Below are 54,483 nucleotides of genomic sequence, written 5' to 3'. Positions count from 1 at the left end.
CCCGTCGCGCCGGAGATCGTCATCCCCGACGACGCCACGAGCCTGTCGATCAACGCCGAGGGAGAGATCTACGCCTATTTCGACGACGCGGTCGAAGCCCAGCTTCTGGGTCAGCTCACCCTTGTCGGATTCACCAACCCCAAGGGGCTCGAGGCGATCGGCGGCAATCTCTTCACCGAAACCGAAGCCTCCGGCCCGCCGATCCAGACCACCGCGGGGCAGGACGGTCTGGGCACTTTCCGGCACGGCTATCTCGAGGACAGCTCGGTCGATCCGGTCTACGAGATCACCGAACTGATCGAAGCCCAGCGCGGCTATGAGCTCAATTCCAAGGTCATCTCGGCGGCAGACCAGATGCTTGGCGCAACGGTTCAGGTGCGCTGATGCGACTGGCGCTGCTCCTCTGCCTCTTGGCGGTGGGCGCCGACGCCCAGACCGTGGTCGCGACCCGGACGGTGCGCGCGCAGGATATCGTTCCGGCGGATGCCGTCCGGCTCGAGCCTTCAGAGGTCCCCGGCGCCCATGACGCCCTTGAGGAGGTCATCGGACAGGAGGCCCGGGTCGCGCTCTACCCCGGGCGCGCGGTGATGCGCGGCGCCGTCGGCGCACCGGCGCTGGTCGAGCGCAACCAGATCGTCGAGCTGATCTTTGCCCGCAACGGGCTTCACATCGTGACCGAGGGGCGCGCGCTCGACCGGGCCGGTGCGGGCGAACGGGTTCGGGTGATGAACCTGTCCTCGCGCAGCACGCTGTTCGGAACCGTCACCGCCTCCGGGGCGGTGAGCGTTTTGGGAGACTGAACCATGCCCTGTCGCCACCTTTGCCTGCTCGGGTTCCTGTTCCTCCTCGGGTGCAGCCGTCTCGATCACCTCGGCAAGGCCCCGAGCTTCACGCCACAGGAGCAAAGCCCGGAGCGGCTTGCCATGGCCTATTCCGGGATTCCGACCGTGGCCCTGCCCGAACGCCGGACCGATCGCGCCTCGCTCTGGAGCCGGGAAAGAGGGTCGCTTCTGGGGGATCGGCGGGCGATGAAACGCGGCGACATCCTCACCGTGGTGATCGAGATCGACGATGAGGCCAGCATCTCGAACAGCACGTCGCGGTCGCGCTCCGGCTCCGAGAGCCTTTCGGTGCCGCAACTGCTGGGTATTCCGCAACGCATAGACGAGGATCTTCCCCTCGGGGCGACGATGGCGGACGCGGTCGATCTTGGCGGTCAGTCCGCCTCGGGCGGCGACGGTCAGGTCGCGCGCAGCGAAGAGCTCACCCTGCGGGTGGCGGCGACGATCACCGACGTGATGCCGAACGGGGTTCTCGCGATCGAGGGCGCGCAGGAGGTGCGGGTGAATTTCGAGCTTCGGGAATTGCTGGTGTCGGGCTTCGTCCGCCCCGAAGACATCACGCGCCAGAACGAGATCACCTATGACAAGATTGCCTCGGCCAAGATTTCCTATGGCGGCCGCGGCCAGATCAGCGACATGCAGCAACCGCGCTATGGCCAGCAGGTGCTCGACATGATCCTGCCGTTCTGACGAGGACACGATGAAAAAGCTCCTGCCTATTCTCCTGGCCCTGATCGGCACCGCGGCGGGGATCGGCGCCGGGATCGTCCTCGCGCCGGCGCCCCCGGCACACGAGGCCGGCGAATCCGCCGCGTCGGAGGACGGGCACGAGGCGCAAGCGCATGAAGGGGCCGAAGACCACTCCGAGCCCGGCGACGCGGAGGGAGAGGACGGCAATGAATACGTGCGGATGACAAACCAGTTCGTGGTGCCGGTCGTCGGCAATGACCGGGTCGACTCGCTCGTGGTCCTGTCGCTCAGTCTCGAGGTCGGTCCGGGCGGGTCAGAGGCCGTCTTTGCGCAGGAACCGAAACTGCGGGATGTCTTCCTTCGCGTCCTGTTCGACCATGCCAATATCGGCGGATTCGCGGGCAATTTCACCGAGCAGCACCGCATGGACCGGCTGCGCCGCGCCCTCTGGGAAGCTGCCCGCAACGTGATGGGCAAGGCCGTGATCGATGTCCTGATCACCGAGATCGCCCGGCAGGATTCCTGACGCCGGATCAGCCGCCCGGATCCCCCAGAGCCAGCCGCCAGAGCGCGTCCAACCCGATCTCTTCCCGTTGCAGCCGTTTGTTCCGCAGGGTGTCTCTCTCCTGCTGCCGCAAGCGTTCGGTTGCTTCGGTTCGGGCGAGCGCAAGCCTCGCATCCGCTAGGCTGTGCTCCTGACGCACGCGGCAGCGCGCCAGTTCTTGGTTCAGCTCCCCTCTGCGACGCGACAGCCAGCCCTGCCACAGCGTGTCGGCCCCAAGCAGCCGACGATCCGCGAGGCTCTCGGTCTCGGCGAAGGCGGTCTGTCTCAATCCGTCGATCCGCGCCAGTTCGTCCAGAAGGCGCCGCTCTTCGTCTCGGACGCGACGGTGCTGTTCAAAGGCCCGGTCCTGCAGAAGCCGGGTGAGCCGAGCAAGATCGGACTGCGCGCCGCTCATCGGCCGCCCCTCTTGCGACGCATGGTCTGGCGCATGTCCTCTGCGAAACGGATCGCCGCCGCCACCGGGCGGTAATGTTCGGGCGCGACCTGCTCCCCGATCCGGGTCGTGGCATGGAGCGCCCGCGCGGTGGGCGGATCGGAATGCAGCGGCACGCCCGCCTCTTCGGCGACCTCGCGGATCCGTCGGGCGACCTCGTCCATGCCCTTGGCGACACAGACCGGGGCCTCTCCGGGCTTGCGGCTCCAGGTCAGGGCGACGGCGTAGTGGGTCGGGTTGACGATCACCACGTCGGCGCGCGGCACATCGGCCATCATCTGGGTCAGGGCGATCTCCTGCGCCCGGGCGCGTCGGTGCTGCTTGAACATCGGATCGCCCTCGGCCTCCTTGTGCTCGTCCCGAAGCTCTTTCTGGGACATCCGGTTGCGTCGCAGATGCTCGGCGCGTTGCCAGAGATAATCGATCGCCCCGATGCACAGTGCCACCACCGCGGCAATCGCGAGCAGTTGCAGCATGAGAGTGGCCATGACGCTGGTGGCATCCGCCGGCGCGCCGCGCAGCACCCCGATGATGAGGTCGTGTTGCGACGATAGGAACAGGCCGAGCACGACCGAGTAGAGGGTCAGCTTGACGAAGCTCTTGAGAAACTCGAACAGGCCCCGCCGGCCGTACTTGTTGCGGGCATTCTCCACCGGGGAAAGGCGGCTGGCCTTCGGTGCGAGACGCTGCGGCGCAAACACCAGGCCCCGGGTCGCGAAGAGCGTGCAGAGCACCGCCGCCCCCGGCACCGCCAGCCACGGCAGCACCGGTTTCAGCACCGCGCTGAGCACCGTCGCCGACGGGGCCGTCGCCATGCCGCCGAAGAACAGGGCATCGATCTTCTCGGGATGCTCGATGAAGGGGAGCATCGCCTCGCCAAGGCCCAGCACCGTGCCCGCCCCGATCGAAACACCCGTCGCCAGCAGCCCCAGATAGGCTGCCGCGGTCAGCAGGTCCGGCGAGCGTGGTATCTCGCCCTTGCGGCGCGCCTCTTCGAGTTTGCGCGGCGAGGGTTCGTGGGATTTCTCGGCGGACTGGTCCTCTGCCATGGGCGCCTAGGGGGTCTGGCCGGAGAGGAACCGGTCGACGCTCGCCATCCAGACCGAGAGCATCAGGGGCGCCGTGACCATGAGCAGGACGATCGAACCGAAGGTAATCACCGGGGCGCCGACGAAGGCCACCATCAGCTGTGGCATCGCCTTGTTGATGAAGCCCAGCGTCAGGTTGTAGAGCGCCGAGAGGATCACGAACGGCGCGGCCAGCGTGAAGGCCAAGGCGAAGGCCATCGCGACATGCCCGCGCCCGGCCTGCGCGATGAGGGCCGGATCGGGCAGGTGCAGCGCCGGGAACAGCTCGAACGAGAGGATGATGAACGCGGCGACCTTGACGTGGAACCCCGTGCTCATCAGCAGCGCCAGCGCCGCCACCGTGAGGATGTGGCCGATCGCCGGCATCGGATCCGCGCCACTGTTGCCGAGCAGCTGCGCCAGAGAGGTGGACTGCGCCGCGATGCTGCCAGCGGTCTGCAGCGCGTGCATGAAGAGCCGAAGCCAGAGGCCGACGATCAAACCGGTCACGGATTCCGTCAGCAGCGCTCGGGCCACGGTGCCAAGACCCGGCGGCGGCAGCGGCAGAGAGGCACCGACCGCGGGCAGGACGGTGACGGTGAGCACGAGGCCGAGCGCCAGCCGCACCCGCATCGGCACCGTCTGCTCGCCCAGGCCCGGCAGCACCGCCATCATCGCGCCTATGCGCAGGAAAACGATCAGCGCGAGCCACCACCACTCGAGAAGCAGCGGCATCAGGCCGGTTGCCGCGCTCATGCCGGGACCACCCCGACCAGCGCCGGCTTGGCCTCAATCCCGATTTCTTCGAAGGACAGCACCGGGTTGGCGATCCCCTTGGCCGAAAGGATCGTCCGCAGGAAGCGCCGCCGGCGGGCGCTGGTGACAAGCGCCGGAAAAATCCCCCGGTTTCCGGCCTCGCCGACCTCTGCGGCAACACCGCTAGTCAGGCTCTCGAACAGGTCGGGCGGCAGGGCGACATCGAGCCCGCCGGCGGCCGCCTCGACCTGATAGGCCGAAAACGTGTCCTCCCATTCCGGGGAGAGCTGGATCAGGGGGATGGTGCCGTCCTTCCGGCGCATGGCCGCGACCAACTGGAACCCGATGCGCTGCCGGACATGCTCGCAGATGGCGTCGGGCCGCGCCTGCTGGCCCCGCATCTCGGAGATCGCCTCGAGGATCAGCGGCAGGTTGCGGATGCTGACCTGTTCCTCGAGCAGCAGCCGCAAAACCTGATGCAGGGTATCGATCTGCACCTTGTCCGGGATCAGTTCATCGAGCAGGCGACGGTTGGCTTCGGCCCGGGCGGGGTTGCTGAGGCTGACCATCTCGTCCAGCAGCCGGCGCAGCGATTTCAGCGTCAAGAGGCGGCCGAAATTCCGCTTTATGACCTCGAGCAGATGCGTCGCCAGCACCTCGGTCGGGGTCACGATGGTCGCCCCGGTCAGCGCCGCGCGGTCGCGATGTTCCGGCTTGACCCAGCGCGCCGGAGCGCCATAGACCGGCTCTGTCACGTCGCGCCCGCCGGGCAGGCTGGCATGATCGTCGGGCATCAGCGCCAGCACCAGATCCGGGTTGAGTTCTCCGCGCGCGACCTCGACGCCGTGAATCCGGATCAGGTAGATCCCGGTTTCGAGCGCCGGGGCGTCGGTCAGCCGGATCTCTGGCAGGATGATCCCGAACCCCGAGGCGATGTGGCGGCGCATATTGTCGATCCGCACGTCGAGCCCGGTGCCCGGATCGAGCACCATGTTTACGAGATCCGGCGCAAACTCGACATGGATCTCGTCGACATCGAGGACATCGCCGATGGGCCGCTCGCGCGGGGGCTCGGGCGTCTCGGTTTCGGGAGGATCGGTGGGCTCGGCTGCCCGGCGCGCCATGTAGATCGCGAGCCCCCCGAGCACGCCCGCGCCAAGGATGAACGGCAGGAACGGCAGACCCGGCACCAGCGCGAACAGGGCCATCAGCACCGCCACCGTGCCGAGCGCCGCGGGGTGCCGTGCAAGCTGCGCCGCCACGGCCACATCAGTTGCGCCGATCGCCCCGCCGCGCGCCAGAAGAAGCCCCGACGCGATCGAAATGATGACAGCCGGGATCTGCGACACGAGCCCGTCGCCGACGGTCAGGATGGCATAGGTCTCAAAGGCGCGGGACAGGGGCATCCCGTGGCCGAAAATCCCCATCACCATGCCCATCACCAAGTTCAGAAGGGTGATCAGGAGCCCCGCGACCGCATCGCCCTTGACGAATTTCGACGCGCCGTCCAGCGAGCCGAAGAAGGTCGTCTCCTGCTGTTCGCGTTCGCGCCGCGCCTTGGCCTCGGCGTGGTCAATGGCCCCCGCCGACATGTCGCTGTCGATCGCAAGCTGCTTGCCGGGCATCCCGTCGAGCGCGAAGCGCGCTCCGACCTCGGCCATGCGGGCCGCCCCCTTGGTGATCACCGCGAAATTCACGATCATCAAAACGCCGAACACCACCAGCCCGAGGAACACGCTGCCCCCCATGACAAAATTCGCGAACCCCTCGATCACATCGCCTGCAGCGGAGGTGCCGGTGTGGCCCTCGCCGATGATCAGCTTGGTCGAGCTTACGTTGAGCGAAAGGCGCAGCATGAGCGACGCCAGCAGGATCGTCGGGAAGGCGGAAAAATCCAGCGGACGCTCGATGAATAGGGTGACCGTGAAGATCAGGATCGCAAGGCCGAAGGACGCGGCAAGGCCGACATCCAGGATCCAGGCGGGCACCGGCAGGATCATCATCACGATGACCGCCATGAGCGCCACCGCAAGAAGCACGGTCGGTTTGAAGAACATGCCGGTGGTCATGCTGCGGGCTCTTTCGTGCCTTTGCGAGACCGGGATACCGCGCCAAGGCGTTTACCCCGCGCATGAGCGGGGTGCTGATGCCTTGGGGTTTGCCGGGAAAGCGCGCCTTTCGACATGGTCACTCTTCCGCCAAGCGCGTCTGTTCGAGCAGCGCCCGAAGTGTCTCGCGGGTTTCGGACCCGGAGGTTGCGAGCGCCTCGACGCTGGCCAGGCTCGGCTGCGCACCGAGACTATCCGGAAGCGCCGACGCGGCCAACTCCGCCGCTGCGGCCAAAGCGTCCTCTCCCTCGTCCAGCGCGGCCCAGTCCCCCGCAAGCCAGGCGGCAGACCGCGCCGCGCCGTCCTCGCCAAGGGCGCCGAACGCGGACTGGGCATAGCTGTAGTCGCCCATCATCGCCCGTGCCCGGGCGCGCAGCGCCAGGACGTCATCCCCCTGCAGGCCGATCAGAGACATCTCTGCCTGTTGGGGATCGTTGCGGGCAAGGTGGATCCGTGACACCAGCAACCGGCGATCACGTGAACCGGGCTCAATGACCGGAAGCGACGCCCAGGCCATCGCCTCGTCCGCGAGGCCAATGCCGAGCAGCCGCTGCGCCACCGTGAGAGCCACATTGCCCCGAACGAGCGTCGCATACTCCGCCTGTCGAGGCACCGCTTCGCGCAGAAACCCGGTATCCGATCCGCGATCCGTGAGCGCGGTCAGCAATTCCGAGGCGGCGGTCCTGCGCTGCTCTTCCGGCATGTCGTCGCCGGCGTGAAACCCGGCGAAAGCCTCCTCGAAGCGGCCATTCGCAGACAGGGCGCGCAGATGTGCGAGCCAGAGTTCCGGCCCTTGCTCGGTGGCACGCAGTTCTGTCGAATAAGCCGCCGAGAGGTCGGTCATCCGCGCGTTCACCGGCACGCCCTGTTCGGAGGCCAGCGCAATGGTGGCGGCAACCGCGTCCGGTGCGTGCGCGCCCGCCCGGTGCGACAGGTCTTCGAGCACCGAGTGCGCCTCCTGAACGGCGCCTTCGAGCCGGTCGATCTGCGCCCGGCTGAAGCGCATGTCCGCGTCGGAGGCCCCGCCGGAGCGGTCGAGCCGCGAGAGCAGGTTGCGCGCGGCGCCCACATGCCCCGCCTCTGCCAGGCGGGTGGCCAGCGTCGGCCCCAGCACCGGCCGCAGGGGTCCGGGCAACGCCTCGAAGGCACGCCTCACCGAACGGTGATCCACCCGGGCACCCTCCGGGAGCTTGGCCGCCCCGGCAAGCGCCCAGAGCGCCGCGGCGCCTTCGCACCCGGTCTGTCCGGCGAACACGCCGGCGCGATCGGGCGCGCCATCGACGATACCAGCCAGCGCGTAGAGCACGGGATCGCGCTCCCCGGGCGCCAGGTCGAGCAGCGCCCGCGCCTCCGCCCCGAACCCGACATAAACATGGGCGCGAACCAGTTCGGCGAGAATCTCGGGATCGAGCGTGTCGAACTCCCCGTAAAGTCGCCGTCGCAGGTCGGGAATGGTCGTATGAAACGTGTCATCCGACCCCCACGAGGCGATATCGAGCGCGCCATCGGCAACGCAACCGGTGCCGCCGATGCGGACACGAGCCTGCATGTCAGAGGGTTCTCGGCCAAGCACGGCCGCCTCGATCTGCGACTGCGCGCTCGTCAGCTCCGGTGCCTGCATCGATAGATCCTGCGCATCGTCTTCGGCGACCCCGGATGTCCAGTCGTCGAAAGCCGCGGGACGTTGCGCCAGCCCGTTTGTGCGCGGGGAGAGAAGACCGTCGCTCGCCGCGATCGCAAGCTGTTCGGACAGGGTCCGCCCGAGCCCGACCGGATCCATGCCATCTTCGGCCTCGTCCGGTGGCGCCGCGGTTTGTTCGGGCTCCGGCGTACGTTGCGGCACGAAGACCGGCAGCAGAGGATTGCGCGCAGGCGGTGGCCCGATGCCCGGCTGCGCTCCGACCCGGACCCCGAAAAGGGGCTCCTCCTCTTCCGGCGTCGGTTCGGAAGGCTCCGCCATCTGTGGCGCGTCGCCTGCGCGGATGTCCAGCGCGAGCATCCCCGGCTCCGCGAGAAACGCCTCTGCGACGCAGTCACATCCAAGCTCGAGCACCAGCCCCGCGCCCTCTGGCAGGGACTCGAGGCCTGAGAGTCGCTCGGTGTTGATGCGCTCGAAGACGGCGCTGCTGTCGAACCGGTAGCCTTCGCCCTCGAAACGCAGCTCGAGACGCCGGGGCGCGACATAGGTCGTCTGCCACCCCAGGCCGACGGGAATATCGAGCGCGAGCCGCGTGAAAGAGCCGTGCTCTCCGGAGCGAACGCGGATCTCCTGCGCCGAAGAGGCGGCGGGATAGAGCCAGAGCGCCAGGCAGAGCAACGCAATCCGGATCATGCCGCCGCCTGCTTGACGTTCTTCAACGCCTCTTCGAGGTCGGTGAAGCTGGGCCGGAAATGGGCCGGTGTGTTCTGGCGCCCGACCTCGATACAGATGTTGGTGGCGTGATTGTGCAGGTTGGCGACGAGGACCTCGCGGATCAGCTGGTAGAAATGCAGATCCTCCTCGATCACCGCCTTGACCTTCACCGCGAACGGACCGGCAAAACCGTAGGCCAAGAACACGCCGAGAAAGGTGCCCACGAGGGCCCCGCCGATCAGCTTGCCCAGAACCTCGGGAGGCTGATCGATAGACCCCATGGTCTTGATCACCCCGAGCACCGCCGCCACGATCCCAAGCGCCGGCAGCCCGTCGGCCATGGCCTGCAGGGCGTGGCTGGAGTGCATCCGATGATGTTCGAGCGCCTCGATCCGCTTGTCGAGCACCTCCTCGACCTGATGCGGATCATCGTAGTTCATCGACATCGAGCGCATGGTGTCGCAGATCAGCTCGATGGCGATCTTGTCACCCTGGATCTTCGGATACTTGGAGAAGATGCTCGATTCAGCCGGGGACTCCACGTGCTCCTCGATGGCGACCGGGCTCTGGCGCGCCAGCCTGATCAGCTCGAACAGCAGGCAGAGCAGCTCCTTGTAGTCGCCTGGCTTCCATTTGGCGCCTTTGAACACCTTTCCGACATCCTTGAGCGTGTGCTTCACCACGCTTGCGTCATTGCCGATCAGAAACGTCCCCACAGCGGCACCGCCGATCATCATCATCTCGAACGGGAGGGATTTCAGGATGATCGACATCTTGCCGCCGGCGAGAAGATATCCGCCAAACACCATGCCGAAGATCACGACGATCCCGATGATTCCCATCATTGCGGTGACTCCTTCACCAATCCCCCGCACGTACGCGTGTCATCGTCTTGGTAGCGCGGGCGCGGTTAACAAAACCCTCAGACCCGAAAGTCCGGGAGGCTACATCACAAGGAAATCCGCGTGCAGCGCGCCGGCGGCCTTGATGCTCTTGAGAATGTCGATCATGTCGCGCGGAGAGACGCCAAGCGCGTTCAGCCCGGCGATCACCTCGGAAAGAGACGTCCCGCCCGGCACCTCGGCCAGCCCGATCCCGGGTTCCTCGACGATATCGGCACCGGTGCGCGGGACGATCACGGTCTCCCCTTCGGCGAATGGATTCGGTTGCACGGCGATCGGGGCCTCTTCGATGCGCAGGGTCAGGTTCCCCTGCGAGACAGCAACGCGGGAAATCCGCACGTCTTCGCCCATCACGATTGTGCCCGAGCGCTGATCCACGACAACGCGGGCGCGCCGTTCCGGCTCAACCGGAAGATTCTCGATCGCGACCACCGCCTGCGCCGGAGAGCCGGTCCCGGTCTGTTGCAAATTGACCGAGACCGTACCCGCATCCAGCATTTCTGCGGCACGGCGCCCGACCCGCCGGTTGATCGCCGCCTCAATCCGGGCGGCAGTGGTAAAATCCGGTTCTCGCAGCGCCAGGCGCAGGGTCGACAGATCGGCAAAGGCGAACTCCACCTCGCGTTCGATCCGGGCGCCGGCGGGGATCATTCCCGAGGTCGGGACCCCCTGCACCACCCGCGCGGCATCCCCCTCGGCGTTGGCGCCCCCGGCGATCACGGTGCCCTGCGCCACGGCGTAGATCTGCCCATCGGCGGCATTGAGCGGGGTCATGATCAGGGTGCCGCCGAGCAGGCTGCTGGCATCGCCGATCGCCGAAACCGTCACGTCGATCTGGCTGCCGGCCCGTCCGAAGGGTGGCAGGCGGCTGGTCACGAACACCGCGGCCACGTTGCGCGGCCGGAACTGTTCTCCGGTGACGTTCACCCCGAGCCGCTCGAGGATGTTCTGCATGATCTCTTCGGTGAACGGGGCATTGCGCAATCCGTCGCCGGTGCCGTTGAGACCGACGACCAGACCATACCCGACGAGATCATTGGAGCGAACGCCGTCGAACTCCACGAGATCCTTGATGCGAACGGCCTGCGCCGCCGCACCCTGGGTCAGGACCACCAGGCTGAGCGCGAGGCAGAGGCCGAGCAGGCGCCGGATCATCTCAGGAACTCCACCAGCGACATACGCGAGGACCGCACAGTGATGGCGTAAAGGCTTTCGAGCTGCGCGCGGGTGTTCTCGTATCGTGTGGCGGTCTCGAACTGATCCGTTCCGACGAGGTCGAGCCGGGCGATGCTGGTGGCGGTGTGTTCGGCCGCGTTGCGCGCGGTCGTCTCCTCGATCCGCTGTTCCAGCGTGCCGAGTCCGGCCCGCAACTCGACCATGCTGGCGATCGCGGTCTGCAGCTCGAGCGCGGCGCCCGAGATCAGGTCGACCTTGACCGCGTCGGACAGGACGAGCGTGTCGTCGCTGGCCAGAGCCGCCTTGGCCATCGCCTTCATCACGTTGCGAAACACCACGTCGTCGCCACGAATATCAACGCCCGCGCTTTCGCTGGCACTCAACTGCAGCGGCGCCAGAGACGTGGTCGACCCGAGATAGCCGTCGGTCTCGAAACCGCCACCAGGCGTGTCGAACCAAGTGTCGAGCGCGGTTTCGACATCGGCCGCGGTCACGGCCCCGGCCAGCGCTGTCTGCAACTCGGCGAGCATCGCGTCGCCACCGATCAGCGCCGGCGTATCGGTGGCGGTGCCAGAGAACAGGAAGCGGCCGGCGACGGAGCGGTTGAGGCCGTTCACCATGCTGCCGAGGGCATTGCCAGCCTCGGTCGAGAGCGTGCGGAACATCTCGTCGTTCGGGGTCAACTCGACGGCGAGAAGCACCTGCGAGAGCTGTTCCGAGCGGGTCTGGATTTCCTCGAGCGTGGTCTGCATGGTGCCGGTGAGAAACGCGGCCTCGCCGGTGTTCACCCGGTAGGTTTCGAGTTGCGCCAGCCGCCGGTCGATCGAGACCAACGCCGAAACGTCGCCGTCGAGATGGGACACCGGATCGCGGACGAAGCCTGTCGCGATCTCGGTGCCGAGCCGGTCGAGATCGCGGTTCAGCCGGGACTGGTGGGTTCGCAGGACAAGGGTTCTGGCAAGATCTCCGACGGTATCCAACGGTGCCTCCTCAGATGTTCATCAGGGTTTGCAAGAGTTCGTCCACCGTGGTGATCACGCGGGCGTTCGCGGCGTAGTGCTGTTCGATCCGGAGAAGCTCTTGCAGCTCTGCGTCGGTATCGACCCCTTTGGACAGTTCGAGCTCCTTGAGCGCGGTGTTCTGAGCGCGGCTGAAGCTCTGTTCGCCATCCGCCCGCAGCCGGGCGGCGGCGATGGCGGCATGGAAATCCGCGACATGCTGGCCAAAGGTCTGCGCCCCCGGACCGAGCGCCGCGGATGCCGGGCTCGTCAGTGCGTCCAATGCATCGGAATATCCTTGAAGCAGGCGTGCCTCTCCGACCGGCCCCTGCACGGCTGCGCCGAGGCCATCGCGGAGGCGCCAGGTTCCGCTGCCCGCCGGATCGACGAGGGGATTGAGCGCGATCCGTCCCGCGAGCCCGGTCTCGTCCAGCGGATCGAAAGCAGAGCCCGCATCGGTAAAGAGACCGGGGTCGGTCGCCCCGAGGGTACTGTCGGGTCCGCCCGGGGCGAAGCGATCGATCAGGTCGCGGGCGATGCCGTCGATCGCCGCCTGCATGTCCGGCGCAACGACATCGCGGATCTGGAACTGCGCGCCGAGCATGCCGCCGCCCAGCGCGCCATCATTGCTGCTGTTGACCGGCTTGCCGTTGATTTCGAGCCCCGAAAGCGTGCCGCCGCCGATACTCAAATCGGCGGTGACCGGATCCTGAGGGGTGAAGCTGATCTCTACCGGGTTGCTGTGGAACTCCGGATCGAGAAGGACCGTGCCGGAGGCGGCGTAGAGCGCGACGGCCCCGTTCTCCCGCGCGACGCTGCGGAGCGGCACGATGTCCGAGATTTCGTCGATCACCCGCTGCCGCTGATCCATGAGAGACGCGGGATCGCCGCCGCGCAGCAGGCTGTCGCTGATCGCGGTATTGAGTTCGGAGACGCGGCCGAACGCGGTGTTGAGACGGCTGACCTGCGCGCCGATGCTGCGGTCGGCATCGGTTCGTGCCTCCTTAATCTCGCCGCTGACCTGATTCAGCATGGTGGTGAAATCCTCGGCCCGCTGCGCCACCAGCTTCAGCCGCTGGTCTGACGACGGATCGGCGGCAGCAGAGAGCAGCGCGGTCTCGAAGGCCGCAAAGCGACCGACCAGAGATCCTTCGCTGTCGCTCGGACCGAGCAGGGTCTCGATGCGGGACGCAAAGCCCTGCATCTCGTCGGCAAAGCCGGACTGGGCATCCGACAGCCGGCGATCCGCCAGCACCGCGGTGTCGACATTGCGGGTCACGCCGTCGATCCGCACGCCACCGGAATTTCCCAGCGTCCGGGCCGAGAGATCGAGGGTCCGGCGGCCGTAGCTTTCGGTCGTGGCGTTGGCGATGTTCGAGGCCACGAGGTTGGCGGACCGGCTGTTCGCGGTCAGTCCGCTCAGTGCGTTCGACAATGCGCCGCTCAGTGACATGTGGTGCCCTCCCTGGACGGACCGATCCCGTTACCGGGCTCAGCGCTTCATGTTGGTGGTTTCCTGCAGCATCTCGTCGACGGTCTGGATCACCTTGGCGTTGGAGGAATAGGCCCGCTGGGTGCGGATCATGTCGGTCAGTTCCTGGGCGATGTCGGTGGCCGATTCCTGTCGTGCGTAGGATTTCACGCTGCCGGTCGGCCCGTCACCGGCATCCCACAGGAAGAAAGATCCGCTCTGCGGCGAGGGCCGGAAGGTCGAGCCGTCGACGGCTCTCATCCCGTTGTAATTGGGCAGGTCGACCAGCGGAATCTGGTAGAGCACCTGGCTCTGGCCGCTGTCGTAGAGCGCACTGACATAGCCGTTCTCGTCGACCTCGACCGAGACCATGTTGCCCACCGAGGAGCCATCCTTCGAGATCGAGATCGGCGCGAAGCTGTCGCCAAGCTGCGACAGGGCGCCGGTCGTGCCGGCGGCGCCGATATCGAACTCGATCGGCCCCCCGGCGACATTGACGGTGAAGAGGCCCGTCGCGGGGTCGTAGGCGCCGCCGGTGTTGTCGGCCACGCTGGCGATCGTGCCGCCGGCGCCGGTCGTCGTGTCGAAGGTAATGGTGTAGTCGCCGATCACCGCGCCGCCCTGCGCGGAATCCGTCATCAGCATCGTCCACTCATTCGAGATCCCGGTGGCGGGAACCGTGGGCGTGAAGGTGATCGAGATGCTTTGCGAGATGCCGACATTGTCGAAATACTCGATCTCCAGATATTCGGAATCGCCCGCCGCGTCCGCCTGCGTTTCCGTCGCGGGCAGGTTCAGCGCCATTTCGACCGCGGTGGTCGGATCGCCGGTGAGGCTGAGGCTGAACTTGACCGGCTCGAGACCGTTGATCGTGTCGCGCGGATAGGGCGGGATCGAACCGTCGAGCGCCGCCGGCCACCCCATCAGGTAATAGCCGCTCTCGCTTGCCAGATAGCCGTTCTCGTCGATCCGGAAGGAGCCGGTCGACGTCAGCAGAAGATCAGGCTCGCCCGTGGCTTCGAATTGCGCCTGCGCCGTCACCGGGAGCATCCCGATCCCGTCCACCGCCAGATCCGTGGCGTTGCTGGTCGAGACGATGGCCCCGCCCTCGTCGACGAGGCGCAGGTTGTCGATCGCGGTGCCGCCGGCGGTATAAGCCCGCTGGCTGCCGCTCGACATCACGAGCGCGGTGAAATCCGTTTCGACCCTGCGATACCCGTAGGTCGAGGAGTTCGCGATATTGTCGGAGATGGCGCTGAGGCGGCTGGCGTTGCCCGACAGCCCCGAAACGCCGGCATTGAGAGACGAAGAAATGGTCATGGACGCGCCTTTCTGCTGTCACCTTCCAGAAACTCGCCACCAGACCTAACGGCACGGCCTTAACCCGGAGCTAACAGCTAAAATCTGCCGCATATCTGCCCGGCCTCAGTTGCGCAGATAAATGATCTCGAGCCGCGTGTTGCGCGGGTCCATCGGGTTGCTCTTGGAGGGTTCGCGGTCGGCATGGGCGGTGACCCGGTTGATCCGGGCCTTGTCCAGCCCCTCGGAAAGCAGCAGCTCGCGGAACCGGTCGGCATGGCGGGTCGAGACCTCCCACGAGGGATCGCGCGCGAGCACGATCGGATAGGCCCCGACATGCCCCTCGATCGCGAGCGGATTGGTGACCATGTCCGACACCCCCGCGATCACCCCCGCGAGCGCGCGCAGCAGCTCGGTCGGGGCGCCGTCAGCGTCGAAGAGCGGCGCGTCCTCGGTGGCGAACAGTTCGACCACCAGCCCCTCGTCGGTGACTCGGGTCACGATATGGCGCATCAGCGTGTCGCTGATCATGCTTTCGCCACCGCGCCCCATGAGAAGCTCCTCGACCGCTTCGAGCGCTTCGTCCCTTGCGCCGGTCTCGTCGGCCGCGCCCGGGTCGGATGCGCCGCGCGCGGCCTGCTGCGAAGTCGGCCGCAGGCTCGTGGCGCCGGTGCCGACCCGGGGCAGCGTGTTCTCGGAGAAGATGCTGTCGCCCCCGAGACTGCCATCACCACCCCCCGAGACCCGGCTGATCGCGATGGTCGGGCTGAAGTAATCCGCCAGCCCCTTGCGCTGTTTCTCCGTCGTCGCATTCAGCAGCCACATCAACATGAAGAAGGCCATCATCGCGGTGACGAAATCGGCATAGGCGACCTTCCATGCGCCGCCGTGATGCCCGTCACCGCCCGAGACCTTCTTCTTCTTGATGATGACCGGCGCGACACTGCTGTCGACCGCCATGTTCCACCACCTTCGTCTTTCACCCCGAAGAGCGGTCTAGCGGGGCAGCGGTTACGCCCGCCTTAACATTTAAAACTCTCAACGCATCCGGCGCGGCTGGACGTGCCGAGAATCCACAGCCCGAGACGCCGAGACCGCCGCAGATGGACAGCCTCGCGGTTTCCGAATAGCTGTAGGGACGAGAAACCATTCAAGACACGGGGTCGGCTTTATGGCGGCGGTAACAGCACATCGGGCAAAGCGCGCGGGCGCCGTGGCGGCGGCGGGAGCGGTGTTCCTGCTCACCGGCTCTGCCCAGTCCGAGACGGTTCCGAGCTACAACACCTACGGCTCGCCGGGCCTGATCGACATGCCGAGCGCCGAGATGGCGCCCGACGCCACGATCGGCCTGAGCTATGGCCGCATCGGGGACGGCAACCGCGCGGCGCTTTCGTTCCAGATCACCCCGTGGCTGAGCGGCACCTTCCGATACACCGGGATCGAGAATTTCGACCACCCCGCTAGTGTCGATGGCGTCTATTACGACCGCAGTTTCGACGTCCGCGTGCAGCTCCTTCGGGAAACCCGGCTCCGTCCGGCGGTCGCCATCGGCCTGCAGGATTTCGTCGGCACCGGTCTCTATGGCGGCGAGTATGTCGTGGCCACCAAGACCCTTGCGCCGGGCCTGAAGGTCACGGGCGGGCTCGGCTGGGGCCGGCTTGGCAGCTACAACGGCTTCGCCACCCTCGGAGACCGCTCCGAGGTCGTCCTCGGCGAGGGCGGCGTGCCGACCTACGATCGCTGGTTCCGCGGCGATGTCGCGGCCTTCGGTGGCATCAGCTGGTCTCCGAACGACAAGCTGACCTTCGAGCTGGAATACTCCTCCGACGACTACGCGCTCGAAAGCGAACGCGGTGGGTTCAACCACGAATCCCCCTACAGCTTCGGGGCGCAGTACCGGTTCGACAACAACGCCCAGCTTGGACTCTATTACGCCTACGGAGACACGCTCGGCGTCCAGCTCACCTTCCCGACGAACCCGAAGACCACTGGCGTTCCGGGCGGGCTGGAGGTGGCCGGTGTTCCGGTCAAGCGGCGCGCCCCCGGCAGCGCCTCGGACCTTGGCTGGACCACCGATCTGGAGGCCACCGAGCGCAGCCTCGAACAACGCATGACGGGCAACCTCGAGCGCGAACAGCTCGAGCTGGTGAATGTCGAGCTCCGGCCGCGCAGCGCGACGGTCTGGCTGCGCAATCCTACCTACGGCGCCTCGGCGCAGGCGATCGGCCGCACCGCCCGGGTGATGACACGCACCCTGCCCGCCTCGGTCGAGGAATTCGTCATCGTTCCGGTCGAGAACGGCATCCCCATGTCGGCGGTCACGATGAAACGCAGCGATCTCGAGGCGCTCGAGAATGACGCCGCGGTCGAGATGCTGGCCCGCACCAGCATCACCGATGCCTACCGGCGCGGCACCCCCGAGGATCTGGTTCCGTTCCCCCGCTTCAGCTGGGAAGTGGCGCCCTATTTCGACTACTCCGGCTTCGACCCGGACATGCCCCTGCGCATCGATCTCGGCGTTCGTGCCGCCGCAAGCTACGAGATCCGTCGCAACCTCGTGCTGTCCGGCGAAATCCGCAAGCGCGTGATCGGCAATCTCGACGAGATCAGCCGCGAGTCCGAGAGCCTGCTGCCGCGCGTCCGCACCGATTATCGGCTCTACGCCAAGGAAGGCGACCCGTTCATCCGGAACCTGACGCTGGATCACTACGGCCGCCCTGCCCCGGATCTCTACAGCCGCCTCAGCGTAGGCTACCTCGAACGGATGTATGCCGGTGTCTCCGGCGAGGTCCTGTGGAAGCCCGCCGACAGCCGGCTCGCCCTCGGCGCCGAGCTCAACTACGTGCGACGCCGGGCCTATGACGGTCTGTTCGGCCTCGAGGAAAACGTCACCGTCGATCCGGTCTCCGGCATCGAGCGCGACATCCCGGACGTGAACGGGCATGTCTCGGGCTACTATGCCTTCGGCAACGGCTTCCACGGGCAGGTCGATGTCGGCCGCTACCTTGCCGGCGATTACGGCGCGACCTTCACCCTGACGCGCGAGTTCGCCAATGGCTGGAGCGTCGGCGCCTTTGCCACCTTCACCGACGTCACCGAAGAGGAGTTCGGCGAAGGCTCCTTCGACAAGGGCATCCTTCTGGCGATCCCGCTGAGCGTCGGCACCGGCCGCCCGTCGCGAACCGTCAGCCGGCAGACCATCCGCTCGCTTCAGCGCGACGGCGGTGCGCGGCTCGAGGTCTCGTCGCGGCTCTACGATCAGGTCCGCACCTGGCACGAACCGGACGTGAGCAACACTTGGGGACGATTCTGGCGATGAACCTGCGCACCACCTTTTCCCGCATCGGCCTGCTTGCGCTGGCGTCGGCCCTCATCGGCTGCAGCAACGATCCGTATTTCGAGTTTCCCGTGCAATCGGTCGTGCCGGGCTCGCTGCGGCAGGACGAGCCCAGCGGAGAGATCACCCCGCAGGCGATCGTCGAGATCCTCTCGGCGACGGACCTGCCCGTGGCGTTCTTCGGCGTTCCCGACCGGGGCTCGCAGGCGCTGATGATCCGGATCGAACAGAACCGCCCCTACGAGACCTTCGCAAACCCCGAACGCCAGTCCGTCACCATGCGTCACGGCATGATCACCGGCACCCGCGGTCTGAGCGGCGACCTGATGTCGTCCGAGGAAGAGGCGCTGCTGGCGCTGGTGCGGGGACGCCGCGCCGGTCAGGTCACCTATGTCCAGCGCTACCTCACGCCGGAGTCGGTGACCAAGGTCGTCACCTACCGCTGCGGCGTCGAGCCGGATGCCACGGTCGATATCGCGATTGGCCTCGTTCAGGACAGCGCGACCGAGATGGTCGCGGCCTGCGAGAGCCCCGATGGCCCGCCCTTCGTCGACTACTACAAGGTGTCGGGCAGCGGTGAGATCCTCGCCTCGCGGCAGTGGCTGGGCAAGAACCTCGGCTACGTCGCGATGCAGATGCTGCAGCGCTGAGCCGAAGGGCTCAGTGCAGCGGCAGGCGCCGGATCACCGTGGCCAGCATCAGTCGCAGATCGAAGCACAGGCTGCGCCGCCGGGCATAGATGAGATCGAGCCGCGCCTTGCGCGGCACGCAGCGCCGGCAATAGACCGCCTCGGTCTCTTCCTTGCTCCGGCAGCCCGCCAGCAGCCGCTCCTCGGTGCGGTGAAACGCCAGCGTCGCCAGCCCGGTCACCCCGGGGCGCGCTCTCAGCACCTCGGCATAGAGCTCGGGAAACATCTCGGTATAGCGGCGCAGCGGCGGACGCGGGCCGACAAAGCTGATATCTCCGCGCAGGATGTTCCAGAGCTGCGGCAGTTCGTCGAGGCGATAGCGCCGCAGAACCCGTCCGGTCGCGGTGATCCGGCTCGTCTTGTCACCGCCCGACACGCCGCTGTCCTGCGTGTCGCTTGTCATGGTGCGGAACTTCCAGAGCTGGAAGCCCTCGTCGGGCGTCTTCATGCGTTCGGAGAGATAGAGCACCGGCGCGCCATCGCGCCAGAGAATGAGAAGCGCGATGACCACGATCACCGGCAACAGGATGACGATCAGCACCGCCGCGAGACAGATGTCGACCCCACGCTTGGCAAAACTCAAAACACCCACTCCCTGGCCGCGCCCTTGCCCCCGTTGCGATCGGAAGGATCTTGCCTGTCTGGCCCGGGGATCTCTGAAACTGTCAAGTTGGCCTGTCCGAAGAGCAATTTCGAGGATAGAAGATTGTGTAGCATCGGGCCGAAGCGCTAAGAAGATCCGAGATACGACCAAAGGTTTTCCGAGGGACCCTGTATTGCCAAGACCACACATCATTCTCGCCGTTCTGCTGGCACTCGTGACCGCGGCGTGCTCGCAACTGCCGCGCGGCGCCGCGCTGCAGGCCGAGATCGTCAGCGAATACGACGTTGAAAACCCGACGTTCCAGGCGCTGAGAGTCACCCGCGCGAACCTGCCGATGATCGCAAGCTGGCCGCGCACCGGCTGGAAGAACGAATATCCCTGGCCCGGCACCTCGCAGGGGGCCAATTCCAGCGTAATCCAGACCGGCGACAAGCTCGATATCACGATCTGGGACAGCCAGGAGAACTCGCTGCTGGCCGGGGCCGCCGAGAAATCCGCGGCGCTGACCGGGGTCGAGGTCGGCCCGAACGGCGCGGTTTTCGTGCCCTATGTCGACGAGGTCTTCGTTCGCGGGCTGTCGCCGCAATCCGCCCGCGCCCGCATTCAGGAGAAGCTGATCCAGATCGCCCCGTCGGCGCAAGTTCAGCTCAGCCTGCAACAGGGGCGCAGCAACTCGATCGAACTGGTCGGCGGGGTGAGCCGCCCGGGCGCCTATCCGATGCCGTCCCGCAACTACAAGATCCTCGGGCTGATCGCCGATGGCGGCGGGGTCAGCCCTTCCCTCAACAACCCGCGGGTGCGCCTGCTGCGCGGCGGAACCACCTACGAGACCTCGGTCGAGGACCTGCTCGAGAACGGCACCCGCAACACGCTACTGATGCCGGGCGACACGGTCATCATCGAGGAAGACCGCAAGACCTTCTCGGCGATCGGGGCCTCGGGCGTCGAAGCGCTGATCGACTTCCCCAAGGACGAGCTCAGCGCCATCGAGTCGGTGGCTCTCATCGGCGGTCTCGCGGATAGCCGCGCCGATCCGCAGGGGGTGCTGGTCCTGCGCGAATACGACGTGCACCAGCTGCGCTCCGATGGCAGCGCCCCGAGGATGCAGCAGGTCGTCTTCGCCTTCGACCTGACCTCGGCCGACGGACTTTTCGCGGCGCGCAAGTTCCGCATCAACCCCGGCGACACCGTGCTTGCCACCGAGGCTCCGCTGAGCCAGGCCCGGACCCTGTTCTCGCTGATCGGCACCGCCTTCGGCCTGAGCCAGGACCTCAGCACGCTCGGCAACTGACGGGTCGAACCTTCTGACACAGCAAAGGGCGCATCCTCGGATGCGCCCTTTCTCATTTGTGCAGCCTCCGGCGAACCTGAGTCCGCCCATCGGCATCGAGGTCGGTCAGGTCACTTCTCGCCGGTGAGCGAGGCGAGGTAGGCATAGACGTCGGGCGCGCCTTCCCGCAGCTTGAAGGTCATGCCCGAGCGCGCGCCCTTGTCGTCGAGATAGTCCCGCAGGAAACCGGTCGGGTCCTGAACGTAGGCCTCGAACGAGGCCTCGTCCCAGACCAGCCCCTTCTCGCCGGCTTCCTCGATGGACTTCTTGTAGCGATAGTCCTCGACCGAGGCGGCCTCCCGGCCGATCACGCCGTAGAGGTTCGGCCCGGTCCGGCCGCCCTTCACGATGGTCGCGCCGGCATCGTCCACGATCATGTGGCAGGAGCGGCAGCGCTTGCCGAACAGGTTTTCGCCGGCGGCGGCATCGCCGGCCTCCTGAGCAACCGCGCTGCCCGCAAGAGTGACTGCGACGAGGGCCGTGGCTATCTTGAATTTCATGGAACTTGTCTCCCGTGACGTCTTTCCGGTCCAAGACCTAGCGCAGGGGAACCGAGCGCAACAATAGCGCGTCCCGTCACATGCGACGAAATGGCAGAGCCAGCTTGACGCCATCGGCGCGCCATTGGAAAGAAGGGCCATGACCGACCAGATCCCCGCATGGGTCGACGGCACGCTGAGGCCCGTCGACAAGCTCGAGGCCCATCTCAGGGGCCTGCGGCACAAGGCCATCTCGGTCTTCGTGCTGCGCGGCGACGCGGTGCTGATCCAGCGCCGGGCGCTTGGCAAGTATCACACGCCGGGTCTCTGGGCGAACACCTGCTGCACCCATCCGCACTGGGAGGAGAGCGCACTGCACTGCGCCGCCCGCCGCCTGCGCGAAGAGCTGGGGATCGACGGCATCCCGCTCGCGCCGCGCGGGCAGGTCGAATACCGCGCCGATGTCGGCGGCGGCATGATCGAACACGAGCTGGTCGATATCTTCGTCGGGCACGCCCCCGAAACGCTCGTGATCACGCCCAACCCGGATGAGGTCATGGACACCGCATGGGTGCCGCTTCACGAGTTGCATCGCCAGACCCGCGACGAGGCCGAGCGCTTCACCCCGTGGCTGCGGATCTACCTAGACCAGCATTCCGAGCAGATCCTCCCGGATCTCTGACCCTCAGCGCCGCTTGCGCAGGTAAACGTAGTAGGCGCCCGAGCCGCCGTGCCGGTTGTGGGCCTCCGAGACCTGAAGCACCGCCTGCGCCGCTGGCGGCAGGCGCAGCCACTGCGGCACCTGCGTCTTCAGCACGCCGCGCCGCCGTGGCATCGGATCGTGAGGGTCCTCGCGCATCCCCTTGCCGGTGATCACCAGCACCAGCCGCAGACCACGGGTCTGCGCGGTCAGGATAAAGCGGATCAGCTCGGGATGGGCCTGATCGATGGTCATGCCATGCAAGTCGATGCGCGCCTCGGGGACCAGCTTGCCGCGCTTCATCCGGGTAAAGGCCTTGGAATCCATCCGAACCGGATCGCGCGACAGCCGGTCCGACGTGGTGCCGAGAAAATCGTGATGCTCGGGCGCCGGTTGCGACCGGCTGCCAAGATCGAAGGCGGGCAGGGGGTCCTTGGGCGGCGCGGTCTTGCGCGGCGGGCGCTTTCCCTCGGCCTGCTCGGGATCGGGCAGGGGCCTCTGGCCGGGCAGACGCTCGGCGGACCGGGCCACCTGCTGCCACAGCTCAAGCTCCTCGGGTCGCAGCCGCCGCTTTCTCATAGCACCGATTCCGGCAGCAGCGCATAGGCGCGCTGGATCGGCAGCAGCACCACGAGACGGCCCGGGTCCATGATCTCGCCCGCCCGGCGGCCCGCCGCATCGCCGGTGCCGAAGAAGATATCGGCCCGCTGCGCGCCCTTGATCGCCGAGCCTGTATCCTGCGCGATCATCAGCCGGTGCAACGGCTCGGCGCCGGCCTTCTCGATCCAGACCGGCGCGCCGAGCGGAGTGTAGGCGGGATCGACCGCGATGCTGCGCATCTTGGTGATCGAGCGGTTCATGGCCCCGAGCGGTCCGCGCTCGGCGGGCACTTCGCTGACCTCGCGGAAGAACACGTAGGAGGGGTTGTGGTAGAGCAGGTCCTCGCCGTCGAACGGATTGCTGCGCACCCAGTTCTTGATCACCTGCGCCGAAACCTGATGCGGATCGAAGGTGCCGCGGCGGATCAGTTCCTTGCCGATGGACCGGTAGGGATGGCCGTTGGCGCCGCCATAGCCCACGCGCAAATGCCGCCCGTCGGGGAGGCGGACGCGGCCCGAGCCCTGCACCTGGAGGAAGAACAGCTCGACCGGATCGTCGACCCACGCGATCTCGAGCCCACGATTCTGCATCACGTCGCTCGAGAGGATCTCGCGCCGGTCGAGCCACGGCCGGATCTCGGCCGCCTCCGGCGGCATCCGGTAGATCGGGTAGCGATAGCGCGGTGTCTCGGTCAGCGATCCGTCAAGCTCGGGCTCGAAATAGCCGGTGAACAGACCGTCATTGCCATCCGAGATCAGCACCGGGCGGAAGAACAGCTCGAAGAAATCCTTCGCGTCCCCGGTCTCGCGCGCCACGGCGCAGAGGTTGCGCCAGTCGGGTTCGTCGAGGTCGCCGCAGGTCTCCAGAAATACCGAAAGGGCGGCGGAGTGATCGTCCGCCGCCCAGCCGTCGAGATCCGAGAACTCGAGAATCCGGTATGTGGTGTCTGTATCCGCCGCGCTCATGGTGCCTGCCAGTGCCATGCCGGCGAGGATCGCGGCACGGATCGCCTGTCGCATTATTCGTCGGTCGCGACCAGCTGCCAGTTGGGATCGTCGCTGCCCATGCGCCGGGCATAGGTCCAGACGTCCTTCTGGCGCTTCACCGCGGTCGGGCTGCCCTCGATCACCTCGCCGGCGGCGTTCTTCACCACCGAGGTCAGCTCGCCGACATATTTCACCGTGATCTCGGCCAGACGCTCGCTGTCGTCGAAGGTCGCATCGACCAGCGACAGCTCGCGCACGCCGACGAACTGCGCCTCGATGCTGAGGCCCTGCTGGGCGCGCTGTTCGATCACTTCGCTGAAGCTCTCGTAGATTTCGTCCGACAGGAACGGCTTGAGATCCTCGATCTCGCCATTGTCGAAGCCCATCAGGATCATCTCGTAGGCGCCGCGCGCGCCCGAAAGGAACTCGCCCACGCCGAAGGACGGCTCGGCACGCTTCATTTTGGCCAGCGCCTCGGCGGCGGGGCTGTTTTCGGGAACGTGATCGATGATATCGTGATCGGGACCCCCTTCGATGACCTCGAAGTCGCGCGCGGTGTCATCGCGGCGGCTGGGCGAGGGGGCCTCTGGCTTCTCGAAACCGTCGCGGGTTCCCAGAACGCTGCGCAACCGCAGGATCAGGAAAATCGCGATCCCGGCAAGGACCAGAAGCTGGACGATCGGCGTATTCATCGGCACCTCATGCGCGCAAACGTGGAAGTTTCGTCGTTGCAATCCTATGTAGGGGCTGGGTCCCGGCAAGTCTACCGGCGCCAAACCGCAAGGGAGACCGCATATGTGGCTTTTTCTGGCATTTCTGCTCGTGCCGCTGATCGAAATCGGACTGTTCATCCAAGTCGGAGGGCTGATCGGCCTGTTTCCGACGCTCGCCATCGTCGTCATCACCGCGGTGATCGGCACCTGGCTGGTGCGCTCGCAGGGGCTCCGGGCGATGGGCGATCTGCAGGGCTCATTCTCGCGGCTCGAGGATCCGACCACGCCGCTGGCGCATGGGGCGATGATCCTGCTCGCCGGCGCGCTGCTGCTGACGCCGGGCTTTTTCACCGACGCCGTCGGCTTTGCGCTGCTGACCCCGGCTTTCCGCAAGATGGTGCTGAACCAGATCTCGCGCCGCGTGCGGGTGACCCGCTTCGAGATGGGCAACCGTCCGGGGCCGCAACCCGGACCACGCCCCGGTCCCCGGCCCGATCCGCGTCAGGCGCCGCAGCGTCCCGCGGAAGGCGAGGTCATTGACGGCGAATTTACGGAACTGGGGCAAGACAAGAAGCCAAATCACCCCGGGTCTGGCTGGACGAAGCATTGAGGCACCGACACGGGGCTGCTATTGCATACCCAAACCAGTTTCGAGGAGTGAGACGTCATGGCAGAAGAAGCCACCCAGAACGGTGAGGCCGCTGCGCAGCAAGCGCCGGTGAAGATGAACATTCTCGCACAGTTCGTGCGCGACCTGTCGTTCGAGAACATCCTTGCCCAGAAGGGCAGCAACGGCGAAGTTCAGCCCGACGTTCAGGTTCAGGTGAACCTCGACGCCAAGAAGCGCTCGGCCGACAACCAGTACGAGGTCATCCTCAAGCTGAAGGTCGAGTCGAAGTCCAAGGGCAGCGACGCGATGCTGTTCATCCTCGAGATGGACTATGCCGGCGTGTTCCACATCGAGAACGTCCCGGAAGAGCAGCTGCACCCGTTCCTGCTGATCGAGTGCCCGCGCATGATCTTCCCGTTCGCGCGCCGCATCGTGTCCGACGTGACCCGCGACGGTGGCTTCCCGCCACTGAACCTCGAGATGATCGACTTCGTCGCGCTCTATCGCAACGAGATCGCGCGCCGCCGGCAGGCTGCGGCCAGCGGCGAGCAGAAGCTCGACGCCTGATCTCTCAGCCGCGCGACCAGAGCGCGGCATCCCCGAGTTTCTCGACAAAGGCGGCGTGAGCCGCCTTTTCTTCGTCGGTGATCCGGGGCGCGAGCGGTTCGGGCCGGCGCTGCGGGCGCCAGTTGTCTTCGCCACCATCGTCGCCGCCCTGACGCACCGGGCTGAGCACCAGATCGGGCTGCTTGCCGCCGATCAGCTCGAGATAGACATCCGCGAGGATTTCACTGTCGAGCAGCGCGCCGTGCAGCGTCCGCGACGCGTTGTCGATGCCGAACCGACGGCACAGCGCGTCGAGCGAGGCCGGCGAGCCGGGAAACTTGCGCCGCGCGATGGCCAGCGTGTCGATAGCGCAATCCTTCGGCAGGAGAGGGCGCTTTGCCCAGCCCAGCTCGGCGTTGAGGAATTTCACGTCGAACGTCGCGTTGTGGATCACCAGCTTCGAGTCGCCGATGAATTCGAGAAAATCATCAACGATCTGCGCGAAAAGCGGTTTGTCGCGCAGGAAATCGTCGCCCAGCCCGTGCACCTCGAACGCCTCCTGCGGCATCGAGCGTTCGGGATTGATATACTGGTGGTAGGTGTTGCCGGTGGGCACGTGATTGTAGAGTTCCACCGCCCCGATCTCGACGATGCGGTCGCCGGTTTCCGGCTCGAAGCCGGTGGTTTCGGTGTCGAGTACGATCTCACGCATGTCGGCGCCTTTCGATATCCTGCATCACAGCCTGCACCTGAGCCTCGGCGTGCTCAAGCGTGTCGGTTTCGATGACATAATCCGCCCGGGCACATTTTTCATCGTTGGGCATCTGCCGCGCGAGGATCCGCTCGAGATCCTCGGCGTTCATGCTGCCGCGCGCCAGAACCCGCGCGCGTTGCAGCTCGGGCGGGATCGACACGCACGCCACCGCATCCATCTCGGCCTCGCCGCCGGTCTCGAAAAGCAGCGGCACGTCGAGCACGACGATCCGGTCGGGATGCGCGGCGATGAAATCGGCGCGGTCTTTCTGCACCAGCGGGTGCACGATGGACTCGATCCGGGGCAGGGCGGTCGGATCATCCGCGATGATCTCGCGAAGACGCGCGCGCGAGATCGCGCCGTCCTCGATCGCGCCGGGAAAAACGTCCTGCATCGGCGCGACCGCGGCGCCGCCTCCGGAATAAAGCCGATGCACCGCCGCGTCCGCATCCCACACGGCGCAGCCCTGCTCGGCGAAAAAGCCCGCCGTGGTCGATTTCCCCATGCCGATCGAGCCGGTGAGGCCGAGAATGAAGCGCATCACAGGATCGCCGCGCGGGTCGCGTCGTCGACCGCGGGGCGCTGACCGAACCAGCGCTCGAAACCGGGCACCGCCTGATGGATCAGCATCCCCAGACCGTCGACGCAGGTGCAGCCCTGCGCGCGCGCGACCTTCAGAAGCCGCGTCTCGAGCGGGGCGTAGACCAGATCCGTCACCACCGTTCCCGCGCGAAGCCCGTCGAGCGGCACGCGCAGCTCGGGCTTGCCGACCATGCCGAGCGAGGTGGAGTTCACCACGAGCGCCGCGTCCGCCATCGCATTTCCCGCCTGCACCCATTCGACGACGCGGATGCGCGCGCCGAAGTCCTCGCGCAGTTGCTCGGCACGGTCGCGGGTGCGGTTCGAGATGCGGATTTCGGGCACGCCGACCTCGAGCAGCGAGGCGATCACCGCCCGCGCGGCCCCGCCGGCGCCCAAAACCATCGCCGGGCCCGCCGTCGGATCCCATTCGGGTGCACCCTGGCGCAGGTTCTCGATGAAGCCGTAGCCGTCGGTGTTGTCGGCGTGGATCTTGCCGTCCTTGCGGAAGATGATGGTGTTCGCCGCACCGATCAGCGTCGCCCGGTCCGAGACCAGGTCCGCGATCTCCATCACCTTTTCCTTATGCGGAATGGTGACGTTGACGCCGACGAAGCCCAGATCGGGCAGGGTGCGGAACGCGGCCTCGAGCTTTTCGGGCGCGATGTCCATCGGAATATAATGCCCGCGAAGCCCATATGTCCTGAGCCAGTGGCCATGCAGCAGCGGCGAGCGGGAATGCGCGACCGGGTGTCCGATGACCCCGGCCAGTGGAATTCGCGTGTCGGTCATGCGGCGATGATCTCCCGGACCTGCAGAAAGGCGATAAGTTCGAGCAGGGGCAGCCCGAGAATGGTGAAATGATCGCCCTCGATGCGGGCGAAGAGGCGCACGCCTTCTTCCTCGAGCTTGTAGCCGCCGACCGAGTGGCGAACGCTCTCCCAGTTCCGGGCGATGTAATCGTCGAGATAGGCATCCGAAAAGTCGCGCATCACCAGCCGCGCGACCCCCACATGACGCCAGACCGGCTCGCCATCCTGATAGATCACGGCGCCGGAATAGAGGTGATGCCGTTCGCCGCGCAGCCGGATCAGCTGGTCTCGGCACGCCTGAGGCGTTTCGGGCTTGGCGAACACCTCTTTTCCGAGCGCGAGGACCTGATCGCAGCCCAGAACGAAGGCGCCGGGGTTCTTCTGAGACACGCGACGCGCCTTATACTCCGACAGCGCGTCCGCCACATCGCGCGGAGAGGCCCCCTCGGCCTCCAGTGAGTCGCGGATGGCGGATTCATCGACTCGCGCGGGCTCGATTCGGTGCGGAACCGCCGCTTTCCGAAGCAGCTCGGCCCGGATTTCGGACCCGGAGGCCAGGATGAACGGCAGAGTCATGTGGAAAAACCTGTCGAGATCTTTGGGGTCTTGTCGGGGGATGGTTCTGAGGAAAATCGCTCAGACATGCAAGCACGGGGAAAACTCGGGCGTTTCACGGCGCGCCGGGGTGATTCCTGAGTCTGTGGGCATGGATAACTCCCCACTGGGGATGGCCCCGACGCTCCCCCGCCTTTACAGAAGTTGTCCCACGACTGTATGTTTCATTCAAGCCCATGTTTACGAACGATAATTCCGGTTAATTTCTACTTAGACCAAAATAGTCCCACAATCTTATCCACAGGCTGTGCGAACCGGGAAAACTCTGAGAGAACTCAATAATCCACCGGACTCGAGGGGGCCTAAACCAAAATCATCCTTTCTCTTTCTTTCTTGAGATAAGGGAGGCCCCGCCTCCGGACCCGCGATCTCTCAGCAAGATTGACTCATCGCGCCGTGATGACTAAATCCGACTCCGACGCCCGTTCGGGCTGATCACTTCCCAGCCAAAGACAGTTTTGAGGCCGACGACCACGCACGGCCCGAAAGGATTCAGCATGAGCAGCGAAACGCTCAACCTCTCTGACCTGAAGGCGCAGAGCCCCAAGGATCTGCTCTCGATGGCCGAAGAGCTCGAGATCGAGAACGCCTCGACCATGCGCAAGGGCGAGATGATGTTCCAGATCCTGCGCGAGCGGGCAGATGAAGGCTGGGAAGTCTGCGGTGACGGCGTTCTCGAGGTTCTCCAGGACGGTTTCGGCTTCCTGCGCTCCCCGGAAGCGAACTATCTCCCCGGTCCAGACGACATCTACGTGTCGCCCGAGATGATCCGGAAGTATTCGCTGCGCACCGGTGACACCATCGAAGGCGAAATCCGCGCGCCCGACAACGAAGAACGCTATTTCGCGCTGGTCGATGTCTCGAAGATCAACTTCGAAGATCCCGAGCGCGCCCGCCACAAGGTCGCCTTCGACAACCTCACGCCGCTCTATCCCGACGAGCGCCTGAAGCTCGAGATCGAGGATCCGACCATCAAGGATCGCTCCGCCCGGATCATCGACCTCGTGTGCCCGATCGGGAAGGGGCAGCGCTCGCTGATCGTGGCGCCGCCGCGGACCGGTAAGACGGTTCTGCTGCAGAATATCGCCACTTCGATCGAGAGAAACCACCCCGAGTGTTTCCTGATCGTCCTGCTGATCGACGAACGCCCCGAGGAAGTCACCGACATGCAACGGTCCGTGAAGGGCGAAGTGGTCTCCTCGACCTTCGATGAACCGGCGACGCGCCACGTGGCGGTGTCGGAAATGGTCATCGAAAAAGCCAAGCGCCTGGTCGAACACAAGCGAGATGTTGTGATCCTTCTCGATTCGATCACAAGACTTGGCCGCGCGTTCAACACTGTCGTGCCGTCGTCGGGCAAGGTTCTGACCGGTGGTGTCGACGCGAACGCGCTGCAGCGGCCGAAGCGGTTCTTCGGTGCGGCACGGAACATCGAGGAAGGTGGCTCGCTCACCATCATCGCGACCGCGCTGATCGACACCGGCAGCCGCATGGACGAGGTGATCTTCGAAGAATTCAAGGGCACGGGCAACTCCGAGGTCGTTCTGGATCGCAAGATCTCGGACAAGCGGGTGTTCCCGGCGATCGACATTCTTAAGTCGGGCACCCGGAAAGAGGATCTGCTCATCGACAAGGTCGATCTGCAGAAAACCTTCGTGCTGCGTCGGATCCTCAACCCGATGGGCACCACCGACGCCATCGAATTCCTGCTGTCGAAACTCAAGCAGACCAAGACGAACTCGGAATTCTTCGACTCGATGAACAGCTGATGCCGGCCGGGAGGCAGGTTTGGACACCATTTTTGCGCTTGCAAGTGCGCCAGGGAAAGCCGGCGTAGCGGTCATCCGCGTTTCCGGCCCGTCCGCCTGGGCGGCTGCGGAGCAATTGGCGGGGGCGTTGCCGAAACCGCGCGAAGCGGTTCTGCGTCGGTTGAAGGACCGAGCGGGTCAGGTGCTCGACGAGGCGCTGGTTCTGCTGTTTGCCAAGGGCGCAAGCTTCACCGGCGAGGCGGTCGCCGAGTTCCATGTTCACGGCAGCGTCGCTATTCAACGCGCGGTGTTGCGGGAGCTTGAAGACATGGATGGCCTGCGCATGGCGGAGGCCGGCGAATTCACCCGCCGCGCGCTTGAAAATGATCGCCTCGATCTCACCCAGGTTGAAGCTCTGGCGGATCTCATCGAGTCCGAGACCGAGAGCCAGCGGATCCAGGCGCTGCGCGTTTTCGCCGGTGCTCTGGGCGAGCGCGTCGAGGCGTGGCGTCGCGATCTCGTTCACGCGGCCTCTTTGCTCGAGGTCACCATCGATTTTGCAGACGAAGAGGTGCCAGTCGACGTTTCTGGCGAGGTGCAGGAGGTCCTGCAGAGCGTGATCGTCGGACTGGATCGCGAGATTCGCGGCATGGACGGCGCAGAGCGTATTCGTACCGGCTTTGAAGTTGCGATCGTGGGCGCGCCGAACGTCGGAAAGTCTAGCCTGCTCAATGCCTTGGCTGGTCGCGACGCGGCAATCACCTCCGAGGTCGCAGGCACCACGCGCGACGTGATCGAGGTGCGTATGGACATTGCCGGGCTGCCGGTGACCCTCTTGGATACGGCGGGGCTGCGCGAAACGCAGGATCCGGTCGAACAAATCGGCATCGCGCGGGCGCGGGATCGCGCAATGACCTCTGACCTTCGCGTGATCCTGAGCGATGAACGCGGGATGCCGGATTTCGAAGCGTTGGACGGTGACATCGTGCTGCGCTCGAAGGCGGACATGTCCGGCGAGGCCGGTGGAATCTCGGCCAAGACCGGGCAGGGGCTTGATGATCTGATTGCCCAGATTGGCGCGCACCTTTCCGAAAAGGTACAGGCCGCGGGCCTTGCCACGCGGGAACGACATCGGGTTGCGTTTCTTGAGGGCCGGATAGCGCTCGACGAGGCGAATTCACTTTTGGTGCGCGGTCCTGACAGCTACGATCTGGCGGCAGAGGAAATCCGGGCGGCAATCCGCGCGCTCGAACTTTTGATCGGTCGCATCGATGTTGAGAATCTGCTAGACGAGATTTTCTCAAGCTTCTGCATCGGTAAGTGAGGAGTGTTTCACGTGAAACATCGTGATTTCGACGTTGTCGTCGTGGGCGGCGGACATGCTGGGGCGGATGCCGCTTCGGCCTCTGCGCGCATGGGCGCCAAAACCGCACTGGTCACGCTGACCGAGGCAGGGATCGGCGTGATGTCCTGCAACCCGGCAATCGGCGGGCTTGGGAAGGGGCATCTCGTTCGCGAAATCGATGCGCTCGACGGGGTCATGGGCCGTGCCGCGGATCAAGCGGGCATCCAGTACCGCCTTTTGAATCGCCGTAAGGGGCCCGCGGTACAGGGCCCCCGCGCCCAGGCAGATCGCAAACTCTATCGCGAAGCGATGCTGCGCGAGATGAAAGCAACTCCGAATCTCAGCATCATCGCCGGGGAAGTCGTCGACCTGATGATGTCCGGCGATACGGTCGAGGGCGTGGTGCTCGAAGATGGCTCAGAGCTTCGCTGCGGTGCCGTGGTGTTGACCACCGGCACCTTCCTGCGTGGCGTGATTCATATCGGCGACAAACGCCGCCCCGGCGGACGGATGGGGGATCGCCCGTCCGTCAGGCTTGCGGAGCGCATCGACCATTTCGGTCTTGAACTCGGACGTCTCAAAACCGGCACGCCGCCGCGTCTGGATGGCCGCACGGTCGACTGGACGGAGCTTGAAGAACAGCCGGGCGACGAAGACCCGGTGCTGTTCTCGTTCCTGTCCAAGGCCCCGGCCGCGCGCCAGATCAGCTGTGGCATCACCCATACCAACGAACGTACGCACGCGATCATTCGAGATAATCTCGACCGTTCCGCGATGTATGGCGGTCATATCGAGGGGGTCGGCCCTAGGTATTGCCCGTCGATCGAGGACAAGGTCGTTCGGTTTGCCGACAAAACCTCTCATCAGATCTTTCTCGAGCCCGAGGGCCTGGACGATCACACCATCTACCCGAACGGCATTTCCACGTCGCTTCCGGAAGAGGTGCAGCTCGATTACGTGCGGTCGATCTTCGGTCTCGAGCGCGCCGAGATCCTGCAGCCGGGCTACGCGATCGAGTATGATTTCGTCGATCCGCGCTCGCTCGACCTCCGCCTTGCCGTGCGCAATGTCGGCGGGCTCTTTCTCGCGGGGCAGATCAACGGCACTACGGGCTACGAAGAAGCCGCGGCACAGGGTCTTGTCGCCGGTATGAACGCCGCGATGGAGTCTCTGGGGAAGGGGAGCGTGCATTTCGGGCGCGCCGAATCCTATATTGGTGTGATGATCGATGACCTGACGACGCGGGGTGTGAGCGAGCCCTATCGCATGTTCACCTCGCGTGCGGAGTTCCGTCTCTCTCTGCGCGCCGACAACGCCGACCAGCGCCTGACGCCGCGCGCCATCGAACTGGGGTGTGTCTCGGAAGAGCGTCGGGTTGCGTTTACTGAGAAGCTTGAGAAGCTGACCGCCGGTCGCGATCTTCTGGAATCGCGCCAGTTCTCGCCCAAGGAGTTGACACCGATGGGGATTCAGGTCTCTTCGGATGGTCAGAAGCGCAACGGGTTTCAACTTCTCGCGTTCCCGGACGTCTTACTGAAGACACTCGCAGCGGGAGAACCTGCATTTGATGCCGTTGAGCCGGAGATTGCTCAGCAGCTCGAGCGCGACGCACTCTATGCCAACTACATCGCGCGTCAGCAGAAGGATGTCGACGCGCTTCGCCGTGACGAGGCGCTGACGATCCCGAATGGGTTTGATTTCGCTGGCGTCGAGGGGCTTTCGCACGAACTGAAGCACAAGCTGTCTCTCGCCCGTCCCGAGAACCTCGCCCAGGCGGCGAAGGTCGATGGCATGACGCCGGCCGCGCTGTCGCTCCTGCTCCTTCGGCTTCGTCGTCATGGTCAGGCGAAATCCGCATGAGCCTTCTTGATGCGCGCCTGCCGGGCCTCGATGTTTCACGTGAAACACAAGAGCGGCTGCATCACTTCGCGTCGATGCTCGAGAAATGGTCGCCGAAGATCAACCTCGTGGCGAAGAGCACGCTGGCCGATGGCTGGAACCGCCATATCATCGATTCCGCGCAGGTGTTCGAACTTCGCAATAAAGATGAAGGCTTTTGGGCGGATCTCGGGGCAGGGGGCGGCTTTCCCGGTCTCGTGGTGGCAATTCTCGCGCATGAACTTGCACCCAAGCTCAAGGTTGCGCTGGTCGAGTCCGATCAGCGCAAAGCCGTGTTTCTCCGCTCCGTTCTGCGCGAAACCGGCGTCAGCGCTGACGTAAAAGTTGCGCGGATCGAGCAGCTTGCGCCTCTTGAGGCAGATATCCTGAGCGCACGCGCCCTTGCGGATCTTCCCAAACTTTTGAGTTTTTCGAAGCGCCACCTCGCACCAGACGGGCAGAGCGTGTTCCTGAAGGGCGCCACTTGGCAAGATGAAGTCGCCGAGGCACGGAAATCGTGGAACTTCCACGTCGTACAGCGTACAAGCATCACAGATCCAAATGCAGTCGTCCTGACCATCGGAGAGCTGACACATGTCTGATCCGTCGCGGCCCCGCGCCCCCAAGATCATCGCTATCGCCAACCAGAAAGGCGGCGTCGGAAAGACCACGACGACGATCAATCTTGGCGCCGCGTTGGCGGAAAAGGGACTAAGGGTGCTGGTGGTTGACCTTGATCCGCAGGGGAACTCGTCGACCGGCCTCGGGATCGAGCCCGACGATCGCCAGTATACCAGTTACGACCTTCTGCTCGATGATGTCGCGCTCGAGGACGCGATTCTCGCAACGGATCAGGAAAATCTTCACCTGATTCCGGCGACGGTCGATCTTAGCTCGGCGGATATCGAACTTGTATCGAATGAGAAGCGCAGCTTTCTCCTGCACGGCGCCCTGCGCCAGCCCGAGATCGAGCAGTTCGGCTTCGATTACGTCCTGATCGACTGCCCGCCCTCGCTCAACCTGCTGACGGTCAACGCCATGGTGGCCGCGCATTCGGTGCTCGTCCCGCTGCAGAGCGAATTTTTCGCGCTGGAAGGTCTGTCGCAACTGATGCTGACCGTGCGCGAAATCCGCCAGAGCGCCAATCCCGACCTTCGGATCGAAGGCGTGTTGCTCACCATGTACGACGCACGCAACAACCTGTCGCGGCAGGTCGAGGATGACGCGCGCGACAACCTCGGGGATCTGGTGTTTTCGACCGTTATTCCGCGCAACGTTCGTGTCAGTGAGGCGCCGTCCTACGCGATGTCGGTGCTCACCTATGACAGCCAATCGAAAGGCGCCGCCGCCTATCGAGAGCTTGCCGACGAGTTGCTGCGCAAGGACGCGCGGCTCGCCGCCTGAGACCAGAAAACAAGAAAGAGCAGAGATGGCAGAGAAGAAGGAAGCACGCCGGGGTCTGGGGCGCGGGTTGTCCGCGCTGATGTCGGATGTCGATATTGCACCTGCCCGCGAGCAGGAAAGCATGACGCCGAAGACCCCGGACCGCATGGTCCCAATCGAAAGCCTGGTCCCGAACAAGGACCAGCCCCGCAGAACTTTCACCCCCGAACAGCTGCATGAGCTGTCCGAGTCGATCAAGACCAAGGGCATCATCCAGCCGATCATCGTGCGCCCGGCACCGGGCGCCGAGGGCAAGTTCGAGATTGTCGCCGGCGAACGCCGCTGGCGCGCCGCGCAGATGGCCAAGCAGCACGAGGTTCCGGTCCTCGTGCGCGAGCTCGACGATCAGGAAACGCTCGAGATCGCCATCATCGAGAACATCCAGCGCGCCGATCTGAACGCGATCGAAGAGGCGGCTGGCTACAAGGCGCTGATGTTCCGCTTTGGCCACACGCAGGAGAAGATCGCCGAGGCGCTTGGCAAGAGCCGCAGCCACATCGCGAACCTTCTGCGTCTGTTGAACCTGCCCGACAGCGTTCAGGACTACGTGCGCAACGGAGATCTGAGTGCCGGCCACGCGCGCACCCTGGTGACCGCGGAAAACCCTGACGCCATCGCGCGCGAGATCATGGCGAAGAAACTGTCCGTTCGGCAGGCAGAGGCTCTGGTGCGCACCGCGTCAGAGCCGAAACGCCCCAAGGTCTCGACTGCGGCGCCGCAAGCGGTCGAGAAAGACGCCGACACGCGCGCGCTCGAGGGTGACCTGTCGGCAGCGCTTGGCATGAAGGTGTCAGTGGCGCACAAGCCGGGCACCGAGGGAGGCAAGCTCACCATCTCTTACGAGAGCCTCGAAGAGCTCGATACGCTCTGCATGATCCTCAGCGCTTCGCGCTGAGAGACGGCAGGCAAAATACAGATAAGCCCCGGGCCGAAAGGCGCCGGGGCTTTTTTCGTCTCTGACAAAGGGAAAAGGCGGTCAGAGAAGCTCTGCGGTCAGCGTATTGAGGAGCAGGCGGCCCTGTTGCGTGGCCCCGAAGCGGCCCTCGGCGCGCCAGATCAGGCCGAGATCGACGAGTGGGTCGAGATTGAGCGCTTCGGCGCGCGCGGGGTCAATCTCCCGGGCACGGTCCAGATCTAGACCCTCGCTCAGACGAAGCCCCATCATAAGGTATTCAGCCCAGACATCTTGCGTCGCCAGACGCTCAATCTCGAGGTCGCCAGAGCCGGCCTCGGCGGCCTTGATCCAGTCGCCGGGCGCACGGCGTGCCACGGTGGCGCTGCGTTGCCCGTTCACCGTCACCCGACCATGCGCACCGGGGCCGATGCCGACGTAATCGCCTCCGCGCCAATAGACGAGATTGTGGCGGGATTCATCGCCGGGCCCGGCGTGGTTCGAGACTTCGTAGGCCGGTTTTCCGGCAGCTTCGCAGATCTCTTGCGTGGCGAGGTACAGGTCGGCTCCGAGATCCTCGCTCGGCAGATCGCGCAGCTTTCCGGCCTGTGCGCGATCCCAGAAGGCAGTGCCTTCCTCGATGGTCAGCTGGTAGAGCGACAGGTGATCGGCAGCGAGGTCGAGCGCCTCGCGCAGTTCGACCTCCCAGTCGGTAAGGCTCTGGCCCTGCCGACCATAGATCAGATCGAAATTGACCCTGTTGAAGGTTGATTTGGCGATGTCGAGCGCCCCCACCGCATCGTCCACGTCGTGCAAGCGACCGAGGCGGCGCAGGTCGTCGGGCCGCAGCGCCTGAACCCCGAGCGAGACCCGGTTGACGCCCGCCATGGCGAAGCCTTCGAACTTGTTGATCTCGACCGAGCGGGGATTGGCCTCGAGGGTGATCTCGATGTCGTTGGCCCAGGCCCAGTGATCGCGCGAGGCATCGAGCACCGCGCGCACCGTCTCGGGGGCCATCAGCGAGGGCGTGCCGCCGCCGAAATAGATCGAGCGCAGAACCCGCCCCTCGGTCTGGCGACCGTAGCGGACGAGCTCGCTGACCAGCGCGGCGGCCCAGCGGGTTTGATCCACGTGCGACACGACATGGCTGTTGAAGTCGCAATAGGGGCACTTGGCCTCGCAGAACGGCCAGTGCACGTAGAGGCCGAAGCCGCCGTCTCGCCAGGTCTCAGCCAAAACAGCCCGTCACGAACTTGGCGAAGGCATCGGCGCGGTGGCTGATCTTGTTCTTCTCCCAGCGATCCATCTCGCCGAAGGTGATGTCATAGCCCTGCGGCTCGAACACGGGGTCGTATCCATGGCCCTGTTCGCCGCGCATCGGCCAGACCACGCGGCCTTCCATCACGCCGGGGAACACCTCGTCATGGCCGTCGGGCCAGGCCAGCACCAGCGTGCAGCAGAAGCGCGCGGTCCAGGGCTCGGGCTTGCCCGACGCGGTCAGCTCGTCATGGGCGCGGGTCATCGCCATGACGAAGTCGCGGCCATTGCCGGTCTCGGCCCAGTCCGCGGTGTAGACGCCGGGCGCACCGTCGATCGCGTCGATCGCGATGCCGCTGTCATCGGAAAGCGCGGGCAGGCCGGTGGCCTTGGCCGCGGCATGGGCCTTGATGCGGGCGTTCTCGACGAAGGTGGTGCCGGTCTCTTCCGGCTCGGGCAGATCCATCTCGGCGGCGCCGACCACCTCGACCCCGTAGGGCTTGAGAAGATCGGTGATCTCCTCGAGCTTGCCGCGGTTGTGGGTCGCGACGAGAAGCTTTGTCCCCTCGAACTTGCGGGTCATGCCGTTGCTGCCTTCTGTGCCTCGACAAGCTGCGCCACGCCGGCTTCCGCGAGGTCGAGCAGCTGGCCCATCTGGTCGCGCGAGAAGGTCGCGCCCTCGGCCGACATCTGCACCTCGATCAGCTGGCCATCGCCGCGCAGGATGAAGTTGCCGTCGACGCCGGCTTCGCTGTCCTCGGGATAGTCGAGATCGAGCACCGGCTGGCCGGCATAGATGCCGCAGCTCACCGCCGCGACCGGCGAGATCAGAGGGTCGGTGATCACGTCTCCGGCTTTCATCAGCTTGTTGACCGCGAGGCGCAGCGCCACCCAGCCGCCGGTGATCGCGGCGCAGCGGGTGCCGCCGTCGGCCTGGATCACGTCGCAATCGATGCTGATCTGGCGCTCGCCAAGCGCGACGCGGTCGACACCGGCGCGCAGGCTGCGGCCGATCAGGCGCTGGATTTCCACGGTGCGGCCGCCCTGCTTGCCGGTGGTGGCCTCGCGGCGCATCCGCGAGCCGGTGGAGCGCGGCAGCATCCCGTATTCGGCGGTGACCCAGCCAAGGCCGGAGCCCTTGATGAAGGGCGGGACGCGCGGCTCGAGCGAGGCGGTGCAGATGACATGCGTGTCCCCCATCTTGATCAGGCAGGACCCTTCGGCATGTTTCGTGACGCCCGTTTCGATTGAAACGGGGCGCATTTCGCTTAAATCTCGTCCTGACGGTCTCATGAAAGTCCCTTTCTCGGTTGCGCCCGGGATACTGGTGCCCCGCTATCCCCGCAACCCCGATTGACGGCGCCGAAAGGGGGCTTTTAATGGCCCGAGGACGCGGAGAGGCACGGATGAAAGAGGGCAACAAGCTCTTCGATGAAATGAACGATCGCTCGCGCGAGGTGTTCCGCAAGGTCGTCGAGAGCTACCTCGAATTCGGCGAACCGGTGGGCTCGCGCACGCTCACGCGGTCGCTGAGCGAGAAGGTCTCGGCGGCGACGATCCGCAACGTGATGCAGGACCTCGAGTATCTCGGCCTGCTCGACAGCCCGCATGTGAGCGCCGGACGGATCCCGACGCAGCTCGGCCTGCGGATGTTCGTCGACGGGCTGCTCGAGGTGCGCGACCTCGATCTTTCGGACCGCGAGAAGCTCGACGCGACGCTCGGGCCGGGCGGCGACGACGTGGGCGGCATCCTCGACCGGGTCGGCTCGGCGCTGTCGGGGGTGACCCATGGCGCGTCGCTGGTGCTGACACCGAAGCACGAGGCGCCGATCAAGCATATCGAGTTCGTCAGCCTCGGGCATGACCGGGCGCTGGTGGTGCTGGTGTTCGGCGATGGCCATGTCGAGAACCGGCTGTTCCGTCCGCCGCCCGGCCAGACCCCAAGCTCGATGCGAGAGGCTGCGAACTTCCTCAACGCGCTGATCGAGGGCAAGACGCTGTCGGAGCTGCGCGGCGTGATGGCCGAGGAGATCAAGCGCCGGCGGCGCGAGATCGACACGCTGGCCGCCGATCTGATCGAGGCGGGCATCGCCACGTGGGAGAGCGATGCGGACAATTCCGCGCGTCTGATCGTGCGCGGACGGGCGAATCTGCTTGGCACCGAGGCCGAGACCGAGGAGCTCGACCGCATCCGCAGCCTGTTCGACGATCTCGAACGCAAACGCGACATTGCCGAATTTCTGGAACTCGCCGAAACCGGCGACGGGGTGCGCATTTTTATCGGCTCGGAGAACAAACTTTTCTCACTTTCGGGTTCCTCTCTGGTGGTGTCTCCCTATATGAACGCGGATCGTAAGATCATCGGCGCGGTGGGCGTGATCGGCCCGACGCGCCTCAACTACGGCCGGATCGTCCCGATCGTGGATTACACGGCACAGCTGGTCGGCAAGCTGATTGCCGAGCGGAGCTAGAGGTGAAGAATGGCAGACCCGAAGAACGACGAGTTTCTCGATGACATCGAAGCCGCCGAGGCCGAGGCCTATGCGGACGAGGCCGAGGAGATCGACACCGAGGCAGCGGAAATCGATGCGCTGCGCGCCGAGCGCGACGAGTTCAAGGACCGGTTCATGCGGGCGCTGGCGGATGCCGAGAACGCGCGCAAGCGTGCCGACAAGGACCGCCGCGAAGCGCAGCAATATGGCGGCTCGCGTCTCGCCCGCGACCTGCTGCCGGTGTATGACAACCTGCACCGCGCGCTTGGCGTCGCCCGCGAGGAGGACGCCGCCGACGCGCTGATCGAGGGCATCGAACTGACCCTGCGCGAGCTGACCAACACGTTCTCCAAGCACGGCATGACCACGATCTCGCCGCAGGTGGGCGACAAGTTCGACCCGCAGGAGCACGAGGCGATGTTCGAGGCGCCGGTGCCGGGCACCAAGGCGGGCGAGATCATCCAGGTCTCTGCCGAGGGCTTCTACCTCTACGACCGGCTGCTGCGCCCGGCGCAGGTCGGCGTGAGCTCGATGCCGGCGAGCTGATTTCGTCGCTCCCGGCGCGGGAGGGGGCGCTGCCCCCCGTCCGCCCGGGGCGGACTCCCCCCGGGATATTTTCGGCCAGAAGAAGACCGGGGGTCTTTGAAAGATGTTGTGCGTGAAGCGGTCCCGTCGGGGCCGCTTTTTTCATGTCTCGAGGCTGGCCTTGAGGTCGTAGAGCGCCTGCAGCGCCTCGCGCGGGGACAGGTCGTCGGGGTTGAGGGCGCCGAGCTTTTCTTCGAGCGGCGAGGGACCGGCGGCGCGCGCGGGCTGCGGGGCGGCCTCGGCGGCGGCGGAGAACAGCGGCAGGTCGTCGATCAGCGCCTTGGGGGCGGCGCGCTCGCGTTCGCCCTGCTCCAGCGCGTCAAGGATGGTGCGGGCGCGGTCGGTGACGGCGCGGGGCAGGCCCGCGAGCTGGGCCACCTGCACGCCGTAGGAACGGTCGGCGGCGCCCTCGCGCACCTCGTGCAGGAAGATCACCTCGCCGTCCCATTCCTTGACCGCCACGGTGGCGTTGCGCACGCCCTCGAGCTTGCCGGCGAGCACGGTGAGCTCGTGGTAATGCGTGGCGAAGAGGCCGCGCACCCGGTTGACCCCGTGCAGGTGTTCGAGCGTGGCCCAGGCGATGGAGAGGCCATCATAGGTGGCGGTGCCACGGCCGATCTCGTCGAGGATGACCAGCGCGCGGTCGTCGGCCTGGTTGAGGATGGCGGCGGTCTCGACCATCTCGACCATGAAGGTGGAGCGGCCACGGGCGAGATCGTCCGAGGCGCCGACCCGGCTGAAGATCTGGCTGACCAGCCCGAGATGGGCCGAGCGCGCCGGCACGTAGGAGCCGATCTGCGCCAGCAGCGCGATCAGCGCGTTCTGCCGCAGATAGGTCGACTTACCGGCCATGTTCGGGCCGGTGAGCAGGGTGACCGAGGCGGCCTCGCCCTGCGCGGAGAGACCGCAATCATTGGCAATGAAGGCGCTGCCGCCCTGTGCCTGCAGCGCGCGTTCGACCACCGGGTGACGCCCGCCTTGGATGTCGAAGGCGCGGCTGTCGTCGACCTGTGGGCGGCACCAGTCCTGCGCCCGGGCCAGATCGGCAAGGCCGAGGGCGAGGTCGAACTCCGACAGGGCGAGACCGGTCTCGGAGAGTGCCGGCGCCTCGGCAAGGATGGCGTCTTTAAGGCCGGAATAGAGCCGCTTTTCGATCTCCAGCGCCTCGTTTCCGGCATTGAGGATGCGGGTCTCGAGCTCGGTCAGCTCGACGGTGGTGAACCGCACCTGATTGGCGGTGGTCTGGCGGTGGATGAAGGTCTCGTTCAGGGGCGGCGACATCATCTTTTCCGCGTGGGTGGCGGTGGTCTCGATGAAGTAGCCGAGCACGTTGTTGTGCTTGATCTTGAGCGCGGTGACGCCGGCCTGCTGGGCATATTGCGCCTGCATGGCGGCGATCACGCCGCGGCCCTCATCGCGCAGCTTGCGGGCCTCGTCGAGGGCGGGATCAAAGCCCGGGGCGATGAAGCCGCCATCGCGCACCAGCAGCGGCGGCTCGGCCACCAGCGCGGCGTCGAGCCGGGAGAGCAACTCTTCGTGGCCGCGCAGCGCGTCTCGCGCGGTGGTGAGAAGCTCGGGCAGGGCGGCTTCGTCGAGCCTCTCCGCGATCTCCTCGGCCTGTTCCAGCGCGTTGCGCACCGCGGCGAGGTCGCGCGGGCCGCCGCGGTCGAGGCCGAGGCGCGAGAGCGCGCGGTCGAGGTCGGGCACCTTGCGCAGCAGATCCCGCAGGGCGCCGGCGAAGGGCGTCTCGATGCCCCAGTCGAGCGCGTCGAGTCGGGCGGAGATCACCGGAAGTTCGCGCGAGGGAGACGAGACCCGGCGCTCGAGCAGGCGCGCCCCGCCCGGCGTCACGGTGCGGTCGATCACCGACAGCAGCGAGCCCTGCCGTCCGCTGTTCATCGACTGGGTCAATTCGAGATTGCGACGGGTGGCGGCGTCGATCTGCAGCAGGCGCGAGACCGCGTCGCGCTGCGGCGCACGCAACAGGGGCAGGCGGCCCTTCTGGGTGATATCGAGATAGTCGACCAGCGCACCCATCGCCGCCAGCTCGGCGCGCTCGAAGCTGCCGAAGCCCGACAGGGTCTGCACGCCGAACAGGGTGCAGAGCCGCGCCTCGGCCCCGGCGCTGTCGAAGGAGGCGCGGCCCAGCACGGTGGGGTAGATGCCGAGATCGCCCAGCACCGCGCGCAGCTCGTCCTCGGCGGCCTCGGAGACCAGCAGCTCGGAGGGGGCGAGGCGTGCCAGCTCGGCGCCGATGCGGGCCTGACCGAGCGGCATCACGTGGAACGCACCGGTCGAGATATCGGCCCAGGACAGCGCCCAAGCGTCTCTAACCTTGCTCAAAGCGGCGAGAAAATTGTGCCGCCGCGCCTCGAGCAGGGACTCTTCGGTGAGCGTGCCGGGGGTGACGAGCCGTACGACCTCGCGCTTGACCACCGATTTCGAGCCGCGCTTCTTCGCCTCGGCCGGGCTTTCCATCTGCTCGCAGACCGCGACGCGGAAGCCCTTGCGGATCAGCGTCAGAAGGTAGCCCTCGGCGGCATGGACCGGCACGCCGCACATCGGGATATCGTCGCCGGCGTGCTTGCCGCGCTTGGTCAGCGCGATGTCGAGCGCCTCGGCGGCGGCGGCGGCATCGTCGAAGAACAGCTCGTAGAAATCGCCCATGCGGTAGAACAGAAGCGCGTCCGGGTGCCCTGCCTTGATCTCGAGATATTGTGCCATCATTGGCGTGACTGCCGTCATGTCGTCCCCCGGTGACTGCCTGTGTCTGCCTGCTCGGGCGAGACATATCAAAGCGCGCGACCCCGACGAAAGCCGAAATCCGCGCTGTTGAGCGATGCTTGACCCTGCGCTAAGACAAAGCTCGCCCCTGCGCTGGAGAGAGACGACATGGCCAAGACGAAATACACCCGGGAAGAGGCGCTCGCGTTCCACCTCGAGCCCACGCCCGGCAAGTGGGAGGTGAAGGCCACCGTCCCGATGACCACGCAGCGCGACCTGTCGCTGGCCTATTCCCCGGGCGTGGCGGTCCCGTGCGAGGACATCGCCCAGAACCCCGAGCTGGCCTATGATTACACCAACAAGGGCAACCTCGTCGCGGTGATCTCGAACGGCACCGCGGTGCTGGGACTGGGCAACCTCGGCGCGCTTGGCTCGAAGCCGGTGATGGAGGGCAAGTCGGTGCTGTTCAAGCGCTTCGCCGACGTGAACTCGATCGACATCGAGCTCGACACCGAGGACCCCGAAGAGATCATCCGCGCGGTAAAGCTGATGTCGCCGACCTTTGGCGGCATCAACCTCGAGGACATCAAGGCGCCCGAGTGTTTCATCATCGAGCAGCGGCTCAAGGAAGAATGCGACATCCCGGTCTTCCACGACGACCAGCACGGCACCGCGGTGATCTGCGCCGCCGGCCTGATCAACGCGCTGCACCTGAGCGGCAAGAAGATCGAGGACTGTCGCATCGTGCTGAACGGCGCGGGCGCTGCGGGCATCGCCTGTCTCGAGCTGGTCAAGGCGATGGGCGCCAAGCATGACAACTGCATCATGTGCGACACCAAGGGCGTGATCTACCAAGGCCGCAGCGAGGGCATGAACCAGTGGAAATCGGCCCACGCGGCGCGCACCGACCTGCGCACGCTGGAAGAGGCGATGGCGGGCGCCGACGTGTTCCTCGGCGTCTCGGCCAAGGGCGCCGTGACGCAGGCCATGGTCGAGAGCATGGCCGAGAACCCGGTGATCTTCGCCATGGCCAACCCCGATCCCGAGATCACGCCCGAAGAGGCGCACGAGGTGCGGCCCGACGCCATCGTCGCCACCGGGCGCAGCGACTATCCCAATCAGGTCAACAACGTTCTGGGCTTTCCCTATCTCTTCCGCGGCGCGCTCGACATCCACGCCCGGGCGATCAACGACGAGATGAAAATCGCCTGTGCCGAGGCGCTCGCTGCCATCGCGCGCGAGGACGTGCCCGACGAGGTGGGCCTGGCCTATGGCAAGCAGCTGGCCTTCGGGCGCGACTACATCATCCCCACGCCCTTCGATCCGCGACTGATCCACCGCATCCCGCCCGCGGTGGCGAAGGCGGGCATGGACACCGGTGCGGCGCGGCGTCCGATCATCGACATGGAGGCCTATGAAGAGACGCTTCGGGGCCGCATGGACTCGACCGCGCCGATCCTGCGCAGCATCAACAACCGGGCGCGTCAGGCGCAGGCGCGGATGATCTTTGCGGAAGGCGACGATCCGCGCGTGCTGCGCGCCGCGGTGATGTACCAGCGCAACGGGCTGGGCAAGGCTCTGGTGGTGGGCCGCGAGGACGACGTGAAACAGAAGCTCGAGGCCGCCGGTCTGGGCGATGCGTTCCGCGAGCTCGAGATCGTCAACGCCGGCAACACGCGGTATCTCGAGACCTACAAGGAGTTTCTCTACGAGCGCCTGCAACGCCGGGGCCGCGACCTGAAGGACATCCACCGCCTCGCGGCGCGTGACCGTCACGTGTTTGCGTCGCTGATGCTGGCGCATGGGCATGGCGACGGTCTGGTGACCGGGGCCACGCGCAAGTCGGCGCATGTGCTGGAGCGCATCAACACCGTGTTCGATGCCAGCGCCGAGCATGGCGCGGTCGGTGTCACGGCGCTGCTGCTCAACGGGCGGATCGTGCTGATCTCGGACACGCTGGTGCATGAATGGCCCGAGCAGGACGACCTTGCCACCATCGCCGAGCGCGCTGCCGGCGTGGCGCGGCATCTCGGGCTCGAGCCGCGCGTGGCCTTCGTGTCGTTCTCGACCTTCGGCTACCCGGTGTCGGAGCGGGCGCAGAAGATGCATCTCGCGCCCAAGGTGCTGGACGAGCGCGGCGTCGATTTCGAGTACGAGGGCGAGATGACCGTCGACGTGGCGCTGAACCCGAAGGCGCAGGAGGCCTATCCGTTCCAGCGCCTCACCGGCCCGGCCAACATCCTCGTGGTGCCGGCGCGGCACTCGGCCTCGATCTCGGTCAAGTTGATGCAGGAGATGGCGGGCGCCACGGTGGTGGGGCCGATCCTTGCCGGCATCGACAAGTCGATCCAGATCTGCTCGACCAACATGACCGCCAATGACATCCTGAACATGGCGGTTCTGGCAGCCTGCAAGGTCGGCTGACCGCAACACACAGAAAGAGGCACGGATGACGATCTACAATCTCGGCTCGATCAACGCGGATCTCGCGTATTCCGTGCCTCACCTGCCACTGCCGGGCGAGACGCTCGCGGCGTCGGAGATGATCCGCGGGCTCGGCGGCAAGGGCGCCAACATGTCGGTCGCCGCTGCCCGCGCGGCCGGGCGCGTGGTGCACCTCGGCGCCGTCGGCAAGGACGGCGGCTGGGCGGTCGAGCGGCTGATGGAGTACGGCGTCGACACCCGCCACATCGCCACGGTCGACGCGGCCACCGGCCATGCCATCATCCTCGTCGACGGGCAGGGCGAGAACTCGATCGTCATCCACCACGGCGCCAACCACGCGATCCCCGAAGAGCTTCTGGGCCGGGTGCTGGCGGATGCCGATACCGGCGACATCCTCCTGATGCAGAACGAGACCCTGTTGCAGCCCGAGGCGGCGCGCATGGCCCGCAAGCTCGGGCTGCGTGTCGCTTATGCCGCCGCCCCGTTCGAGCCGGAAGCAGCGCTGGCGGTGCTCGAGCACACCGATATCCTCGTGCTCAACGCCATCGAGATGGCCCAGCTCGAAGAGGCGACCGGGCTCGACCTGCCGCGCATGGGCGTGAAGACGGTGATCGTGACCGAGGGCGGGGACGGCTGCCGCATCCACCTCGCGGAGACCGGCTGGCAGCCCGAGCGCTTTGCCGCGCCCAAGGTCGATGCGGTGGACACGACCGGGGCGGGGGACACCTTCACCGGCTACCTGATCGCCGGCCTCGACCGCGGAATGCCGCTTCGTCAGGCGGTGGGCCTTGCGACACGGGCAGCGGCGATCATGGTGACCCGCCGCGGCACCGCCGATGTCATCCCCGACCTCAAGGACGTGCAGGACGCGAGGCTGGGCTGAGCCTCAGCCGCCGACGAAGGGCGCGTCGCTGCCCCAGAGCTGGCGCACGCGCTGGTCGCGGCCGCAGGCGTCGCGGTAGCGTACATAGGCCTTGGCCTTCGAGATCGGGCCGAAGCGCGACAGGATCAGGTCGTCGGACTTGTAGTAGTCCTGATGGTAGTCCTCGGCCTCGTAGAACGGCGCCGCCTGCAGGATCGGGGTCACGATGGTCTGACCGAGTGCTGCCTGTGCCTCTGCCTTGGCCTTCTCCGCGGCGGCCTTTTCGCCCGCATCAGAGACGAAAATCGCCGTGCGGTAGCTTTCGCCCCGGTCGCAGAACTGGCCGCCGGCATCGGTGGGATCGACCGAGCGGAAGAACATCTTGTAGAGCTGTTCGGCGCTCACCTCGGCGCTGTCATAGGTGATCTTCACCGCCTCGTAATGGCCGGTGCCGCCGCGGCTGACCTCCTTGTAGGTCGGGTTCTCCGTGCTGCCGCCGGTGTAGCCCGAGACCGCGCCAAGCACGCCGCGCACCTTCTCGAAATCGGCCTCGACGCACCAGAAGCAGCCGCCCGCCACGACGATGTCGCGGCGCTCTCCGGCCTCGGCCCGCTGCGACTGCACGCAAAGCCCCATGACGATCAGTGCGGATAGAATGATGCTGCGGAACATGACGCGTCCTCCCTTTGTCTCGTAGGCTGCGGCCTGCGCGCCGCGCAATCAATCGCTACAACGCCACCTCACCGCATGGTGAGCGCGCGTGACCCCTTTCGCCGGGCGCGAAACGCTCCTAGCGTGGGGCGCATGAACAAGGTCACGACACATCAGGCGCAGGACGATGCGCGCAACGAAGAGATCCTCATCTGGGTCAATGGCACGCTCAAGCCCAAGCCCGAGGCGCTGGTCTCGGTCTACGATTCCGGCTTCATGCTGGGCGACGGCATCTGGGAGGGGCTGCGGCTCTATGACGGGCGCTGGAGCTTCATCGACGAGCATCTCGACCGGCTGTTCGAGGCGGCGCTGGCCATCGACCTCGACATCGGCCTGACCCGGGTCGAGCTGCTGGAGGCGATCGAGGAGACGCGCGCTGCCAACGGCATGGTCACCGACGCGCATTGCCGCCTGATGGTGACGCGGGGCATCAAGACGCGGCCGTTCCAGCATCCGGGCCTGTCGGTGCAGGGGCCGACGGTCGTGATCCTGATGGAGCACTCACAGCCCTCGATCCCGCGCCCGATCCGGCTTGCCACCGTACCGCATCAGCGCGGCCTGCCGATGACGCAGGACCCCAAGCTCAACTCGCATTCCAAGCTCAACTGCATCCTCGCCTGCATCGCGGCCGAGAAGGCCGGCGCCGACGAGGCGCTGATGCTCGACGTGCATGGCTTCGTGAACACCACCAACGCCTGCAACTTCTTCATCGTGCGCAAGGGGGCGGTTTGGACCTCGACGGGCGATTACTGCATGAACGGCATCACGCGACAGAAGGTGATCGAGCTCTGCCGCGCCAACGACATCCCGGTGTATGAGCGCAATTACTCGCTGGTCGACACCTACGGCGCCGACGAGGCCTTCCTCACCGGCACCTTCGGGGCGCAGACCCCGGTGGGCGAGATCGACGGCCGCCGCATCGGCACGGGCGAGATGGGCCCGGTGACGAAACGCCTCCGGGCGCTCTACAAGGACCTTGTCACGTCATGAAGATCGCCATGTGGTCGGGCCCGCGGAACCTGTCGACCGCGATGATGTACGCCTTCGGCAATCGCGCCGATTTTCATGTCATCGATGAGCCGTTCTACGGACCATATCTGCGCATGACCGGGCTCGCGCATCCGATGGGCGACGAGATCATGGCCAGCCGCCCGGAGAGCGGTGAAGCGGTCTCGGCGCAGCTTTCGGGGCCGATCCCCGACGGCAAGCCACATGCCTATCACAAGCACATGTGCCAGCACATGATCCCCGGAATGCCGCGCGATTTCATCGCCGACTGCGTCAACGTCTTCCTGCTGCGCCATCCCGCGCGGGTGGTGGCGAGCTTCTCCAAGGGCTACGAGAACCCGACGGCCGCCGATATCGGCTTTGCCCTGCAGGCGGAGCTCTACGAGCATGTCCTGTCCCTCGGGCTGACCCCTTACGTCATCGACAGCGCCGACATCCGCCGCGATCCCGAGGGCAAGCTGAGGGCGCTTTGCGCGGCCATCGGTCTGCCGTTCGACCCGGCAATGCTGCGCTGGCCCGCGGGCGGCCACGCGCAGGACGGGGTCTGGGCGCCGCATTGGTACGCCTCGGTGCATCGCTCGACCGGGTTTGCCGGCCCGGAGGGGCCGCTGCCCGTGCTCGAGGGGCGGGCCAGGGCGCTCGCGGACGAGGCAATGGCGCCTTACGAGAGAATGCGCTCCGCGGCGCTCATCTGAATTTTTTCAATTTTTTCCGACCCTTTCTGAAACTGGGCGCCTCCGGTTGTCGTGTCTATGGGCAGATCGGGCGACATGCCGTTGCCCGCCAGAAGACGACAGGAGAGTATGATGAAGCATTTCGCAATCGCCGCCGCCCTGAGCCTGACCGCCGGTGCCGCCCTCGCGGACGACCACATGACCCCGATGGTCGAGGCTATGGACCAGAACGTCTCGAACGGTATCGTCAGCGCCGACAAGGTCGCCGCGAGCGAAAACGGCTGGCTCGTGGTGCACCGCACCGACGCCGAGATGAAGCCGGGCCCCGTGGTCGGCCACGCGCCGCTGCGCGCCGGCGAGACCATGGACGTGGCCGCGATCCTCACCGAAGAGGTCGCCTCGGGCGACATGCTCATGCTGATGGTGCACTCGGAAGAGGGCGGCATGGAAACCGGCATCTTCGAATACACGCTGGGCGCCAAGGAAGATGGCCCGGTCCGTGTGGACGGCGATCTGGTGATGACCACGATCACCGCCGAATGAGTTTCGCGTTACGAGTAGATGGTTTTCCGTAAAGAGTGACCGGTACCCGTAGCGAGTACCCGGAGGCCGCCCTTCCTGGCTCTATGACGGTCTTCGGTGCCGTCCCCGCTCTGGCCGCGGGGGCGGCGTTTTGGTCTTTGCCTCAGCGCAGCGCTTCACGTGTGACAGGGCATCTTTCGCCACCGTAGAGCCTGTTCAGCACCTCCGCGAAACACCGAGGCGCCTCGGGCACCGCCTCGAACAGCGTCATGCAGGACCGGACCTTGAGCGCGTCCACGGATCCGAGAATATCCTTCGGGTCTGTACCCTCGTGTCTAAGAAGAATATCAGTGACTTTCCGCAACCTGTGGCCGAGAACGGGGTGCGCGAGATAGGCCGCTGCCTCGTCCCGCCCGGACAGCCCGAAATGGCGGGCCATCTGCGAGCGGCCAAGACTGCCGAGTTGCGGGAACACGTACCAGATCCAGTGCGTGGTCTTTCGCCCGTCGCGCAGCTCGGCGAGGATCTGCGGCCAGTGGTTATCCTGTGCTGCGACGAAGTCCTGTAGCTCTGCCATGGTGTCCTCCGGCCAGTTGGGGCGCTGCCCCGCCCGCGCAAGCGCGGACTCCCCGGGATATTTTCGGCCAGAAGAGGCCATGAGGGAAGCGCCCCTGTCTTCTTCTGGCCCGAAATATCCCCGCCGGAGGCAGGCCTGCCCGTGCGGCCGGGCGCTCGGTCGGGGACAAGTGCGCTGTAGGGGGGCGTGTCAGTCGCGCGGTGCGGCGGCGCGGCTGAGGCGGTCGTTGATCGCGATGCCGAGGCCCACATGCGGCACCGGCATCACCGCAATGGTCGCGGCGCCGTCGGCGTCGAGCCGGTGCAGGTACTCGAACAGGTTCGCCGCCGCCTCGACCAGATCGCCCGACGGCGACAGGTTCAGATCGCAGTCTCCCTCGGTCCGCCCGAAGCCCAGCCGGGCCTCGCCCTCCTGCCAGTCGGCGGCGTTGAGCCGGACCCGGGCGCGCGGCGCGTAATGCGAGCTGAGCTGGCCGGGGGCCGAGATCTGCTCGCGGTCCTTGCGCTCCATCACCGGGCGGCCGAGCACCTCCGACAGCGTCTCGATGCCGATGCGGCCGGGGCGCAGCAGGGTGGGCTTGCCGGCAAGGCCGAGGATGGTCGATTCCAGCCCCACGTCGCAGCGCCCGCCGTCTAGCACGCCTTCGATGCGGCCATCGAGCGTGTCGAGAACATGCTCGGCGCGGGTCGGGCTGATCCGGCCCGAGCGGTTGGCCGAGGGCGCGGCCACTGGGCCGCCGAACTCGGTGAGCAGCGCGCGGGCCACCGGGTTGGCGGGCATCCGCACCGCCAGCGAGTCGAGCCCCGCCGTGACCAGCTTCGACACCGGCGCGCCCTCGCGCAGGGGCAGAACCATGGTGAGCGGGCCGGGCCAGAACGCCGTGGCGGCGGCCTCGGCCAGATCCGACCAGATCACCAGCGCCTTCACCGCATCGAGATCGGCGAGATGCACGATCAGCGGGTTGAACGAGGGTCGGCCCTTGGCCTCGTAGATCCGCGCCACCGCGCGGTCGTTGCAGGCATCGCCGCCGAGGCCGTAGACCGTCTCGGTCGGGAAGGCGAGCAGGCCGCCGCTGCGGAGGATCTCGGCCCCGCGGGCAAGCCCCTCGGGATCGGCCTGAAGGCGCTGGGTTGCGATCTCGCTCATGGAATTATGACGCCGCGTTTTGGTTGGACAGGGGCGCGGGGGCCAGTAGGCTCCCGGGCAAGAATTTGACGCTCTGACTATCCGAGCGCCGTGTCATTGCCAACCGGGATTGGACCCTGACCATGCCATATCGCGCCCCCGTCTCCGAATTCAGCTTCCTTCTCGACAAGGTCATCGGCTTCAGGGCCGTGCAGGAGACCGAGCGCTTCGCCGAGGCGAGCCCCGACATGGTGAGCGCCGTGCTGACCGAGGCGGGCCGGATGTGCGACGAGGTCATGGCGCCGCTGCAGCGCAACGGCGACCTGTACCCGGCGCTGCTCGAGAACGGCGTGGTGCGCAGCTCCAAGGGGTTCGACGCGGGCTACAGGGCGATCGCCGAGGGCGGATGGGTGGCGATCACCGCCGATCCCGCGCATGGCGGCATGGGCCTGCCGCTGACCGTGGCCACCGCGGTCAACGAGATGATGTCGGGCGCCTGCCTGTCGCTGCAGCTCAACCCGCTGCTGACCCAGGGCCAGATCGAGGCGCTGGAGCACCACGCCTCCGACGAGATGAAGGCGCTCTACCTGCCCAAGCTGATCTCGGGCGAGTGGTCCGGCACGATGAACCTGACCGAGCCGCAGGCGGGGTCGGACGTGGGCGCGCTGTCCACCAAGGCCGAGCCCAACGGCGATGGCACCTACGCCATCAGCGGGCAGAAGATCTATATTTCGTGGGGCGATTCGGATCTGGTCGAGAATGTCTGCCACCTGGTGCTGGCGCGGCTGCCCGATGCAACGCCGGGCACCAAGGGCATCAGCCTGTTCATGGTGCCGAAGTACCTGCCCGACGAGTCCGGCAATCCGGGCGTGGCCAACACGCTCAAGGTGGTCAGCCTCGAGCACAAGATGGGCCTGCATGGCAGCCCGACCTGCGTGATGTCCTACGAGGGCGCCACGGGCTGGATCGTCGGCGAACCCGGCGGCGGCATGAAGGCGATGTTCACGATGATGAACAACGCCCGTCTCGGCGTCGGCGGTCAGGGCGTGGGTGCGGCGGAGGGCGCCTACCAGCACGCGCTGGCCTTTGCCAACGAGCGCAAGCAGGGCAAGAACGACCACGACACCATCATCGGCCATGCCGATGTGCGCCGGATGCTGGCCACGATGAAGGCCGAGATCCTCGCCGCGCGCGCCATCGCGCTCGATTGCGCGGTGTCGATCGACATGGGCCGCGCCACCGGCGCGCCGGAGTGGACGGCGCGGGCGGCGTTCCTGACCCCGATCGCCAAGGCCTTCGGAACCGATATCGGCTGCGAAGTCTCGGAGATGGGCGTGCAGGTGCATGGCGGCATGGGCTATGTCGAGGAAAGCGGCGCGGCGCAGTTCTATCGCGACGTGCGGGTGACGGCGATCTACGAGGGCACCAACGGCATCCAGGCGATGGACATGGTCGGTCGCAAGCTGATGGATGGCGGCGAGGCGGCGACCCGTCTGCTCGACGAGATCGAGGCCGAGGCCGAAGCCGCCAAGGGCACCATGCCCGAGCTGGCCGCGGCGGTCTGGGAGGCCGCCGAGACCCTGCGCGAGACCACCGAGTGGCTGGTCGGTCGCGCGATGCCGGAGCGGTTCGGCACCGCGGTGCCCTATCTCCGCGCCTTTGCCCGGGTGCTCGGCGGGCATTACCACCTGCGCGCGGCGATGGCCGATCCGGACGGCAGCCACGGCAAGCTGGCGCGGTTCTACATCACCCGGCTGCTGCCCGAGCATGTGGGCCTGCTGGCGCATGTGCGCGCCGCGGACGGGGATCTGATGGCCATCTCGCCCGACGATCTCGCGGCGTGAGCCGATGACCACCGGCATCCGATATCCGTTCGAGGCGCCGCCCGAGCCAGGCACCGCCATTGAGGTCGCCGAGGGCGTACTGTGGATGCGGATGCCGCTGCCGATGGCGCTCGATCACGTCAATGTCTACGCGCTCGACGACGGCGACGGCTGGACGGTGATCGACACCGGGTTTGCCGCGCCCCGCAGCCGCGCGCTCTGGGAGACGCTGCTGGACGGGCCGCTGAAGGGAAAGCCGGTGCGCCGGGTGCTCGTCACCCATCATCACCCGGACCACGTGGGCCTCGCGGGCTGGTTTCAGGAACGCGGGGCCGAGCTGCTGACAACCCGCACCGCCTGGCTCTTCGCCCGGATGCTGACGCTTGACGAGGCGGACCGGCCTTCGCCCGCGGAGCTGGCGTACTGGCGGCGCTGCGGCATGGAGCCCGAGATGTTCGACCGGCGCGCCGAGGCGCGACCGTTCAATTTCTGCGATTGCGTCTGGCCAATGCCGCTGGGCTTCACCCGCATCCGACAGGGCGACCGGCTCGAGATCGGCGGGCGGAGCTGGGACGTGCATATCGGCGATGGCCACGCGCCCGAACACGCGACGCTGTGGTCGTGCGATGACAACCTCGTTCTGGCCGGGGATCAGATCCTCTCGACCATCAGCTCCAATCTCGGCGTCTACGCTACCGAGCCCGAGGCCGATCCGGTGGCGGAGTGGCTCGAGTCCTGCGAGCGGCTGTCAGAGCTGGCGCGGCCGGAGCACCTCGTGCTGGGCGGACACAAGCTGCCTTTCACAGGGTTGCCGTTCCGCATGGCGCAGCTGATCGAGAACCACCATTCGGCGCTCGACCGTCTGCACGGCTACCTCGCTGAGCCGAAGGCGGCGGCGGCGTGCTTTCCGGTGCTGTTCAAGCGCCGCATCGGAGAGGCCGAGTACGGGCTCGCCCTGGTCGAAGCGATGGCGCATTGCCTGCATCTCTGGCACGCGGGCCGCGCCTCGCGCGAGATCCGCGAGGATGGCGCGTGGATCTGGCAGGCGGTCTGATCCGAAAGCGGTGCCGAAAGATACCCGCAAACCGCGGCTTTTGGGCAGGTGACAGGGGCCGGGAAATCCGCTAGTCAACACAACGACAACAGAAATGCCACAGGGACGGATCTGGAGATGGCTGAGCACAAGCTGGGAACCATGGACATCACCGCGCAGGAAAAGACTTTCCACGGGTTCATCAAGTTCGTCATTCGCACACTTTACGTGATCTTCGCGATCCTCGTCATTCTGATGATTTTCGGCGCCTGACGCGCCGTTTTCCCACGACCACCTCAGGAGCACGCTCGGATGACGTTCAGAGCCGCCATTCTCGCCGGCCTGGCGGCGCTGTCGCTTGCCGGCTGCACCACGCCTAGCGCCCACACGCCCAACGCCACCGCGGCCGAGATTGCCAAGGTCGCCTATCGGCATGACGGGCCGCCCGCGATCACGCTTTATACCATGATCAACAACCGCAGCGATGCCGGCGCGCATTCGAGCATGATGATCAACGCGCCGTCGCAGCGGGTGATCTTCGATCCCGCGGGCTCGGTGCGGGCAAGCTGGCTGGTCGAGGCGGATGACGTGATCTACGGCGTCACGCCGAAAATCGCCGAGGTCTACGAGGGCGCCCACGCGCGCGAGACCTACCGCGTCCGGGTGCAGCGAATCGAGGTTCCGCCGGAGGTCGCCGAGAAGGCACTGCGCCTGGTGCAGAGCTACGGTGCGGTGTCGCAGTCGCAATGCACCGTGGCCACGTCCGGCGTGCTCAAGCAGCTGCCGGGCTTCGAATCCATCAGTGGCACCTGGTTCCCGAACAAGCTTGCCGACCAGCTGGCGCGGATACCGGGCGTCGAGGATCGCGTGGTGCGTGACACCGATGGCGACGACAAGCAGGTGGCCATCGCCGCCTATGGCGAGGAACTCGGCGCGGTCGCTCAGCCGAACCAGTAAAGCCCGCCGACCAGCGTGACCGCGCCGAACAGCATCGCGAGGAGCGGGTTCTTGAAATAGAACCCGACGGCGAGCGCCACCGCCGCCGCGGTCAGCCGGACCGGCTCGGGCTGGCCGTCATTGGCGGGCGGGAAGACGATCAGCGGTGCGATCAGCGCCGGCAGGACCGACACCGCGGTGTAGCGCAGGTGGCGCATCAGCCAGGCCGGAATCGGGCGGTCTCCGACCAGCCCGAGGAAGGCGAAGCGCAGCCCGAAGCTGCCCAGCCCCAGCCCGATGATGACAATCCAAAGCTCGGTACGGTCGATCATGCGGCCTCACTCCGGCGTTCGATCTCGGCGCCGGCCATCATGCCGAGCAGCGCCGCG

Annotated in this window: 56 protein-coding genes (2 of these 56 running past the window's edge); 27 read left to right on the top strand and 29 right to left on the bottom strand. The window is 66.1% G+C overall.

The window, feature by feature from the left end:
- The 4 genes in view from flgG to fliL are tightly spaced (at most 10 nt apart) and all read left to right on the top strand, a layout consistent with a single transcriptional unit that may run on beyond the window.
- Window positions 1–384: the final stretch of a flagellar basal-body rod protein FlgG gene (flgG, locus tag LCM15_RS10500; protein ID WP_224856129.1), read on the top strand. It extends 402 nt beyond the left edge of the window; the window shows 384 of its 786 coding nt (coding positions 403–786); the start codon falls outside the window, past its left edge; the stop codon is at window positions 382–384.
- Complete coding sequence (gene flgA, locus LCM15_RS10495) at window positions 384–800, top strand: flagellar basal body P-ring formation chaperone FlgA (RefSeq protein ID WP_224856127.1); 417 nt, start codon at window positions 384–386, stop codon at window positions 798–800. The genes flgG and flgA overlap by 1 nt, the downstream gene beginning before the upstream one ends.
- A gap of 3 nt (window positions 801–803) precedes the next feature.
- Complete coding sequence (flgH, locus tag LCM15_RS10490) at window positions 804–1,532, top strand: flagellar basal body L-ring protein FlgH (protein WP_224856125.1); 729 nt, start codon at window positions 804–806, stop codon at window positions 1,530–1,532.
- 10 nt (window positions 1,533–1,542) lie between these two features.
- Complete coding sequence (gene fliL / locus LCM15_RS10485) at window positions 1,543–2,058, top strand: flagellar basal body-associated protein FliL (protein ID WP_224856123.1); 516 nt, start codon at window positions 1,543–1,545, stop codon at window positions 2,056–2,058.
- A 7-nt stretch (window positions 2,059–2,065) separates the two neighbouring features.
- On the opposite strand, the gene LCM15_RS10480 is transcribed toward fliL, so the two are convergent.
- The 11 genes from LCM15_RS10480 to LCM15_RS10430 all read right to left on the bottom strand — a co-directional run bounded on the left by LCM15_RS10480 (window position 2,066) and on the right by LCM15_RS10430 (window position 15,620).
- The gene (locus LCM15_RS10480) at window positions 2,066–2,491 is read right to left on the bottom strand and encodes a hypothetical protein (RefSeq protein ID WP_224856121.1); all 426 of its coding nucleotides are present in this window, start codon (window positions 2,489–2,491) and stop codon (window positions 2,066–2,068) included.
- Window positions 2,488–3,579, bottom strand: coding sequence for a flagellar biosynthesis protein FlhB (locus LCM15_RS10475; protein WP_224856119.1), 1,092 nt, complete (start codon window positions 3,577–3,579; stop codon window positions 2,488–2,490). Before LCM15_RS10475 ends, LCM15_RS10480 begins: the two co-directional genes overlap by 4 nt.
- A gap of 6 nt (window positions 3,580–3,585) precedes the next feature.
- Complete coding sequence (locus tag LCM15_RS10470) at window positions 3,586–4,353, bottom strand: flagellar biosynthetic protein FliR (protein ID WP_224856117.1); 768 nt, start codon at window positions 4,351–4,353, stop codon at window positions 3,586–3,588.
- Window positions 4,350–6,422, bottom strand: coding sequence for a flagellar biosynthesis protein FlhA (gene flhA / locus LCM15_RS10465; protein WP_224856115.1), 2,073 nt, complete (start codon window positions 6,420–6,422; stop codon window positions 4,350–4,352). The genes LCM15_RS10470 and flhA overlap by 4 nt, the downstream gene beginning before the upstream one ends.
- A 118-nt stretch (window positions 6,423–6,540) precedes the next feature.
- Entirely contained in the window at window positions 6,541–8,793 is a 2,253-nt protein-coding gene (locus tag LCM15_RS10460; protein WP_224856113.1) for a hypothetical protein, read from the bottom strand.
- Window positions 8,790–9,659, bottom strand: a complete 870-nt coding sequence (motA, locus tag LCM15_RS10455; RefSeq protein ID WP_224856111.1) for a flagellar motor stator protein MotA — start codon at window positions 9,657–9,659, stop codon at window positions 8,790–8,792. Before motA ends, LCM15_RS10460 begins: the two co-directional genes overlap by 4 nt.
- A gap of 99 nt (window positions 9,660–9,758) precedes the next feature.
- On the bottom strand, window positions 9,759–10,871 hold the full coding sequence (locus tag LCM15_RS10450) for a flagellar basal body P-ring protein FlgI (protein ID WP_224856109.1): 1,113 nt from the start codon (window positions 10,869–10,871) through the stop codon (window positions 9,759–9,761).
- On the bottom strand, window positions 10,868–11,872 hold the full coding sequence (locus LCM15_RS10445; RefSeq protein ID WP_224856107.1) for a flagellin: 1,005 nt from the start codon (window positions 11,870–11,872) through the stop codon (window positions 10,868–10,870). Before LCM15_RS10445 ends, LCM15_RS10450 begins: the two co-directional genes overlap by 4 nt.
- Window positions 11,873–11,882: 10 nt before the next feature.
- The gene (gene flgK / locus LCM15_RS10440) at window positions 11,883–13,343 is read right to left on the bottom strand and encodes a flagellar hook-associated protein FlgK (RefSeq protein ID WP_224856105.1); all 1,461 of its coding nucleotides are present in this window, start codon (window positions 13,341–13,343) and stop codon (window positions 11,883–11,885) included.
- A gap of 39 nt (window positions 13,344–13,382) precedes the next feature.
- Window positions 13,383–14,681, bottom strand: coding sequence for a flagellar hook protein FlgE (locus LCM15_RS10435; RefSeq protein WP_224856103.1), 1,299 nt, complete (start codon window positions 14,679–14,681; stop codon window positions 13,383–13,385).
- Window positions 14,682–14,786: 105 nt separating this feature from the next.
- On the bottom strand, window positions 14,787–15,620 hold the full coding sequence (locus tag LCM15_RS10430; RefSeq protein ID WP_224856102.1) for a flagellar motor protein MotB: 834 nt from the start codon (window positions 15,618–15,620) through the stop codon (window positions 14,787–14,789).
- Between the two features lie 211 nt (window positions 15,621–15,831).
- On the opposite strand from LCM15_RS10430, the gene LCM15_RS10425 reads away from it, so the two are divergent.
- Window positions 15,832–17,979, top strand: a complete 2,148-nt coding sequence (locus tag LCM15_RS10425; RefSeq protein WP_224856101.1) for a YjbH domain-containing protein — start codon at window positions 15,832–15,834, stop codon at window positions 17,977–17,979.
- The gene (locus LCM15_RS10420; RefSeq protein ID WP_224856100.1) at window positions 17,958–18,647 is read left to right on the top strand and encodes a YjbF family lipoprotein; all 690 of its coding nucleotides are present in this window, start codon (window positions 17,958–17,960) and stop codon (window positions 18,645–18,647) included. The genes LCM15_RS10425 and LCM15_RS10420 overlap by 22 nt, the downstream gene beginning before the upstream one ends.
- Before the next feature lie 10 nt (window positions 18,648–18,657).
- Here LCM15_RS10420 and LCM15_RS10415 read toward each other — a convergent pair whose 3' ends face one another.
- The gene (locus tag LCM15_RS10415) at window positions 18,658–19,269 is read right to left on the bottom strand and encodes a sugar transferase (protein ID WP_224856099.1); all 612 of its coding nucleotides are present in this window, start codon (window positions 19,267–19,269) and stop codon (window positions 18,658–18,660) included.
- Window positions 19,270–19,462: 193 nt separating this feature from the next.
- Between LCM15_RS10415 and LCM15_RS10410 the strand changes: the two genes are divergently transcribed.
- A complete protein-coding gene (locus LCM15_RS10410; protein WP_224856098.1) occupies window positions 19,463–20,581 on the top strand; it encodes a polysaccharide biosynthesis/export family protein in 1,119 nt (372 codons plus the stop codon).
- A 110-nt stretch (window positions 20,582–20,691) separates the two neighbouring features.
- Here LCM15_RS10410 and LCM15_RS10405 read toward each other — a convergent pair whose 3' ends face one another.
- Window positions 20,692–21,120, bottom strand: coding sequence for a c-type cytochrome (locus LCM15_RS10405; protein ID WP_224856097.1), 429 nt, complete (start codon window positions 21,118–21,120; stop codon window positions 20,692–20,694).
- Between the two features lie 139 nt (window positions 21,121–21,259).
- Here LCM15_RS10405 and idi point away from each other — a divergent pair, with 139 nt between their 5' ends.
- The gene (gene idi / locus LCM15_RS10400; RefSeq protein ID WP_224856096.1) at window positions 21,260–21,781 is read left to right on the top strand and encodes an isopentenyl-diphosphate Delta-isomerase; all 522 of its coding nucleotides are present in this window, start codon (window positions 21,260–21,262) and stop codon (window positions 21,779–21,781) included.
- Between the two features lie 3 nt (window positions 21,782–21,784).
- Here the strand turns inward: idi and LCM15_RS10395 are convergent, their stop codons facing one another.
- The 3 genes from LCM15_RS10395 to LCM15_RS10385 are packed head-to-tail and all read right to left on the bottom strand — an operon-like array spanning window position 21,785 to window position 24,077.
- Window positions 21,785–22,378, bottom strand: coding sequence for a Smr/MutS family protein (locus tag LCM15_RS10395; protein ID WP_224856095.1), 594 nt, complete (start codon window positions 22,376–22,378; stop codon window positions 21,785–21,787).
- Window positions 22,375–23,418 carry a murein transglycosylase A gene (locus LCM15_RS10390; RefSeq protein WP_224856094.1) on the bottom strand — a complete coding sequence of 348 codons (1,044 nt, stop codon included), beginning with the start codon at window positions 23,416–23,418 and terminating at the stop codon, window positions 22,375–22,377. Before LCM15_RS10390 ends, LCM15_RS10395 begins: the two co-directional genes overlap by 4 nt.
- On the bottom strand, window positions 23,418–24,077 hold the full coding sequence (locus LCM15_RS10385; protein ID WP_224856093.1) for a Tim44/TimA family putative adaptor protein: 660 nt from the start codon (window positions 24,075–24,077) through the stop codon (window positions 23,418–23,420). The genes LCM15_RS10390 and LCM15_RS10385 overlap by 1 nt, the downstream gene beginning before the upstream one ends.
- A gap of 103 nt (window positions 24,078–24,180) precedes the next feature.
- On the opposite strand from LCM15_RS10385, the gene LCM15_RS10380 reads away from it, so the two are divergent.
- Window positions 24,181–24,708 (top strand): FxsA family protein, encoded by a 528-nt coding sequence (locus tag LCM15_RS10380; RefSeq protein WP_224856092.1) that lies wholly within the window; start codon window positions 24,181–24,183, stop codon window positions 24,706–24,708.
- Window positions 24,709–24,765: 57 nt separating this feature from the next.
- Window positions 24,766–25,275: a protein-export chaperone SecB gene (secB, locus tag LCM15_RS10375; protein ID WP_224856091.1), complete on the top strand. Its 510-nt coding sequence runs from the start codon at window positions 24,766–24,768 to the stop codon at window positions 25,273–25,275.
- Between the two features lie 4 nt (window positions 25,276–25,279).
- On the opposite strand, the gene dnaQ is transcribed toward secB, so the two are convergent.
- From dnaQ to LCM15_RS10355, 4 genes are read right to left on the bottom strand one after another with little or no spacing between them, the layout of a single operon-like run.
- The gene (gene dnaQ / locus LCM15_RS10370) at window positions 25,280–25,966 is read right to left on the bottom strand and encodes a DNA polymerase III subunit epsilon (protein WP_224856090.1); all 687 of its coding nucleotides are present in this window, start codon (window positions 25,964–25,966) and stop codon (window positions 25,280–25,282) included.
- Window positions 25,959–26,549 carry a dephospho-CoA kinase gene (coaE, locus tag LCM15_RS10365; protein WP_224856088.1) on the bottom strand — a complete coding sequence of 197 codons (591 nt, stop codon included), beginning with the start codon at window positions 26,547–26,549 and terminating at the stop codon, window positions 25,959–25,961. The genes dnaQ and coaE overlap by 8 nt, the downstream gene beginning before the upstream one ends.
- Window positions 26,549–27,379: a shikimate dehydrogenase gene (locus tag LCM15_RS10360; RefSeq protein WP_224856086.1), complete on the bottom strand. Its 831-nt coding sequence runs from the start codon at window positions 27,377–27,379 to the stop codon at window positions 26,549–26,551. Before LCM15_RS10360 ends, coaE begins: the two co-directional genes overlap by 1 nt.
- Complete coding sequence (locus tag LCM15_RS10355) at window positions 27,376–27,975, bottom strand: Maf family protein (protein WP_224856084.1); 600 nt, start codon at window positions 27,973–27,975, stop codon at window positions 27,376–27,378. The genes LCM15_RS10360 and LCM15_RS10355 overlap by 4 nt, the downstream gene beginning before the upstream one ends.
- A gap of 536 nt (window positions 27,976–28,511) precedes the next feature.
- On the opposite strand from LCM15_RS10355, the gene rho reads away from it, so the two are divergent.
- From rho to LCM15_RS10325, 6 genes are read left to right on the top strand one after another with little or no spacing between them, the layout of a single operon-like run.
- Window positions 28,512–29,783, top strand: a complete 1,272-nt coding sequence (gene rho, locus LCM15_RS10350; protein ID WP_224856082.1) for a transcription termination factor Rho — start codon at window positions 28,512–28,514, stop codon at window positions 29,781–29,783.
- A gap of 19 nt (window positions 29,784–29,802) precedes the next feature.
- On the top strand, window positions 29,803–31,086 hold the full coding sequence (gene mnmE / locus LCM15_RS10345) for a tRNA uridine-5-carboxymethylaminomethyl(34) synthesis GTPase MnmE (protein WP_224856080.1): 1,284 nt from the start codon (window positions 29,803–29,805) through the stop codon (window positions 31,084–31,086).
- Window positions 31,087–31,098: 12 nt separating this feature from the next.
- Window positions 31,099–32,967 (top strand): tRNA uridine-5-carboxymethylaminomethyl(34) synthesis enzyme MnmG, encoded by a 1,869-nt coding sequence (gene mnmG, locus LCM15_RS10340; protein WP_224856077.1) that lies wholly within the window; start codon window positions 31,099–31,101, stop codon window positions 32,965–32,967.
- Window positions 32,964–33,587, top strand: a complete 624-nt coding sequence (gene rsmG / locus LCM15_RS10335; RefSeq protein WP_224856075.1) for a 16S rRNA (guanine(527)-N(7))-methyltransferase RsmG — start codon at window positions 32,964–32,966, stop codon at window positions 33,585–33,587. The genes mnmG and rsmG overlap by 4 nt, the downstream gene beginning before the upstream one ends.
- Window positions 33,580–34,389 carry a ParA family protein gene (locus LCM15_RS10330; RefSeq protein ID WP_224856073.1) on the top strand — a complete coding sequence of 270 codons (810 nt, stop codon included), beginning with the start codon at window positions 33,580–33,582 and terminating at the stop codon, window positions 34,387–34,389. The genes rsmG and LCM15_RS10330 overlap by 8 nt, the downstream gene beginning before the upstream one ends.
- A gap of 25 nt (window positions 34,390–34,414) precedes the next feature.
- Window positions 34,415–35,323: a ParB/RepB/Spo0J family partition protein gene (locus tag LCM15_RS10325; RefSeq protein WP_224856072.1), complete on the top strand. Its 909-nt coding sequence runs from the start codon at window positions 34,415–34,417 to the stop codon at window positions 35,321–35,323.
- A gap of 81 nt (window positions 35,324–35,404) precedes the next feature.
- On the opposite strand, the gene hemW is transcribed toward LCM15_RS10325, so the two are convergent.
- The 3 genes from hemW to rph are packed head-to-tail and all read right to left on the bottom strand — an operon-like array spanning window position 35,405 to window position 37,870.
- Window positions 35,405–36,556, bottom strand: a complete 1,152-nt coding sequence (gene hemW, locus LCM15_RS10320) for a radical SAM family heme chaperone HemW (protein ID WP_224856069.1) — start codon at window positions 36,554–36,556, stop codon at window positions 35,405–35,407.
- The gene (rdgB, locus tag LCM15_RS10315) at window positions 36,549–37,160 is read right to left on the bottom strand and encodes an RdgB/HAM1 family non-canonical purine NTP pyrophosphatase (protein WP_224856067.1); all 612 of its coding nucleotides are present in this window, start codon (window positions 37,158–37,160) and stop codon (window positions 36,549–36,551) included. Before rdgB ends, hemW begins: the two co-directional genes overlap by 8 nt.
- Window positions 37,157–37,870: a ribonuclease PH gene (gene rph, locus LCM15_RS10310; RefSeq protein ID WP_224856066.1), complete on the bottom strand. Its 714-nt coding sequence runs from the start codon at window positions 37,868–37,870 to the stop codon at window positions 37,157–37,159. Before rph ends, rdgB begins: the two co-directional genes overlap by 4 nt.
- A gap of 113 nt (window positions 37,871–37,983) precedes the next feature.
- Here rph and hrcA point away from each other — a divergent pair, with 113 nt between their 5' ends.
- Together hrcA and LCM15_RS10300 are read left to right on the top strand one after the other, a co-directional pair.
- Window positions 37,984–39,048: a heat-inducible transcriptional repressor HrcA gene (gene hrcA / locus LCM15_RS10305; protein WP_224856666.1), complete on the top strand. Its 1,065-nt coding sequence runs from the start codon at window positions 37,984–37,986 to the stop codon at window positions 39,046–39,048.
- A gap of 9 nt (window positions 39,049–39,057) precedes the next feature.
- Window positions 39,058–39,615, top strand: coding sequence for a nucleotide exchange factor GrpE (locus LCM15_RS10300; RefSeq protein ID WP_224856064.1), 558 nt, complete (start codon window positions 39,058–39,060; stop codon window positions 39,613–39,615).
- A 141-nt stretch (window positions 39,616–39,756) separates the two neighbouring features.
- On the opposite strand, the gene mutS is transcribed toward LCM15_RS10300, so the two are convergent.
- The gene (mutS, locus tag LCM15_RS10295; RefSeq protein ID WP_224856062.1) at window positions 39,757–42,399 is read right to left on the bottom strand and encodes a DNA mismatch repair protein MutS; all 2,643 of its coding nucleotides are present in this window, start codon (window positions 42,397–42,399) and stop codon (window positions 39,757–39,759) included.
- A 147-nt stretch (window positions 42,400–42,546) separates the two neighbouring features.
- Between mutS and LCM15_RS10290 the strand changes: the two genes are divergently transcribed.
- Both LCM15_RS10290 and LCM15_RS10285 read left to right on the top strand, forming a co-directional pair.
- Window positions 42,547–44,802, top strand: a complete 2,256-nt coding sequence (locus LCM15_RS10290; RefSeq protein ID WP_224856061.1) for an NADP-dependent malic enzyme — start codon at window positions 42,547–42,549, stop codon at window positions 44,800–44,802.
- A gap of 25 nt (window positions 44,803–44,827) precedes the next feature.
- Entirely contained in the window at window positions 44,828–45,706 is an 879-nt protein-coding gene (locus LCM15_RS10285; protein ID WP_224856059.1) for a ribokinase, read from the top strand.
- A 3-nt stretch (window positions 45,707–45,709) separates the two neighbouring features.
- Here the strand turns inward: LCM15_RS10285 and msrA are convergent, their stop codons facing one another.
- The gene (msrA, locus tag LCM15_RS10280; RefSeq protein WP_224856057.1) at window positions 45,710–46,357 is read right to left on the bottom strand and encodes a peptide-methionine (S)-S-oxide reductase MsrA; all 648 of its coding nucleotides are present in this window, start codon (window positions 46,355–46,357) and stop codon (window positions 45,710–45,712) included.
- A 132-nt stretch (window positions 46,358–46,489) separates the two neighbouring features.
- On the opposite strand from msrA, the gene LCM15_RS10275 reads away from it, so the two are divergent.
- The 3 genes from LCM15_RS10275 (at window position 46,490) to LCM15_RS10265 (ending at window position 48,621) form a co-directional block, all read left to right on the top strand.
- On the top strand, window positions 46,490–47,386 hold the full coding sequence (locus tag LCM15_RS10275) for a D-amino acid aminotransferase (protein ID WP_224856055.1): 897 nt from the start codon (window positions 46,490–46,492) through the stop codon (window positions 47,384–47,386).
- Entirely contained in the window at window positions 47,383–48,099 is a 717-nt protein-coding gene (locus tag LCM15_RS10270) for a sulfotransferase (protein ID WP_224856053.1), read from the top strand. Before LCM15_RS10275 ends, LCM15_RS10270 begins: the two co-directional genes overlap by 4 nt.
- Before the next feature lie 111 nt (window positions 48,100–48,210).
- Window positions 48,211–48,621 carry a hypothetical protein gene (locus LCM15_RS10265; RefSeq protein WP_224856051.1) on the top strand — a complete coding sequence of 137 codons (411 nt, stop codon included), beginning with the start codon at window positions 48,211–48,213 and terminating at the stop codon, window positions 48,619–48,621.
- A gap of 142 nt (window positions 48,622–48,763) precedes the next feature.
- On the opposite strand, the gene LCM15_RS10260 is transcribed toward LCM15_RS10265, so the two are convergent.
- The gene (locus LCM15_RS10260) at window positions 48,764–49,177 is read right to left on the bottom strand and encodes a DUF1810 domain-containing protein (RefSeq protein WP_224856049.1); all 414 of its coding nucleotides are present in this window, start codon (window positions 49,175–49,177) and stop codon (window positions 48,764–48,766) included.
- Window positions 49,178–49,366: 189 nt separating this feature from the next.
- Entirely contained in the window at window positions 49,367–50,323 is a 957-nt protein-coding gene (locus tag LCM15_RS10255) for an L-threonylcarbamoyladenylate synthase (protein ID WP_224856047.1), read from the bottom strand.
- Window positions 50,324–50,445: 122 nt separating this feature from the next.
- Between LCM15_RS10255 and LCM15_RS10250 the strand changes: the two genes are divergently transcribed.
- The 4 genes from LCM15_RS10250 to LCM15_RS10235 all read left to right on the top strand — a co-directional run bounded on the left by LCM15_RS10250 (window position 50,446) and on the right by LCM15_RS10235 (window position 54,115).
- Window positions 50,446–52,146 (top strand): acyl-CoA dehydrogenase, encoded by a 1,701-nt coding sequence (locus tag LCM15_RS10250; protein ID WP_224856045.1) that lies wholly within the window; start codon window positions 50,446–50,448, stop codon window positions 52,144–52,146.
- 4 nt (window positions 52,147–52,150) lie between these two features.
- Window positions 52,151–53,179 carry an MBL fold metallo-hydrolase gene (locus tag LCM15_RS10245; protein WP_224856043.1) on the top strand — a complete coding sequence of 343 codons (1,029 nt, stop codon included), beginning with the start codon at window positions 52,151–52,153 and terminating at the stop codon, window positions 53,177–53,179.
- Window positions 53,180–53,296: 117 nt separating this feature from the next.
- On the top strand, window positions 53,297–53,431 hold the full coding sequence (locus LCM15_RS10240; protein ID WP_224856041.1) for an aa3-type cytochrome c oxidase subunit IV: 135 nt from the start codon (window positions 53,297–53,299) through the stop codon (window positions 53,429–53,431).
- Window positions 53,432–53,470: 39 nt separating this feature from the next.
- On the top strand, window positions 53,471–54,115 hold the full coding sequence (locus LCM15_RS10235) for a hypothetical protein (protein ID WP_224856039.1): 645 nt from the start codon (window positions 53,471–53,473) through the stop codon (window positions 54,113–54,115).
- On the opposite strand, the gene LCM15_RS10230 is transcribed toward LCM15_RS10235, so the two are convergent.
- Both LCM15_RS10230 and LCM15_RS10225 read right to left on the bottom strand, forming a co-directional pair.
- On the bottom strand, window positions 54,100–54,426 hold the full coding sequence (locus LCM15_RS10230; protein WP_224856037.1) for an AzlD domain-containing protein: 327 nt from the start codon (window positions 54,424–54,426) through the stop codon (window positions 54,100–54,102). The two genes, LCM15_RS10235 and LCM15_RS10230, sit on opposite strands and share 16 nt — an antisense overlap.
- On the bottom strand, window positions 54,423–54,483 hold the end of the coding sequence (locus tag LCM15_RS10225; protein ID WP_224856036.1) for an AzlC family ABC transporter permease. Its footprint extends 644 nt past the window's final position; 61 of the gene's 705 nt are visible here — the last part of the coding sequence; the start codon falls outside the window, past its right edge — the gene reads right to left on this strand; the stop codon is at window positions 54,423–54,425. Before LCM15_RS10225 ends, LCM15_RS10230 begins: the two co-directional genes overlap by 4 nt.

Origin of the sequence: Salipiger bermudensis (assembly GCF_020171625.1) — a bacterium.
GTDB classification, from domain to species: domain Bacteria; phylum Pseudomonadota; class Alphaproteobacteria; order Rhodobacterales; family Rhodobacteraceae; genus Salipiger; species Salipiger bermudensis_B.
Note: the sequence above shows the minus strand (reverse complement) of the source record. Positions and strands in the feature narration are given on the sequence as shown.

What these genes read in the sequence shown, in the direction of transcription:
- idi (WP_224856096.1), top strand. Translation starts at nt 21,260, where the DNA reads ATGACCGACCAGATCCCCGCATGGGTCGACGGCACGCTGAGGCCCGTC.
- LCM15_RS10330 (WP_224856073.1), top strand. Translation starts at nt 33,580, where the DNA reads ATGTCTGATCCGTCGCGGCCCCGCGCCCCCAAGATCATCGCTATCGCC.
- LCM15_RS10390 (WP_224856094.1), bottom strand. Translation starts at nt 23,418, where the DNA reads ATGCGACAGGCGATCCGTGCCGCGATCCTCGCCGGCATGGCACTGGCA.
- hrcA (WP_224856666.1), top strand. Translation starts at nt 37,984, where the DNA reads ATGAAAGAGGGCAACAAGCTCTTCGATGAAATGAACGATCGCTCGCGC.
- LCM15_RS10460 (WP_224856113.1), bottom strand. Translation starts at nt 8,793, where the DNA reads ATGATCCGGATTGCGTTGCTCTGCCTGGCGCTCTGGCTCTATCCCGCC.
- LCM15_RS10260 (WP_224856049.1), bottom strand. Translation starts at nt 49,177, where the DNA reads ATGGCAGAGCTACAGGACTTCGTCGCAGCACAGGATAACCACTGGCCG.
- rho (WP_224856082.1), top strand. Translation starts at nt 28,512, where the DNA reads ATGAGCAGCGAAACGCTCAACCTCTCTGACCTGAAGGCGCAGAGCCCC.
- LCM15_RS10235 (WP_224856039.1), top strand. Translation starts at nt 53,471, where the DNA reads ATGACGTTCAGAGCCGCCATTCTCGCCGGCCTGGCGGCGCTGTCGCTT.
- LCM15_RS10405 (WP_224856097.1), bottom strand. Translation starts at nt 21,120, where the DNA reads ATGAAATTCAAGATAGCCACGGCCCTCGTCGCAGTCACTCTTGCGGGC.
- LCM15_RS10360 (WP_224856086.1), bottom strand. Translation starts at nt 27,379, where the DNA reads ATGACCGACACGCGAATTCCACTGGCCGGGGTCATCGGACACCCGGTC.
- LCM15_RS10275 (WP_224856055.1), top strand. Translation starts at nt 46,490, where the DNA reads ATGAACAAGGTCACGACACATCAGGCGCAGGACGATGCGCGCAACGAA.
- LCM15_RS10480 (WP_224856121.1), bottom strand. Translation starts at nt 2,491, where the DNA reads ATGAGCGGCGCGCAGTCCGATCTTGCTCGGCTCACCCGGCTTCTGCAG.
- LCM15_RS10355 (WP_224856084.1), bottom strand. Translation starts at nt 27,975, where the DNA reads ATGACTCTGCCGTTCATCCTGGCCTCCGGGTCCGAAATCCGGGCCGAG.
- coaE (WP_224856088.1), bottom strand. Translation starts at nt 26,549, where the DNA reads ATGCGCTTCATTCTCGGCCTCACCGGCTCGATCGGCATGGGGAAATCG.
- LCM15_RS10285 (WP_224856059.1), top strand. Translation starts at nt 44,828, where the DNA reads ATGACGATCTACAATCTCGGCTCGATCAACGCGGATCTCGCGTATTCC.
- fliL (WP_224856123.1), top strand. Translation starts at nt 1,543, where the DNA reads ATGAAAAAGCTCCTGCCTATTCTCCTGGCCCTGATCGGCACCGCGGCG.
- LCM15_RS10395 (WP_224856095.1), bottom strand. Translation starts at nt 22,378, where the DNA reads ATGAGAAAGCGGCGGCTGCGACCCGAGGAGCTTGAGCTGTGGCAGCAG.
- rsmG (WP_224856075.1), top strand. Translation starts at nt 32,964, where the DNA reads ATGAGCCTTCTTGATGCGCGCCTGCCGGGCCTCGATGTTTCACGTGAA.
- LCM15_RS10250 (WP_224856045.1), top strand. Translation starts at nt 50,446, where the DNA reads ATGCCATATCGCGCCCCCGTCTCCGAATTCAGCTTCCTTCTCGACAAG.
- LCM15_RS10230 (WP_224856037.1), bottom strand. Translation starts at nt 54,426, where the DNA reads ATGATCGACCGTACCGAGCTTTGGATTGTCATCATCGGGCTGGGGCTG.
- LCM15_RS10475 (WP_224856119.1), bottom strand. Translation starts at nt 3,579, where the DNA reads ATGGCAGAGGACCAGTCCGCCGAGAAATCCCACGAACCCTCGCCGCGC.
- LCM15_RS10470 (WP_224856117.1), bottom strand. Translation starts at nt 4,353, where the DNA reads ATGAGCGCGGCAACCGGCCTGATGCCGCTGCTTCTCGAGTGGTGGTGG.
- LCM15_RS10290 (WP_224856061.1), top strand. Translation starts at nt 42,547, where the DNA reads ATGGCCAAGACGAAATACACCCGGGAAGAGGCGCTCGCGTTCCACCTC.
- LCM15_RS10425 (WP_224856101.1), top strand. Translation starts at nt 15,832, where the DNA reads ATGGCGGCGGTAACAGCACATCGGGCAAAGCGCGCGGGCGCCGTGGCG.
- motA (WP_224856111.1), bottom strand. Translation starts at nt 9,659, where the DNA reads ATGATGGGAATCATCGGGATCGTCGTGATCTTCGGCATGGTGTTTGGC.
- mutS (WP_224856062.1), bottom strand. Translation starts at nt 42,399, where the DNA reads ATGACGGCAGTCACGCCAATGATGGCACAATATCTCGAGATCAAGGCA.
- LCM15_RS10240 (WP_224856041.1), top strand. Translation starts at nt 53,297, where the DNA reads ATGGCTGAGCACAAGCTGGGAACCATGGACATCACCGCGCAGGAAAAG.
- msrA (WP_224856057.1), bottom strand. Translation starts at nt 46,357, where the DNA reads ATGTTCCGCAGCATCATTCTATCCGCACTGATCGTCATGGGGCTTTGC.
- LCM15_RS10245 (WP_224856043.1), top strand. Translation starts at nt 52,151, where the DNA reads ATGACCACCGGCATCCGATATCCGTTCGAGGCGCCGCCCGAGCCAGGC.
- LCM15_RS10255 (WP_224856047.1), bottom strand. Translation starts at nt 50,323, where the DNA reads ATGAGCGAGATCGCAACCCAGCGCCTTCAGGCCGATCCCGAGGGGCTT.
- LCM15_RS10325 (WP_224856072.1), top strand. Translation starts at nt 34,415, where the DNA reads ATGGCAGAGAAGAAGGAAGCACGCCGGGGTCTGGGGCGCGGGTTGTCC.
- LCM15_RS10385 (WP_224856093.1), bottom strand. Translation starts at nt 24,077, where the DNA reads ATGAATACGCCGATCGTCCAGCTTCTGGTCCTTGCCGGGATCGCGATT.
- rdgB (WP_224856067.1), bottom strand. Translation starts at nt 37,160, where the DNA reads ATGACCCGCAAGTTCGAGGGGACAAAGCTTCTCGTCGCGACCCACAAC.
- flhA (WP_224856115.1), bottom strand. Translation starts at nt 6,422, where the DNA reads ATGACCACCGGCATGTTCTTCAAACCGACCGTGCTTCTTGCGGTGGCG.
- flgA (WP_224856127.1), top strand. Translation starts at nt 384, where the DNA reads ATGCGACTGGCGCTGCTCCTCTGCCTCTTGGCGGTGGGCGCCGACGCC.
- dnaQ (WP_224856090.1), bottom strand. Translation starts at nt 25,966, where the DNA reads ATGCGTGAGATCGTACTCGACACCGAAACCACCGGCTTCGAGCCGGAA.
- rph (WP_224856066.1), bottom strand. Translation starts at nt 37,870, where the DNA reads ATGAGACCGTCAGGACGAGATTTAAGCGAAATGCGCCCCGTTTCAATC.
- secB (WP_224856091.1), top strand. Translation starts at nt 24,766, where the DNA reads ATGGCAGAAGAAGCCACCCAGAACGGTGAGGCCGCTGCGCAGCAAGCG.
- LCM15_RS10265 (WP_224856051.1), top strand. Translation starts at nt 48,211, where the DNA reads ATGAAGCATTTCGCAATCGCCGCCGCCCTGAGCCTGACCGCCGGTGCC.
- flgK (WP_224856105.1), bottom strand. Translation starts at nt 13,343, where the DNA reads ATGTCACTGAGCGGCGCATTGTCGAACGCACTGAGCGGACTGACCGCG.
- LCM15_RS10300 (WP_224856064.1), top strand. Translation starts at nt 39,058, where the DNA reads ATGGCAGACCCGAAGAACGACGAGTTTCTCGATGACATCGAAGCCGCC.
- LCM15_RS10270 (WP_224856053.1), top strand. Translation starts at nt 47,383, where the DNA reads ATGAAGATCGCCATGTGGTCGGGCCCGCGGAACCTGTCGACCGCGATG.
- LCM15_RS10450 (WP_224856109.1), bottom strand. Translation starts at nt 10,871, where the DNA reads ATGATCCGGCGCCTGCTCGGCCTCTGCCTCGCGCTCAGCCTGGTGGTC.
- LCM15_RS10435 (WP_224856103.1), bottom strand. Translation starts at nt 14,681, where the DNA reads ATGACCATTTCTTCGTCTCTCAATGCCGGCGTTTCGGGGCTGTCGGGC.
- flgH (WP_224856125.1), top strand. Translation starts at nt 804, where the DNA reads ATGCCCTGTCGCCACCTTTGCCTGCTCGGGTTCCTGTTCCTCCTCGGG.
- LCM15_RS10380 (WP_224856092.1), top strand. Translation starts at nt 24,181, where the DNA reads ATGTGGCTTTTTCTGGCATTTCTGCTCGTGCCGCTGATCGAAATCGGA.
- LCM15_RS10430 (WP_224856102.1), bottom strand. Translation starts at nt 15,620, where the DNA reads ATGGCGGTCGACAGCAGTGTCGCGCCGGTCATCATCAAGAAGAAGAAG.